The 57,671-nt window shown below is 38.4% G+C and carries 54 protein-coding genes and 1 riboswitch (2 of these 55 cut by a window edge); of the genes, 6 read left to right on the forward strand and 48 right to left on the reverse strand.

The features are described 5' to 3' along the window. The 22 genes from gltA to ssnA form a co-directional block, all read right to left on the reverse strand. On the reverse strand, positions 1-1,332 hold the 5' portion of the coding sequence (gltA, locus tag IGM13_RS10390) for an NADPH-dependent glutamate synthase (RefSeq protein WP_002382676.1). Its footprint begins 87 nt before the window's first position; the window shows 1,332 of its 1,419 coding nt (coding positions 1-1,332); the start codon lies at positions 1,330-1,332; the stop codon falls past the left edge of the window. After that, positions 1,325-2,182: a sulfide/dihydroorotate dehydrogenase-like FAD/NAD-binding protein gene (locus tag IGM13_RS10395; RefSeq protein ID WP_002365019.1), complete on the reverse strand. Its 858-nt coding sequence runs from the start codon at positions 2,180-2,182 to the stop codon at positions 1,325-1,327. Before IGM13_RS10395 ends, gltA begins: the two co-directional genes overlap by 8 nt. A gap of 37 nt (positions 2,183-2,219) precedes the next feature. Beyond that, a complete protein-coding gene (locus tag IGM13_RS10400; protein WP_002382673.1) occupies positions 2,220-2,684 on the reverse strand; it encodes a flavodoxin in 465 nt (154 codons plus the stop codon). Positions 2,685-2,919: 235 nt separating this feature from the next. Next, positions 2,920-3,750, reverse strand: coding sequence for a selenium-dependent molybdenum cofactor biosynthesis protein YqeB (gene yqeB, locus IGM13_RS10405; protein WP_002419489.1), 831 nt, complete (start codon positions 3,748-3,750; stop codon positions 2,920-2,922). Next, positions 3,714-4,469, reverse strand: coding sequence for a selenium cofactor biosynthesis protein YqeC (gene yqeC, locus IGM13_RS10410; RefSeq protein ID WP_002419488.1), 756 nt, complete (start codon positions 4,467-4,469; stop codon positions 3,714-3,716). Before yqeC ends, yqeB begins: the two co-directional genes overlap by 37 nt. After that, positions 4,457-4,714, reverse strand: a complete 258-nt coding sequence (locus tag IGM13_RS10415) for a DUF3343 domain-containing protein (protein WP_002387137.1) — start codon at positions 4,712-4,714, stop codon at positions 4,457-4,459. The genes yqeC and IGM13_RS10415 overlap by 13 nt, the downstream gene beginning before the upstream one ends. A 20-nt stretch (positions 4,715-4,734) precedes the next feature. Continuing rightward, entirely contained in the window at positions 4,735-5,322 is a 588-nt protein-coding gene (yedF, locus tag IGM13_RS10420) for a sulfurtransferase-like selenium metabolism protein YedF (RefSeq protein WP_002374269.1), read from the reverse strand. A 15-nt stretch (positions 5,323-5,337) separates the two neighbouring features. Further along, on the reverse strand, positions 5,338-6,360 hold the full coding sequence (gene selD, locus IGM13_RS10425; protein WP_002362241.1) for a selenide, water dikinase SelD: 1,023 nt from the start codon (positions 6,358-6,360) through the stop codon (positions 5,338-5,340). Between the two features lie 15 nt (positions 6,361-6,375). Further along, positions 6,376-7,524 (reverse strand): selenocysteine lyase SclA, encoded by a 1,149-nt coding sequence (gene sclA / locus IGM13_RS10430; protein WP_002419487.1) that lies wholly within the window; start codon positions 7,522-7,524, stop codon positions 6,376-6,378. A 13-nt stretch (positions 7,525-7,537) separates the two neighbouring features. Then, positions 7,538-8,119, reverse strand: a complete 582-nt coding sequence (mocA, locus tag IGM13_RS10435; protein ID WP_002419486.1) for a molybdenum cofactor cytidylyltransferase — start codon at positions 8,117-8,119, stop codon at positions 7,538-7,540. A 13-nt stretch (positions 8,120-8,132) separates the two neighbouring features. Continuing rightward, a complete protein-coding gene (gene xdh / locus IGM13_RS10440; protein WP_002419485.1) occupies positions 8,133-10,706 on the reverse strand; it encodes a selenium-dependent xanthine dehydrogenase in 2,574 nt (857 codons plus the stop codon). Positions 10,707-10,825: 119 nt separating this feature from the next. Further along, positions 10,826-11,833, reverse strand: coding sequence for an XdhC family protein (locus tag IGM13_RS10445; protein WP_002419484.1), 1,008 nt, complete (start codon positions 11,831-11,833; stop codon positions 10,826-10,828). Further along, positions 11,830-12,189, reverse strand: a complete 360-nt coding sequence (locus IGM13_RS10450) for a winged helix-turn-helix domain-containing protein (RefSeq protein ID WP_002356595.1) — start codon at positions 12,187-12,189, stop codon at positions 11,830-11,832. Before IGM13_RS10450 ends, IGM13_RS10445 begins: the two co-directional genes overlap by 4 nt. A 93-nt stretch (positions 12,190-12,282) precedes the next feature. Next, a complete protein-coding gene (locus IGM13_RS10455) occupies positions 12,283-13,602 on the reverse strand; it encodes a nucleobase:cation symporter-2 family protein (RefSeq protein WP_002356594.1) in 1,320 nt (439 codons plus the stop codon). Between the two features lie 93 nt (positions 13,603-13,695). Continuing rightward, on the reverse strand, positions 13,696-14,076 hold the full coding sequence (locus IGM13_RS10460) for a RidA family protein (RefSeq protein ID WP_002419483.1): 381 nt from the start codon (positions 14,074-14,076) through the stop codon (positions 13,696-13,698). Between the two features lie 14 nt (positions 14,077-14,090). Next, positions 14,091-15,035 carry a carbamate kinase gene (gene arcC / locus IGM13_RS10465; RefSeq protein WP_002362589.1) on the reverse strand — a complete coding sequence of 315 codons (945 nt, stop codon included), beginning with the start codon at positions 15,033-15,035 and terminating at the stop codon, positions 14,091-14,093. Positions 15,036-15,275: 240 nt separating this feature from the next. Further along, entirely contained in the window at positions 15,276-16,469 is a 1,194-nt protein-coding gene (gene ygeW, locus IGM13_RS10470) for a knotted carbamoyltransferase YgeW (protein WP_002359643.1), read from the reverse strand. A 38-nt stretch (positions 16,470-16,507) separates the two neighbouring features. Continuing rightward, the gene (locus tag IGM13_RS10475; protein WP_002362247.1) at positions 16,508-17,833 is read right to left on the reverse strand and encodes a YgeY family selenium metabolism-linked hydrolase; all 1,326 of its coding nucleotides are present in this window, start codon (positions 17,831-17,833) and stop codon (positions 16,508-16,510) included. Beyond that, positions 17,824-19,017: a diaminopropionate ammonia-lyase gene (dpaL, locus tag IGM13_RS10480; protein WP_002382663.1), complete on the reverse strand. Its 1,194-nt coding sequence runs from the start codon at positions 19,015-19,017 to the stop codon at positions 17,824-17,826. The genes IGM13_RS10475 and dpaL overlap by 10 nt, the downstream gene beginning before the upstream one ends. A 23-nt stretch (positions 19,018-19,040) precedes the next feature. Next, positions 19,041-20,414 (reverse strand): dihydropyrimidinase, encoded by a 1,374-nt coding sequence (gene hydA, locus IGM13_RS10485; protein ID WP_010816683.1) that lies wholly within the window; start codon positions 20,412-20,414, stop codon positions 19,041-19,043. A 29-nt stretch (positions 20,415-20,443) separates the two neighbouring features. Next, positions 20,444-23,449 (reverse strand): putative selenate reductase subunit YgfK, encoded by a 3,006-nt coding sequence (gene ygfK, locus IGM13_RS10490; protein ID WP_002419481.1) that lies wholly within the window; start codon positions 23,447-23,449, stop codon positions 20,444-20,446. 30 nt (positions 23,450-23,479) lie between these two features. Further along, positions 23,480-24,814 carry a putative aminohydrolase SsnA gene (gene ssnA, locus IGM13_RS10495; protein WP_048945188.1) on the reverse strand — a complete coding sequence of 445 codons (1,335 nt, stop codon included), beginning with the start codon at positions 24,812-24,814 and terminating at the stop codon, positions 23,480-23,482. Between the two features lie 393 nt (positions 24,815-25,207). Here ssnA and IGM13_RS10500 point away from each other — a divergent pair, with 393 nt between their 5' ends. The 5 genes from IGM13_RS10500 (at position 25,208) to IGM13_RS10520 (ending at position 29,845) form a co-directional block, all read left to right on the forward strand. Beyond that, positions 25,208-25,846: a helix-turn-helix transcriptional regulator gene (locus tag IGM13_RS10500; protein ID WP_002381503.1), complete on the forward strand. Its 639-nt coding sequence runs from the start codon at positions 25,208-25,210 to the stop codon at positions 25,844-25,846. A 205-nt stretch (positions 25,847-26,051) separates the two neighbouring features. Next, positions 26,052-27,404, forward strand: coding sequence for a Mur ligase family protein (locus tag IGM13_RS10505; protein ID WP_002362254.1), 1,353 nt, complete (start codon positions 26,052-26,054; stop codon positions 27,402-27,404). After that, positions 27,394-28,086 carry a type 1 glutamine amidotransferase gene (locus tag IGM13_RS10510; protein ID WP_048945187.1) on the forward strand — a complete coding sequence of 231 codons (693 nt, stop codon included), beginning with the start codon at positions 27,394-27,396 and terminating at the stop codon, positions 28,084-28,086. The genes IGM13_RS10505 and IGM13_RS10510 overlap by 11 nt, the downstream gene beginning before the upstream one ends. Positions 28,087-28,200: 114 nt before the next feature. After that, positions 28,201-28,245, forward strand: a riboswitch (PreQ1 riboswitch). A 77-nt stretch (positions 28,246-28,322) separates the two neighbouring features. Next, positions 28,323-29,297: a nucleoside hydrolase gene (locus tag IGM13_RS10515; RefSeq protein ID WP_002367139.1), complete on the forward strand. Its 975-nt coding sequence runs from the start codon at positions 28,323-28,325 to the stop codon at positions 29,295-29,297. A 2-nt stretch (positions 29,298-29,299) separates the two neighbouring features. Further along, complete coding sequence (locus tag IGM13_RS10520) at positions 29,300-29,845, forward strand: ECF transporter S component (RefSeq protein ID WP_002368898.1); 546 nt, start codon at positions 29,300-29,302, stop codon at positions 29,843-29,845. A 54-nt stretch (positions 29,846-29,899) separates the two neighbouring features. Here the strand turns inward: IGM13_RS10520 and manA are convergent, their stop codons facing one another. The 10 genes from manA to licT form a co-directional block, all read right to left on the reverse strand. Next, complete coding sequence (gene manA / locus IGM13_RS10525; protein ID WP_002356580.1) at positions 29,900-30,871, reverse strand: mannose-6-phosphate isomerase, class I; 972 nt, start codon at positions 30,869-30,871, stop codon at positions 29,900-29,902. A gap of 41 nt (positions 30,872-30,912) precedes the next feature. Next, positions 30,913-31,956 carry a serine hydrolase domain-containing protein gene (locus IGM13_RS10530; protein ID WP_002367141.1) on the reverse strand — a complete coding sequence of 348 codons (1,044 nt, stop codon included), beginning with the start codon at positions 31,954-31,956 and terminating at the stop codon, positions 30,913-30,915. A gap of 129 nt (positions 31,957-32,085) precedes the next feature. Next, positions 32,086-32,955 (reverse strand): VOC family protein, encoded by an 870-nt coding sequence (locus IGM13_RS10535; protein ID WP_002411330.1) that lies wholly within the window; start codon positions 32,953-32,955, stop codon positions 32,086-32,088. A gap of 161 nt (positions 32,956-33,116) precedes the next feature. Then, positions 33,117-34,985: an ABC transporter ATP-binding protein gene (locus IGM13_RS10540; RefSeq protein ID WP_002356577.1), complete on the reverse strand. Its 1,869-nt coding sequence runs from the start codon at positions 34,983-34,985 to the stop codon at positions 33,117-33,119. After that, the gene (locus IGM13_RS10545) at positions 34,982-36,709 is read right to left on the reverse strand and encodes an ABC transporter ATP-binding protein (protein ID WP_002379719.1); all 1,728 of its coding nucleotides are present in this window, start codon (positions 36,707-36,709) and stop codon (positions 34,982-34,984) included. The genes IGM13_RS10540 and IGM13_RS10545 overlap by 4 nt, the downstream gene beginning before the upstream one ends. Positions 36,710-36,729: 20 nt before the next feature. Further along, the gene (locus tag IGM13_RS10550) at positions 36,730-37,407 is read right to left on the reverse strand and encodes a TetR/AcrR family transcriptional regulator (protein ID WP_002367146.1); all 678 of its coding nucleotides are present in this window, start codon (positions 37,405-37,407) and stop codon (positions 36,730-36,732) included. Positions 37,408-37,555: 148 nt separating this feature from the next. Continuing rightward, a complete protein-coding gene (locus IGM13_RS10555) occupies positions 37,556-38,125 on the reverse strand; it encodes a guanylate kinase (RefSeq protein ID WP_002409632.1) in 570 nt (189 codons plus the stop codon). Between the two features lie 181 nt (positions 38,126-38,306). Beyond that, positions 38,307-39,752, reverse strand: a complete 1,446-nt coding sequence (locus IGM13_RS10560) for a glycoside hydrolase family 1 protein (RefSeq protein ID WP_002382651.1) — start codon at positions 39,750-39,752, stop codon at positions 38,307-38,309. A gap of 24 nt (positions 39,753-39,776) precedes the next feature. After that, positions 39,777-41,657, reverse strand: a complete 1,881-nt coding sequence (locus tag IGM13_RS10565) for a beta-glucoside-specific PTS transporter subunit IIABC (RefSeq protein WP_002367151.1) — start codon at positions 41,655-41,657, stop codon at positions 39,777-39,779. A gap of 162 nt (positions 41,658-41,819) precedes the next feature. Then, a complete protein-coding gene (gene licT, locus IGM13_RS10570) occupies positions 41,820-42,662 on the reverse strand; it encodes a BglG family transcription antiterminator LicT (RefSeq protein ID WP_002359608.1) in 843 nt (280 codons plus the stop codon). A 300-nt stretch (positions 42,663-42,962) separates the two neighbouring features. On the opposite strand from licT, the gene IGM13_RS10575 reads away from it, so the two are divergent. Continuing rightward, positions 42,963-43,589 carry an FMN-dependent NADH-azoreductase gene (locus IGM13_RS10575; RefSeq protein WP_002367152.1) on the forward strand — a complete coding sequence of 209 codons (627 nt, stop codon included), beginning with the start codon at positions 42,963-42,965 and terminating at the stop codon, positions 43,587-43,589. A gap of 61 nt (positions 43,590-43,650) precedes the next feature. Here IGM13_RS10575 and IGM13_RS10580 read toward each other — a convergent pair whose 3' ends face one another. The 16 genes from IGM13_RS10580 to IGM13_RS10655 all read right to left on the reverse strand — a co-directional run. Further along, positions 43,651-44,820 carry an AI-2E family transporter gene (locus IGM13_RS10580; RefSeq protein ID WP_002381494.1) on the reverse strand — a complete coding sequence of 390 codons (1,170 nt, stop codon included), beginning with the start codon at positions 44,818-44,820 and terminating at the stop codon, positions 43,651-43,653. A gap of 4 nt (positions 44,821-44,824) precedes the next feature. Continuing rightward, positions 44,825-45,193: a PTS glucitol/sorbitol transporter subunit IIA gene (locus IGM13_RS10585; RefSeq protein WP_002356567.1), complete on the reverse strand. Its 369-nt coding sequence runs from the start codon at positions 45,191-45,193 to the stop codon at positions 44,825-44,827. A gap of 127 nt (positions 45,194-45,320) precedes the next feature. Next, positions 45,321-45,497: a DNA-directed RNA polymerase subunit beta gene (locus IGM13_RS10590; RefSeq protein ID WP_002356564.1), complete on the reverse strand. Its 177-nt coding sequence runs from the start codon at positions 45,495-45,497 to the stop codon at positions 45,321-45,323. Positions 45,498-45,510: 13 nt separating this feature from the next. Then, positions 45,511-46,812 (reverse strand): UDP-N-acetylglucosamine 1-carboxyvinyltransferase, encoded by a 1,302-nt coding sequence (murA, locus tag IGM13_RS10595; RefSeq protein ID WP_002356562.1) that lies wholly within the window; start codon positions 46,810-46,812, stop codon positions 45,511-45,513. Between the two features lie 102 nt (positions 46,813-46,914). Further along, positions 46,915-47,151 (reverse strand): DUF1146 family protein, encoded by a 237-nt coding sequence (locus IGM13_RS10600; protein WP_002367155.1) that lies wholly within the window; start codon positions 47,149-47,151, stop codon positions 46,915-46,917. Between the two features lie 189 nt (positions 47,152-47,340). Further along, positions 47,341-47,760: a F0F1 ATP synthase subunit epsilon gene (locus tag IGM13_RS10605; protein WP_002356559.1), complete on the reverse strand. Its 420-nt coding sequence runs from the start codon at positions 47,758-47,760 to the stop codon at positions 47,341-47,343. 16 nt (positions 47,761-47,776) lie between these two features. Continuing rightward, the gene (gene atpD / locus IGM13_RS10610) at positions 47,777-49,183 is read right to left on the reverse strand and encodes a F0F1 ATP synthase subunit beta (protein WP_002356558.1); all 1,407 of its coding nucleotides are present in this window, start codon (positions 49,181-49,183) and stop codon (positions 47,777-47,779) included. A gap of 74 nt (positions 49,184-49,257) precedes the next feature. Then, positions 49,258-50,166: a F0F1 ATP synthase subunit gamma gene (locus tag IGM13_RS10615; protein WP_002359606.1), complete on the reverse strand. Its 909-nt coding sequence runs from the start codon at positions 50,164-50,166 to the stop codon at positions 49,258-49,260. A gap of 15 nt (positions 50,167-50,181) precedes the next feature. Continuing rightward, the gene (gene atpA, locus IGM13_RS10620; protein ID WP_002356555.1) at positions 50,182-51,738 is read right to left on the reverse strand and encodes a F0F1 ATP synthase subunit alpha; all 1,557 of its coding nucleotides are present in this window, start codon (positions 51,736-51,738) and stop codon (positions 50,182-50,184) included. Positions 51,739-51,766: 28 nt separating this feature from the next. Further along, a complete protein-coding gene (gene atpH / locus IGM13_RS10625; RefSeq protein ID WP_002356554.1) occupies positions 51,767-52,309 on the reverse strand; it encodes an ATP synthase F1 subunit delta in 543 nt (180 codons plus the stop codon). Further along, entirely contained in the window at positions 52,296-52,826 is a 531-nt protein-coding gene (gene atpF, locus IGM13_RS10630; RefSeq protein ID WP_002362573.1) for a F0F1 ATP synthase subunit B, read from the reverse strand. Before atpF ends, atpH begins: the two co-directional genes overlap by 14 nt. 137 nt (positions 52,827-52,963) lie before the next feature. Continuing rightward, positions 52,964-53,185: an ATP synthase F0 subunit C gene (gene atpE / locus IGM13_RS10635; protein WP_002356552.1), complete on the reverse strand. Its 222-nt coding sequence runs from the start codon at positions 53,183-53,185 to the stop codon at positions 52,964-52,966. 48 nt (positions 53,186-53,233) lie between these two features. Continuing rightward, complete coding sequence (gene atpB / locus IGM13_RS10640) at positions 53,234-53,953, reverse strand: F0F1 ATP synthase subunit A (protein ID WP_002356551.1); 720 nt, start codon at positions 53,951-53,953, stop codon at positions 53,234-53,236. Between the two features lie 302 nt (positions 53,954-54,255). After that, positions 54,256-54,720: an SsrA-binding protein SmpB gene (gene smpB / locus IGM13_RS10645; RefSeq protein ID WP_002356550.1), complete on the reverse strand. Its 465-nt coding sequence runs from the start codon at positions 54,718-54,720 to the stop codon at positions 54,256-54,258. A gap of 12 nt (positions 54,721-54,732) precedes the next feature. Next, on the reverse strand, positions 54,733-57,102 hold the full coding sequence (rnr, locus tag IGM13_RS10650) for a ribonuclease R (protein WP_002356549.1): 2,370 nt from the start codon (positions 57,100-57,102) through the stop codon (positions 54,733-54,735). Next, on the reverse strand, positions 57,102-57,671 hold the 3' portion of the coding sequence (locus IGM13_RS10655) for an alpha/beta hydrolase (protein WP_002382646.1). The gene runs 204 nt beyond the window's last position; only the last 570 of its 774 coding nucleotides appear in the window; its start codon lies off the right edge, out of view; its stop codon occupies positions 57,102-57,104. The genes rnr and IGM13_RS10655 overlap by 1 nt, the downstream gene beginning before the upstream one ends.

Here is a 57,671-nt window from a genome sequence, read left to right on the forward strand (position 1 = left end):
AATAACGGTGGCAGCACCTGTAACTATATCGCCCCCAGCAAAAACGCCAGGTATTGAGGTTGCTCCTGTTTTAGGATCGGCCTGAATGTACCCCCATTGGTTTAGTTCTATTTCTGGATATGTTGATAGCAAGACTCGATTTGCTCCTTGGCCAATTGCCTCGATTACTGCATCAGCAGGAATGGTAAACGTGCTGTTTGGAATTGGTTCTGGACGTCGTCTTCCAGACGCATCTGGTTCACCTAAAACCATTTTGACACATTCAACACCGGCTAGATTTCCTTGTTGGTCATCTAAATAAGCAATTGGATTCGTCAACCAATAATAGTTAATTCCTTCTTCAAGGGAATGGTGGTATTCTTCAATTCTTGCTGGTAATTCTTCTAACGAACGACGATACACAATATTCACATTTTCAGCGCCTAATCGTTTGGCTGAACGAGCGGCATCCATTGCAACATTCCCGCCGCCAATCACAACGACATTTTTAGCACGTTTAATCGGTGTATCATATTCTGGAAACTCATAGCTATGCATTAAATTGATTCGTGTTAAAAATTCACTAGAAGAATAAACCCCATTTAAACTAGTTCCTGGGATTCCCATAAAGTTTGGTGCCCCTGCACCAACCGATAGATAACAGGCATCAAACTCTGACATTATTTCTTCCATCGTAATCGTTTTACCTACTACCACATTGGTTTCTATTGTTACACCTAAGGCTTCAATACTCGCAATTTCCTGTTTAACAATTTTTTTCGGTAATCGAAATTCAGGTATGCCATAGGTTAATACACCGCCAGCTTCGTGAAGCGCTTCAAAAATAATTACTTCGTAGCCGAGCTTTGCCAAATCCCCCGCAACTGTTAACCCAGAAGGACCAGAACCGACCACTGCTACTTTCCCTTTTGTTGGTTCCGCTGTTTTCTTAGGAAACATGTGATTTTCTAATGCCCAATCGGCAACTAAACGTTCTAATTTGCCAATTGCCACTGGTTCAAAGTTTTTGGCTTTCCCTAATTTACAAACTTGTTCACATTGTTTCTCTTGCGGACAAACGCGTCCACAAATAGCAGGTAAATTCGTATATTTACTTAAAATATCGGCTGCTTGTTCCATGTTTCCTTCACGAATAGCTAAAATAAATCCAGGAATATCAATCATCACGGGGCATTTAGCAATACAAGGTGCATTTTTACATTGTAAACAACGAACCGCTTCTTCTTGCCCTTCTGCTAATGTATAGCCTAAGCAAACCTCTTCAAAATTACTCTTTCTGATAGTAGGTGCTTGTTCCGCAATCGGTGTTTTTATACGACTTTTTCTAGCCATTTTTCTCCACCTGCTCTTTCAAACGATCTGTAAAGCAAACTGCTTCTTCTTCCTGATATTGCTTCATTCGATTAATGAATTCATCCCAATTTACTTCATTGCCTTTAAACTCAGGTCCATCAACACAGGCAAATTTCATGGTGCCATCAACAGTGACCCGACAACCGCCACACATGCCTGTTCCGTCAATCATAATAGGATTCAAGGAAACATAAATTGGTAATTGATGTTTTTCAGCTGTCAAGGTACAAAATTTCATCATGATGCTGGGCCCAATCGCCCAACTGCACGCTACAGATTCACGTGCAATAACTTCTTCCATCGCTTCTGTTACTAAGCCCTTTTTACCTAATGAACCATCATCCGTTGTAATGATTAGTTCATCCGAATAACGACGGCATTCTTCTTGTAACAGAACTAACTCAGCTGTTCGTGCCCCCAAAATCGTAATCACTCGGTTGCCTGCTTCTTTTAAAGCCTTGATAATTGGATAAATAGCCGCGATGCCAACTCCACCACCGACAACCATCACCGTTCCATATTGCTTCACTTCTGTGGGCATACCTAAAGGTCCAGTGATATCTAACAAAGAGTCGGAAGTTTTAAGTTGGGAAAGTGCAGCTGTTGTCTTACCGATTACTTGGAAAATAATTCGAATACTGCCTGCTTGTGGATTTGTCTCCGCAATCGTTAAAGGGATCCGCTCTCCTTTTTCGTCAATTCTTAAAATAACAAACTGTCCAGCCTGGGCATGTGTCGCTATTCTTGGCGCTTCCAGCCAAAAATCAAATGTATTACTAGATAATTGAGTCGACTGAAGAATATTAAACATTGAAATACCTACCTTCATCATTCCTTTTCATTCTGACTCCTACTTTCTTAAATCCTTAGGCAACGCTATCAGATAAAGTTGTGGCGACACTTTTAACAAATGTTTTTAGCATTTCGATGTCTTCTTCTTCTGCATTGTTTTCAATTTCAACTGTTTCAGCTACTTTTTTAGCACCAGCTTTTTCAAAAGCTCCTACAAAATCATGCGCTGATTTACAGAAAAATTCACCATATTCACGATCACCGGAACCAACAACGCCAAATGGCTTACCTGCTAAATCCTTTTCAGTTAATTCATCAAAGAAATCTTCAAATTCAAAAGGCAGTTCCCCATCACCATAAGTATACGTTGCGATAATACAAGCATCTGCATCATCAAAGAAGTCTACATCAACTTCTGAACATTCTTCACGTTCTACTTCAACTCCAGCTTCTTGAAACTGTTCTTCCAAAATCTCGGAAATTTCTTCTGTGTTTCCAGTCATACTTGCATAAACAATTTTTACTAGTGCCATCTTCATTCATTTCCTTTCTGTTGTCCTAAATATTTCAATGCATTCAAATGCAATTGTAACCCCTTACATTAACTACTAAAAAAATTTTTTAACAAATGATTTTATTCACAAACTAATCTAACTAAGTATGTACTCTTCTCCTTTCGAGATAGAGTATTTTTTACTACGTCTTTACTATACCACACTCCAAACCTTTTTAACAATATTTTTAAGGTAAAAAAAATATTATTTAGGTTCTTTTTTATAAAACGTTTTTCCTTCTTCCAATCATAAAAATTGCTTCTAAAACCGCTCCCCCTAATGCACGAGCTTTGTCGGAGATCGTCAAGCAATCGACTTTCTCAACTGGTCGAGGATCTACATCTGCACACTTCAACCCTTGATAACAGGTTACCTTTTCTGAAATCAATCCTCTCAAAGTCCCTGTCAGAGGCGAATAAACTGGAACCTGATCGATAAAAAATAATGCTTCCCCTTTCAACACAAAATCCCCTATGTTTTTAAGGTGGGTAACTTGTCCTGAAGCAGGGGCATGGACAACTCGTTCCGCACTTTTTCCGCCAATTTCACCTGGAATACCTGTATTAGGTAAAGCTGTTCCTTCAAAGTATAAACGTCCCAACCTATGTCCACGCATTGTCTCAATCACAACATCGACATCTTGCGGTGCTGAAAAGCCTGGTCCTAAAGCAATCATAATCGGTGCCATTCCTCGATGCGTACCTAAATTTTTCTTAGCCAAAATCGCATCGATAACAATCAGTGGTTTCAATTGTTGAATAGCACTTGCTGTTTGATCGACAAAAACAGGCAGCTTATTTTGCTGCCAACATTTCGCGCAATCCTTTAATGAAGTAATTCGAACAGCAACCAAATCTTCCACTCTTTGTTCTTTCTGGAAAATAGCATCACAAACTGAAACAGTCCGCCGAATGGCCAGAGGACATTCTGTTTCTAATACTAGTATTTTAAAGCCAACGTGCCATAATTTTTGGATAACGCCTGTCGCTAGATCGCCCCCTCCGCGAACAATCACTAATTTTTCTTGGATGTTTTGACTGATTTCTCCCATAAAATAAGTCCTTTCTCTAATTCCATATTGCAAGCAATAATTTTGTCTAATTTTTCAAAACAGCTTTTGGGTAACTGAAGACAGACATTCATCGCTTGAACGAACTCTCTTCGCGTATGGGTTTGATTTAAACACAAAATTCGTTTGCCTTGGCTCTCTTTAAACAATCCTTTTGGATGAGCAATGAGTTGAGCTAACAATGTTTCTGTGATTGGTTCTTGTTGTTGCGCATCGGTTAATTCCAAAAAAAGCGGCAACCGATGAATGGTCGTTTCATCTATCTTTTGACCAATCACAGAAATCGGAAGCACACCAATTGTGGTGGTTGTTTCCTTTAATATCACGGGTTCATAAGAGGACCAGCCTTTCAAAGGTCGTTGTTTGGATCCATCCGCTTCTAAAAAAACTTTCGTGAAGTGCTGAAACAATATTTGAAGCGAGGTCATTGCAGGCATCGTTAGTTTTGTTTGATTGTTGATAGCGGTTCCTGCTAAAGTGATTCCGCAGATATTCGGCATTATTTTTTCAAAATGGTTTGTATAAAAATAATCATACAATTGACGTTGGGGAAACCCAATTTTTGTGGTTGTACTAACCAGAACAGCTTCCTTTCGATATGTTTTTGCTAGCGCCCACATTAAGCTTGTTTTCCCACCACTACCAACAATTGACACAATCTCCTTTCCTTGTAAATCAAAACACTTTTTTAAGGACTCCACAGTTGGTACCTCCTTTCCCCAAGGTCATTTTTCACAGAAAAAATAGAGGCTACGCGTACTTTTGCTTCTTCTAAAAAACATACACTGTGAGTTATTTCCGCTTCATTAATGAGTAAACCGATCCCACAGCCATCCGTCAATGATGGTGGCAAAGTAAAGACGCGAACAGCCACCTTTCTTGCCAACAGTACTTGTTCCGCCTGAACAGCATAATGTGTATTCGGAAAGGTTAGCAAATACTCCATCTTTTCACCTTCTTTTTTTGTTAAAGCGTAATTACTTTAGCCGCTTGATTCATTGTTTCAACAATTTCGTACATATTAGTAATAGAGCCGATGGCTAAGGTGTCTGTTAAATGATAAAAATCTAAACAGGCCCCACACGTTTTAATCGTGGTTCCCTTCTCCGCTAATTGTTGCAAATCAGCTAAGGTGTTCGCTGCTTGATTCGTTAAAAACGCCCCTCGATTAAAGAATAATAGCTGTGTAGGAACAGTTTCTGCTTCTGATAATGATTGAAGATAACTTTTCATTAGTAGTCGTCCTAGCTGCTCGTCTCCAGTACCTAATTGATCGGAGCCAATCGTAATTACTAAATCTGTTGCTGACTGACTTGTTTGTTGTGTCGCTTCTTCAGGTACCGTAATTTTGACAGAGAAAACCGTGGCTTCTATCTGCTTCGCAGTCAAAGTGGCCTGTTTTTTAGCAGCTAATTTTTTCAAATTTTCAACAGCTACTTCGTTATCGACTAAAACCTCGATAGTGCCTCCAGCTAAACCTAACTCCGCCAAAGCTTTTTTTGTTTCAATCACAGGTATTGGGCAAGGTTTCCCCAATGCATCTACTAATTTCATATTTGGCCCTTCTTTCTATAAAAGTACTACTGCTTGTTGTTCTTTTGGCAGAACCTCGCCAATAATTTTGGCAACAGGGTCCTCTTTTTGAATAGCTGCTAAACAGGCTGCCGCTTCGTCAGCAGCGACACTAATTAACAGTCCGCCAGATGTTTGTGGATCAAACAAAAGTTCTTGCATTTCCATAGAAATTTTTGAATAATCGATTGTCGTTCCGATTGTTTGTCGGTTTCTTTGCCCAGCTGCAGTGACTAAACATTCTGCGGCGTAGGCCAACGCTCCTGTAATGGTTGGTAATGCTTCTGTATCAATCAGTAATGTTACCTGATTATCAGCCATTTCTTTTGCATGAATTAATAGACCAAACCCAGTCACGTCAGTACAAGCATGTACTGCGTAGGATCGAGCATTCGCAGCGGCATATTTATTTAAACGTTCCATCGAATCTTGTGCGATTTTTTGTTCCGTCTGCTTCGCCAATTGCCCCCGAACAGCCGCTTGAATAATTCCTACACCTAATGCTTTAGTTAAAATCAAGACATCCCCCACCTGTGGCGTATTATTATGCCACAAATTTTCTGGATGAACTTCTCCAGTTACCGCTAGACCATACTTGGGTTCATGGTCATAAATCGAATGGCCTCCTGCCAGTAAAGCACCCGCTTCCTTTAATTTTAAACTGCCACCTAAGAGCATTTGTTCCAACCATTCTTTTGACATCTTTTGTGGAAAACAAACAAGATTTAGCGCATAAAGGACTGTTCCGCCCATGGCATAAACATCACTTAAAGCATTAGCGACCGCAATTTTTCCAAATGATAACGGATCATTGACCATTGGTGAAAAAAAATCTACCGTTGAAATCAAAGCTTTTTCAGGCGTTATTTGGTAAACCGCGGCGTCGTCGGCATGTTCAAATCCGACGAGTAGCCGCTCATTTGCCGGTGTTTCGGGTAAGTGTTGCAACAATTGATTCAGTACACGGGATTCAATTTTTGCCCCGCAGCCACCTGATGTACATTGTGATAAAAAATCCATGCTGTCCGCTCCTTCTCAAATTAGTAGTTCTTGTAAAGCGTGAATTGTCCAAGTAATTTCTTCAGGCGTTGTCTGCCAACCAAAGCTAAAACGTAAGGTGCCAGTTGCTAAAGTCCCAGCTGTTTCATGGCCTAATGGTGCACAATGCAAACCTGCGCGCGTCATAATGCCATATTGTTCTGCTAGTTGCTGTGCCACCACTGTTTCTTCCTGATTCCACAGTGTGATAGAAACAACAGGGACAGTTTGTGCCACGTCCTTGGTTCCCAAAATTGTGACAGGTAACCCTGATAAACCATCTAAAAAATTCTGCATTAAGGTTCGTTCGTGCTTTTGAATCGCTGCTAAACCAATTTTATTCAACTCTTTAATAGAACTATTTAAGCTTAAAATACCTAAACTGTTTAACGTACCAGCTTCAAATTTATCTGGTAAAAAAGGGGGTTGATCAAAGGAATTAGAATGGCTACCAGTGCCGCCCGTTATCAGTGGTTTGACCGCTTCAGCCCCTCGCTCACTAAAAGCTAACCCACCAATACCTGCTAATCCATATAAGCTTTTATGTCCAGTAAAGGCTAACACATCAATGGCCATCTGGGTCATTTTTATTGGTAGAAAGCCCGCCGTTTGAGCCGCATCCAAAACGGTTAATAATCCTTTCTGTTGGGCCCATTGAAAACATTCTTCAATGGGTAAAATGGTGCCTAAGACATTCGACGCGTGTGTCATCACCAATGCTTTTGTATTCGTTCGCCAGGCTCGCTGAATATCTTCTACATCTAACAGGCCCGTTTTTTGACAAGCAACATACGTCACTGAAATGCCTCGTTCTTTCTCAAGTAAGTGAAGAGGTCTAGCTACTGCATGATGTTCTAACATGGTCGTAATCACATGATCGCCAGGTTGTAAAATCCCCGCTAATGCAAGATTTAAGGAAGTTGTTGCGTTATTCGTAAACGTAATCTGAGCCGCACTGGGTGCCTGAAAAAAGTCTGCTAACAATTGACGTGTCTCTAAAAGAGGAAGCCCCTCTCTAAGCAAAGGGGCATTTCTTCCGTAATTCATGAACTGATTTTCTGCTAAATAGGCAGTCAAAGCCTCAATGGTTGCTGGAAATTTTTTATAGGAAGTCGCTGCATAATTTAAATAAACCAAGTCCTTCATACGCTTTTCCTCTCTAACTATTGGTTTCTTGAATTAATTTTCTGTACTCTTCTGGCGTATCGATATCTTTTAAACGGCCAGGAGTCGCTATTTTCAACATCTGAACTGCTTCTGGAAAGCGTTCACAAATCATGCGTCCGCCTGTTTCACCAGTCAATGTTAATAGTTCTTGTCGAAATTGATTACCGAATAATACTGGACTACTAGGACAACCATCTTTTTGTAATGGCACTATAATTTTATTTCTCTGACATTTATCTAACACGGGTTGTAGCATTTTAGGTGTTAACAATGGTTGATCACTAGGTAAGTATAAATAGCCAGCTCCCCGAGCTTGTTCAGTTCCTAAACGAATACTGCTACTTTGCCCTTCTTGCCATTGATGATTGAGAATCAACTGAATGTTCTTAGGTAAAGGAAACGCTGGCTGATTCTCAGGCGAAACAACTAAAATCCGTTCCAATACGTCTAATTGGTTCACTAAGGTTAACGTGTGCTCTAAAAATGTTTTTCCTTGATATTTTAAGAACAATTTATTTTGGCCCATTCGTTGTGAATTGCCCGATGCTAGAATAATGACACTAACGAGTGACATGAGTTGTCTCCTTTTATCTTTTTTTCTTTTGATAAGGGGTATTTTCTAAAGGCAGACTTGGTCGGAGCTGACCATCCAAGGCGAAATATGCGCCTGCTAAAGCTGGTGCGGTAGGGATTGTTGCTAACTCACCTACGCCTTTAATTCCATAGGCTAAACCTTCGTGAAGATTGTCAGCATGAACCAAAATTGTTTCGATTGGTGGTACTTGAGTGGCGTTCACTAATCCTAGCGTTGCATATTTTGCTTTAACATAGCCTTCTTCTAAGGCAAATTTTTCAGTTAAAGCATACCCCATGCCCATTGCAATCCCACCTTCAATTTGACCTTCAGCAGCTCGTGGATTCACCACTTGCCCCATATCATACGCAGCCACAAATTTAGCTACTTTTCCTTTGTCATCTAGAATAGCTACTTCAGCAGCATAACCATAACCAGCATGACTAACTGGACTTTTTTTATCATTAATTAATGGATCCGTTTTCGCTGAATATTCCCCATAAAATTCTTCACCTTCCAAATCACTTAAAGCACGTCCCATATCAAGTTCATACCGTAATTGCATTGCCGCTCTTCTAGTTGCTTCTCCTGTGAAGAGTGACTGCCTCGAAGCCGTTGTCGTTCCTGAATTCGGTGTTCTTCTCGTATCAGGGGCTTCCGCAACAATCATTTCTGGTGGTAAATTTAATGTTTCACAGGCAATTTGCGTCGTAACGGTTGCCATCCCTTGACCGATACAAGCAGCACTTGTGCGGACATGTATTTTTCCTTCTTCAACAGAAATAATACAACGCCCTGTATCAGGTAGCCCTACACCCACACCACTATTTTTAAAGAAACTAGAAATTCCAGCAACTTCCGCTTGTTCATAGACGTCTTTAACCGCTAACAAGGCTTCTTTTAACGCCGCATTTTTTGAGACCAATTGTCCATTCGGTAAAGTATCTCCTGGGGCGACGGCATTTTTAAAGCGTATTTCCCATGGTGATAGTCCGACTTTTTCTGCTAACAAGTTTAAATTACTTTCAATTGCAAAAGCCGTTTGGCAAACACCAAATCCACGAAATGCACCTGCTGGCGGATTATTAGTATATACAGCAAACCCTTCCACATCAATCGTTTGATACTTGTAAGGACCTGCCGCATGTGTACAAGCCCGTTGCAATACTGGTCCTCCTAAAGAAGCATAGGCCCCAGTATCCGCATAAATCACTGCTTTCATTGCAGTTAAATTGCCTTCTTCATCACAGCCGGTCGTAAAGTCCATTTCCATGCCATGGCGTTTGGGATGAACCATCAAACTTTCTTCACGGCTTAGCAGTACTTTTACTGGTTTCTTCAATAACCAAGCAGCTAAGGATGCATGATGCTGAACACTCATGTCTTCTTTCCCACCAAAACCGCCACCAACAAGTTTTGATTGAACATGAATTTTTTCCTTATCCAGTCCTAACATCCGAGCCACTTCCCGTTGTTCATCATAGATACTTTGACCCGCACTAAAGAGTAAAATGCCCTCACCTTCAGGCTGTGCAATCGCACACTCGGGTTCCATAAAGGCATGTTCGTTAATTGGTACGGAATAATGTTCTGTCACTACAAACGCAGAATTTGCTAATACTTCCTCTGCGTTGCCACGTACCAAGTGTTCATGAGACAAGATATTGCCCTTTTCATGAATAGCTGGTGCACCTTCTGCTAAAGCAGCTTCGCAAGAAGTAAGCGGTATCATTTCTTCGTAATCAACTTCCACTAAATTTTTTATCTCTGGTAAGGTTTCTTTTCTTTTTGAAACAACGAGTGCCACTGCATCCCCAACGTACCGTGTTATTTCTCCTTCTGGAATCATTACATCCCAATCGGAAATAAATTCTAAATGACCAATTTTATTATTTCCTGGAACGTCTTTAGCTGTGAACACAGCCACACAGTCAGGATGCGCCAATGCTTGGGTACTATCGATTGATAGAACTTTTGCGCGAGGATAGGCACTCCGCAAAGCAGATGCATGAAGCATTCCTTCTATGTCAATGTCATCTACATAAATCCCTGTTCCTAAGGTTTTCTCTACTGCATCGACCCGTTGGAAGTCTTCCCCTAATTTACCATTTGAATGTTCTTCCGGAATGCTCGTTTCTTCACAAAACATTTTAGCAGCTAACTGAATGGCTTCTATTATTTTCACATATCCTGTACAACGACAAATGTTCCCGCGTAAAGCTTTCTGAATGTCTTCTTTTGTGGGTTCGGGTTTCTTGTTCAATAATCCTTGTGCCGAAATAACCATCCCAGGGATGCAATATCCGCACTGAACTGCACCCGTTTTTGCAAACGCATAGGCGTAGACATCTTTTTGCCGTTGGCTTAAACCTTCGATTGTCGTGACTTCTTTACCAGCTAATTTTTCTAAAGTAAACAAACACGCTTTGGAAGCCTTTCCATTTACTAGCACCGTACATGCGCCGCAAGAGCCTTGGTTACAACCATCTTTTGTTCCAGTTAGGCCCAGATTCTCCCGCAAAAAGTCCATTAATTTTTTGTTTGTTTCACAGGTTTCACTTTGACCATTTACAATAATTGAATACATTTCTTGCACCTCGATTTCTGATATAGTTTAGTGTTCAATCACCTAGATTATACCACAAATCTTCTTTCTAAAAATTATTTTTTAGCAAAAAACTTTTTTATTCAACTTAAAGATTCTCATTATTGATAGCGCTGTTGAATTAATTCTCCCGCGATGCTAATCGCTAACTCTTCTGGTGTTTCGGCTGCAATGTCTAAGCCAATTGGCATGAAAATTCTTTCAATTTCATTCATTGTATAACCGACCTCTTTTAACCGTCGAACTTGTGAAGCAATTTTGTGTTTGCTCCCCATCACACCAATATATTTGGCTGGTGTTTCCAATAACTGTTTGGCAACGATGAAATCAAAATTGTGTCCTCTGGTAATCACTATACCATAATCGTCCGCCGTTATTTCAATAAACGCAGCTAAATTTTCTAAAGGAATAACCCGTAGTTCCTCAGCTTGTGGAAAAGCTTGTGCCGTCAAAAATTCTGGACGATCGTCCACTACAACGCAATAAAACGATAAATAGTTTAAAATAGGTACCAATGCGCGTGCGACATGACCACTTCCAAAAATATACACTTTCCCTACTTGGAGGATTGCTTCTGTTAAAAAAATTATGTCCTCTTTTTGCTCACAATGGATACCTTTAGGTAGCAAACTTAATTCCCCCTCCCAAGAAGTGGAACCAATCAATTCGCCTGTTTCACTATAAAAGGATACTTTTCCTAAATTGTTTTGATCTAGTTCAGTCATTAACCAACCTTGTTGATTATTTTGAAAATGCGTTTCTATGGACTCACACAACTCTTTTAAAAATGGCGTTTCCCATGAAAGATAATGGAAAAAAATCGTGACATTTCCGCCACAGACCATACCTAAATCAGCAATATTATTCGGTGCTAAAATAAATTGACGTTGTGCATTTTCTTTCTCAATAAGTAGCTTTTTTGCCACTTGTTCAGCCTGAAATTCAACCGCGCCACCACCAACAGTTCCGGCTATTCTACCTTCGGCGGAAACCAGCATTCTAGCCCCTTGACTTCGTGGTGTAGATCCTGAACTTGTACCAATCGTTAATAACATCGTGTCTTGCTTTTCCAATATTGCCTGTTTCAAACGCTGAAATACTTCTCTCATTTCAGTTCCTCCGATACTACATCCTGTTCTTTAAAGATTTCTTCAAAACATGCCTCTACCTGTTGATACACTTTTTTCTCAAATAAAAGATATTGATCAATCAACTCTTTTCCTTGATCCGTAACAATTGACCCGCCACCATTACAACCGCCAACGCTTTTGATAATTAATGGAAAAGATAGCTCTTCTTCAGCTACCCGCACAATTCGCCATGCCTTATTATAAGACATTTTCATCTCTTTTGCCGCTAAGTTTAGTGAACCAGTTTGCTGAATTTTTTGTAAAACTTCGACAACGCCAGGACCAAAAAAGTTCCGATCTGTTTTTAATTTTAAGTTTAGGGAATACGTAAACATCTTCTCCTCCTTTATTCGTTCATTTTTTTATAGATAACGTAAGGGAAAAAGGATACGAAAGCTTACTCACTTTCGTATCAAAAAAAGCAATCTTCACTCAAGTGCTACGCGCTTTTTTGGTTTTAAAATGACATTTAAAAGGACTGCTACCAAAGTGGTTAAGATAACTTCCGAATTACCGAAAATCGTTGTTACCCAAGTTGGAAAACCAGCTAAGCTTCCAGTAGACAATGTGACACCAATTCCAAATGCTAGAGCTGTTCCGACAACCCCAGTATTTCGAGGAGTCATTTCCTGCGAAGCAATCATCCGAATACCTGTCATAGAAATAGAAGCAAAAACTGAAATCGTTGCGCCACCAATTACTGCGTAAGGAATCGTAGTTAATAACGCAGCTACTTTCGGAACAAAACCAGCAATTAATAATATAACTGAAGCGAAAACCAGAACATACTTATTAATCACTTTTGTTACCGTAACCAGACCAACATTTTGTCCAAAAGTTGCCACTGGGATTGATCCAAATAAACTGCCAATAAAGTTAGTGAAACCACTCCCCATAATTCCGCCAGATAATTCTTCATCCGTTGCATCCCGATCCATTGCCCCAACCGTTGTTGCTGTAAATTGACCGATGGCTTGAACAGCATCAACAATAAACATCACTACAAGCGTAAAGATAGGTACCAGTTGAAAATCCAGTCCAAAATGAAACGGGGTAATTACCTGAACGATTTTAGCATTTTGAACTGGTTCAAAACTAACCATCCCTAAAGCTAAAGAAATCAAATAACCAATAACCATTCCGTTTAAAATTGCGGATAACTTCAAAAATCCTTTTGCAAAATAATTGAAGTAAAAGACAATCGCAAAGGTTAATAATGCAACTAACCAATTCCGGGCTGAACCAAAATCAGCACTACCAGCTCCTCCTGCCATATATTTAATCGCAACTGGAAACAAGGATAGTCCAATGCTTAAAATAACCGTTCCTGTTACTAAAGGCGGAAACAACACACGGATTTTTTTAATGAACAAACCAACAATAATAACAAGAATACTGCCAACTAATTGGGAACCAAAAATTGCTGCAATCCCAAAATCAGCTCCGATGGCCATCAAAATCGGTACATAGGCAAAACTTGCCCCCATCATAACTGGTAACCGTGAACCCACTTTTCCAAAAATAGGGAAAAGTTGAATTAACGTTGCAACTGCTGAAAAAATCAATGATGTTTGAATCAAAATAGTCGTATCACTAGGACTTAATTGGCAAACTTTGGCAATCATGATTCCCGGTGTGACAATCCCTACTACTGCTGCGACAACGTGTTGCAATCCCATCGGAATTGCTTCAGAAATTGATAGTTTCGCATCATATTCAAATAATGCTTGCTCTTTTTTTTCATTCATAGGATCGTTTCCTTCTTCTTTTTATTCTAAAAGGATTGTTCCCCTTAATCAGTAAAGAATGCAATCCTTTTTCCCTCAGAAACATCTTAAAAATTATCCTTTGACAGCAACTGCTTCAATTTCAAATAACCCATCTTTAGGCAACTTGGCTACTTCTACACAAGAACGTGCAGGCAAAACTTCTGAAAAGTAATTCCCATAGATTTCGTTAATTTTGCTAAAATCAGACATATGTTGTAAAAATACCGTTGTTTTCACAACATTATCATAGGTCATTTCGACCTCTTTTAAAATCGAACCTAAATTGATAAACGCTTGTTTTGCTTGTTCTTCCACTGTAGTCTTCATTTCGCCCGATTGCGGATCTAATCCTAGTTGTCCAGAAATGTACAACGTATTTTCAGCTAAGACAGAATGTGAATAAGGTCCTACAGCAGCTGGTGCCTGTGCAGAATTAATCATTTTGTTTGTCATCGTTTTCCTCCATTCTATGATTCTTTATTTTCAATTAAAGTCCCTGTTTTTCCAGATAATCCTTCTTTGGCTTTTTCTAATAACGTAATCAATGTTTTTCGACCTGGCTTAGATTCAGCAAACTTAATCGCTGCTTCAACTTTTGGTAACATTGAACCTGGAGCAAACTGACCTTCTTGCGCATATTGTTTCATTTTTTCTGTTGAAACATTCCCTAAGGCTTCTTGATTTTCTTTACCAAAATTAATACAAACTTTTTCAACTGCTGTTAAAATCACGAGCAGATCAGCATCCACTTGTTCAGCCAGTCGTTCACTACAAAAATCTTTGTCGATGACTGCATTTACACCTTTTAGTCGGTTCCCTTCTTGAATGACTGGGATGCCACCACCGCCGCCAGCAATGACTGTTTGGCCAGCATCAACCAATGTTTGAATCGTGAGAAGTTCGACAATATTTTTTGGTTTAGGAGAAGCGACGACTTGGCGATAACCACGGCCAGCATCTTCCATCACTTGTATATTTTTTTCTTTGACTAATTGTTCTGCTTCTTCTTTTGTCATGAAGCGACCAATTGGTTTCGTTGGTTTTTTGAACGCCGGATCATTTTCATCCACGACCACTTGAGTGACTATGGTGGTGACGGCTTTACTTATATTTCGCTGACGCAACTCTTCTTGTAGCGCATTCTCTAAATCATAGCCAATGTAACTTTGACTCATGGCTACGCACATGGATAACGGAACAACTGGATATTGTGGATTATTAAAGGAAAATTCTTCCATAGCTAATTGAATCATCCCCACTTGAGGACCATTGCCATGAGATAAAATAACTTCATATCCTGCTTCAATCAAATCTGCAATCGCTTTGGAAGTCTGTTTTACAGCAGTCATCTGCTCCGTCAAATTATTTCCTAAAGCATTGCCACCTAAAGCTACTACGACGCGTTTGCCCATTGCTTCACCTCATTTTCTGTTTTATAAAAAGGACGATGCTTTTTCTTTTTCACAACGAGTTTTCGTATTAACTGTCTGTTGTCGTTGCATGAAGTCAACGCACATGACTAAGCGTTCTTGACTCGAGACAATCACACATTCATGAATAGACTTGGGAAGGTCTTATTTGTTCATGTTGAAGAGGCAACTTCTAATGATTCATTGTGTAAAGAAAAAGCATCTGTCTTCATGCCAAATTCATTATTTTACTTCTCTTGGTGTCGCTTTATCCGCTAAGTCTGTTAAGGTTTTTTGCGGATTTTTTACTTTACTTAAGAAAATCATAGCCGCAATAACATACGGTTTGTAGCTAGCTTCTTTGTAAAGTTCGACCCGATAACGATCGAAAACAGAAGCTTCCACTTCACCTTCTTCACAACTTACACCAGTAATATCAGCTGGTAGACAATGCATATACAAAGCTTTGCCGTCTTTCGTTGTTTTCATCAATTCTTCTGTACATTCCCAATCTTTGTGCTTTTTATTTTGAGAAAGTAATTCTTGTTCTAATTGATCAATTCCTGCTTGGTCACCATTGCCATATAATTCAGTTCGCTTTTCCATTGCCGCAAAAGGTGCCCAGCTTTTCGGATAAACAACATCCGCATCTTTGAATGCTTCTGCCATACTATTCGTTTTAGTAAAGTTTCCACCAAATTCTGCCGCATTTTTCTTCGCAACTTCTTCTACTTCTGGCATAATTTCATAACCTTCTGGATGTGCTAAGACGACATCCATTCCTAAACGGGTCATTAGACCAACAATTCCTTGAGGAACAGATAATGGTTTTCCATAAGATGGTGAATACGCCCAAGTCATGGCAACTTTTTTCCCTTTCAGGTTTTCAATGCCACCAAATTCATGAATTAAATGCAACGCATCCGCCATTGCTTGCGTCGGATGGTCAATATCACATTGTAAATTCACTAACGTTGGGCGTTGTTCTAATACCCCATCTTTATATCCTTCTTGGACAGATTCTGATACTTCGTGCATGTAAGCATTGCCTTTACCAATGTACATGTCATCACGAATACCAATGATATCAGCCATAAAAGAAATCATGTTTGCTGTCTCACGAACAGTTTCTCCGTGAGAAATTTGGCTTTTTCCTTCGTCTAAATCTTGAACTTCTAAGCCCAAAAGATTACACGCTGAAGCGAAACTAAAACGTGTTCTTGTAGAGTTGTCGCGGAATAAAGAAATCCCCAAGCCACTATCAAAGATTTTAGTTGAAATATTATTTTCTCTTAAATAGCGTAATGTATCGGCAACTGTAAAAACAGCTTCTAATTCATCTCTTGTTTTTTCCCAAGTTAGGAAAAAGTCATTTTCGTACATTTTTTCAAATTCTAATTTATCTAATTTCTCAATATATTCTTTAAACGTTTCCATTCCATCTGCTCCTTTTTGCTTATCTAATAATCCTTTACTTAACCACAATAGACCGTTGGTAATGCCGCATAAACGGCTGCACAACGAACCAAATCATCTTTCCAAGTTTTTTCATTTGGTGCATGTGCTTGTGCTTCCGCCCCTGGCCCGAAACCAATACAAGGAATGCCATTACGTCCCATAATTGAAACGCCATTTGTTGAGAAGGTCCACTTATCTAACAATGGGCGTTCTTCACGCATTTCCACTGTTTCTACAGAGCCTTTCCGTGTTTCTCCATAGAGATTTTTATGCGTTTCCATCAAGGCTTTTGTTACATCATGATTTTCTGGAATGACCCACGTTGGGAAATAACATTCAATTTCATAAGTTAAATCAGTATAAGAAGGACGATCATAGTTGTACATTGAAACCGTCACATCATCTCCATATTTTTTAACAGCTGGTAAATTGCGAATTTCTTCTAAACAACTTTCCCAAGTTTCTCCAGCAGTCATTCGACGGTCTAGTGAAACGGTACAGCCATCCGCAACAGCACACCGACTTGGTGAAGAATGGAAAATTTGCGAAACAGTCACCGTACCACGTCCTAAGAAACGGGCTTCTTGCCACTCTGGATTGTACTTAGGATCTAACATACGAACTAAACCACGAATCGCTGTGCTTTCTGTATCTCCATTGTTGTTTAAGGCACGAACATCTTGTAAGATATCCGCCATTTTGTAAATGGCATTATCTCCACGTTCTGGTGCTGAGCCATGACACGAAACGCCTTTGACGTCAACTTTAATTTCCATTCGGCCTCGTTGACCACGATAAATCCCACCATCTGTTGGCTCTGTTGAAACAACAAATTCTGGACGGATACCGTCTTCTTTGATAATGTACTGCCAGCATAAGCCGTCACAGTCTTCTTCTTGGACAGTGACTGTTACTAAAGCAGTATATTTTTCTGATAATAGACCTAAATCTTTCATGATTTTAGCGCCATAAATAGCCGAAACAATCCCGCCTTCTTGGTCAGACGTACCGCGACCACCGATCTCAGTTTCTGTTTCATAGCCATCGTAAGGATCAAATTTCCAGTTACTCATTTCACCAATTCCGACAGTATCCATGTGCCCATCAAAAGCAATTAATTTTTCACCAGACCCCATATAACCAAGTAAATTCCCTTGAGGATCAATGTCAATTTTATCGAAACCTAATTTTTCCATTTCGGCTTTTGCTCGCGCAATTTTGTTGCCTTCTTCTGCACTTTCTCCTGGAATTTTGACAAGGTCTCTTAAAAATTTGACCATATCTTCTCTGTAACCTTCTGCTGCTGCATTTACTGCATTAAAATCCATTCCTTTTACCTCCATAAAATTTTTTTATAATTGTCTGGATCAGTGTCCCCTTCGGTAGAAAACATTAAAACGTTTGACGTCTCATCCAGTTGCAATGCCTCACGTAATTCTTGATAGTCGGGATCTTGCATCACTGTAGCTACTAAGCCCATTGCTACTGCCCCAGATTCGCCTGATACAACTTGCGGATCCCCTTTTAATGGTGCGCCCAACATACGCATTCCTTTTTCAGAAACCCAATCTGGTGCTGAAACAAAGAAGGATGTATGATTTTTTAGAATATCAAAAGAAATCGTATTAGGTTCTCCGCATGCTAAGCCAGCCATAATTGTCTGTAAATCACCATCGACAAAGCGAATTTCTCCGTCTTTTTTAATTGCTGATTGATATAAACAGTCAGCCGCCTGTGCCTCAACTACGACCATAACCGGTGGGTTTTCTGGAAAAGCATTAGCAAAATAACCAATCACTGCACCAGCTAAACTGCCGACACCAGCTTGAACAAAAACATGACTAGGTCGTTCAGAGCCAAATTTTCTTAATTGCTGAGAGGCTTCTAACGCCATCGTTCCGTATCCTTGCATAATCCAAGTCGGAATTTTTTCATATCCGTCCCAAGCGGTGTCTTGAACCATGACACCGTTTTCAGTTTCTTCGGCCATTTTATTAGCCATTCGCACACATTCATCGTAATTAACTTCTTCGATTGTGACGGTTGCGCCTTCTTTTTCAATATTTTCTTTTCTCGTCTGTGTTGAACCCTTCGGCATGAGTACAACTGATTTTTGGCCTAATTTATTCGCAGCCCAAGCGACTCCTCGTCCATGGTTGCCATCAGTTGCTGTAAAAAACGTAGCTTGTCCAAAAGCTGATCGTAATTGATCAGAAGTTAATTCATCATATGTTAGTTCCGAAACATCTTTCTTTAATTTTTCGGCAATATAGTTAGCCATGGCAAACGAACCACCTAAGACTTTAAAAGCATTTAAACCAAAGCGATAAGATTCATCTTTAACAAAGAAATCATTTAACCCCAGATACGCGGCCATATGATTCAATTCTGCTAATGGTGTTTCTGAATACTGTGGAAAACTTTTGTGAAAAGCCAAAGCTTTCTCAATTTTTTCTTTAGACATCAGAGGTAAGTACTTATCCTCCGTCTTCGGCATTTCATTTGCTGTCCATTTAATTTTTTCCAAAAATACTTCTCCTCCTTCTATTTTTAAGTTGCTTTACGAAAAACAAATTTTCCTTGATTTGCCAAGATGACTTGCCCAGCTTCAGCAACTTTTTGACCTCTTAAATAAACCATTCGAGCCTGTCCTTGTGTTTCAAATCCTTCATACGGCGTATAATCGACATTTTGTAACTGCGTTCTCGCAGCAATCACGCCGGTTGTTCTAGGATCCCAAACAACTAAATCGGCATCACTGCCTTCTTGCACCACACCTTTTTGTGGATACATCGAGAATTGTTTAGCAATATTTTCAGAAAGCAGAGCAACCATTTTTTCCAAGGTGATTCGGCCCTTCGCCACACCTTCCGTGTAAATTAATTCTGGTCTCGTTTCAACACCTGGCATCCCATTGGGAATTTTACTAAAATCATCTTTGCCAACTGTTTTTTGTCCGTGAAAATTAAAACTACAGTGATCTGTCGATATTGTATTGATTGCCCCCTCTTTAATCCCTTGCCACAAAGCCTGTTGATCCTCTCGTTTGCGTAGTGGCGGTGAGCAGACATATTTTGCTGCTTCAAAATTAGGCGCATCATACAAGTGATCATCTAGTAAAAGATATTGAGGGCAAGTTTCTACATAGACTGATTGTCCTCTTTGACGAGCCCGTTCCACCGCTTCTAATGATCGTTTTGTGCTTAAATGCACAATATTAACCGGCAAATTAGCCATTTCTGCTATCATCAAATATCTTGCTACCGCTTCTGCTTCAACAGCCGCCGGTCTTGATAACGGATGATAGTGCGGGGTTAGCTTTCCTTGAGAAACATATGATTGGATTAATTCATCTACTAAATCACCATTTTCACAATGAACGCCTAACATTCCATTAACTTTTTTTATTTCTTTCATCGCTTCAAAAATTTCCGCATCTGTGGTCCGCAAGTTATCATAAGCCATATACATTTTGAAGGAAGTAATACCTGCAGCAATCATTTCCTGAATTTCAGCAGCTATCGTTGGGTTCCATTCGATCATGGACATATGGTAAGTATAATCACATGAACTCTTGCCTTCAGCCAATTGATTCCAAGTAGCTAAACAGTCTTTCAATGAGCCACCTTTATTAGGTGTAGCCATATCAATAACCGTAGTCGTACCTTTGGCCACCGCCGCTTGGCTGCCAGTAGTAAAGTTATCCGCCGTACTTAACGAACCTTTGCCATTATTTAATTCCAGATGCGTGTGCGCATCAATAAAGCCTGGTAATACATAACACCCCGTAACATCCTCAATCTGAGAATTTTCTACTGGTAAATTTGCCCCCATCTCTACAATTTGCTCGCCGTCAATTCGAATATCCAATTGACGACGATTATATGCAGATACGACGGTTCCACCTTTGAGCAGAATAGACATCTATTTATCCCCCAGTCGTAAATTTCCTTTTATGCTTGCATACAATAAGCATATTCTTCAATCATAGTTACCATTAATGCGATTAAATCTTCTGGTACATCTAATCCTTGATCCGTTAATTGAATTGTTGACACCGTTCCCCATAAACGCAGTAAACAAATTTTATCCACAGGATTTTGAACATAGAAACCTGAATTAGTACTGTCATAAAAATCAGATTCACTGTTAAATAAGGTAAATTTGTCTTTGTAAGGGGCACTTGCATAAGGGCAAAATGTTTCACAGTTGCCACATTCGTTACACATCCGATCAACATGAACAATTTGTGGTTTTCCTTCGACGTACACAACAATATTTGCTCGGTTTGGACAGACATCCATACAAGATTCACAAATTGTGGAGCATTCTAAGCAACGACTAGCTTGACTACAAGACATCTCGTCTGTCACAAGGATACCCCGTTTGTTTCTAACAAATGCGACATCACTATTTAAATTATCTTTTTCATAGTGATGATTGTGGACAAGACAAATATTATTGGCCGCTTTGGTTGCATCAGCGATTGCTTCAACAATTGTGGCTGGTCCTAAATTAGCGTCACCAATGACATAGACGCCTGGTATATTTGTTTCCAATGTTTCTTGATTTGAAACGACTTTCCCATAGTTGTCTGTGTGAATGCCTAATGCTTGGTAAAATTCTGTATCTACTTTTTCACCAACAGCGGCAATCACTGTATCAGCAGGAATATCAATCATTTCTCCTGTACCAATCGGACGACGGCGTCCAGAAGCATCTCGTTCACCTAGGACCATTTTTTCACAAGTTAATTGTTGATTTTCATGTTTAATTGGCGAAAGTAATTCTAAAAAGTCGACACCATCTTCTAAGGCTAAATAAAGTTCTTCTTCATCTGCTGGCATATTGCGTTTATTCCGACGATAAACCACTGAGACTTTTTTAACACCAGGTAATGTTGTGGCTGCACGAGCACAGTCCATGGCTGTATTTCCGCCACCAACGACGACAATTTGTTCCCCGTAAGGATTAAGCGTTGGATTTTCTCGGTTTGCTTTTAAAAATTCTAACGAGTTCAATGCTCGCCCAGATTCTAAACGAAGGACCCCATGTTTCCATGCACCAATGGCATAAATAACATTCGTATAGCCTTGGTTTTTCAATTCTGCCAATGATGGCGCCTCTTGTCCTGTACGGAATTCAGCTCCCATAAATTCCGCTAACTGAACGTCTTTTTGAACAGATTCCATAGAAATTCGAAATTCTGGTACAATCTGGCTACAAACGCCCCCAATTGTCTCGGATTTTTCAAACACAGTAACAGGCATGCCTTCACGTGCTAATAAATACCCAGCAGAGATCCCTGCAGGGCCTCCACCCACAACAGCTGTTTTAGGTGCATTTTCTTTTGGCTGTGGCTTTTCTAGTGTCGTCAATAATTCATCATAAGCATGTTCAGCTGCTTCTAACTTCACTTCCCGAATATGAATAGATTCTTCATAAAATTGACGTGTACATTTAGTCATACAAGGATGTGCACAAATGGTTCCAGTAATAAAAGGCAATGGATTTTTATCGACAATTACTTGCAAGGCCTTTAAATAATTACCTTCACTTACATAACGAAGGTAAGCAGGAATATCCTGATTGATTGGACAACCACCGTCACTTCGACAAGGAGCGATATAACAATCTGTTAGTGGAACTGTTTTTCTTAGTTTGGTACTTTCTGGTAATTTAATTGATTTTTGGTAACGTGCTTGTGTTTTAGCTTTCTCAACAACTTGAGCTAATTTATCCAAGTTGACATGAACCATCTGAGGATATTCTGCTGCGCTTAATACATTAGCAACTTGATTCATTCGTTGATAGCCACCAGGTTTCAACAGCGTCGTTGCCATAGTGATTGGCCAAATCCCAGCATCAAATATTTCTTTACTATTGAAAATATCTGCACCGCCAGAATAAGAAATTTGTAGTTTCCCATCAAATGCTTCTGATAATTTTTGTGCCAATGAAATACTAAGAGGAAATAGCGAACGTCCTGACATGTACATTTCATCACCAGGTAATTCATTTGCTGCAATCGTTACTGGGAAAGTGTTCGTAATTTTAACTCCGAAGCTTAGATTTTTACTATTGGCTAATAATTGCAGACGTTGTAACATCGGTACTGCTTCTTCAAATTGTAAATCTTCTTTAAAATGGTGATCGTCAAAAACCATATAATCAAACCCTAGCTCATCCATCGTTTGACGCGCATATTCATAACCTAACATGGTTGGATTACATTTAATAAAGGAATGGAGCCCTTTTTCACTTAATAAATAGGCCGCAATTCGTTCAATTTCATCTGATGGACAGCCGTGTAAAGTCGACAGCGTAATAGAATGACAGACTTTAGGACTAATTGCTTCGATATATAAGTCATCTACTTTTTTAAAATAAGATAGATATTTTTTGGCAGCTGCTTGGCATTCCGCCCAAATCGGCGTTCCTTCTGCGTTCTGCATTTCGTTAATATAACGATCAATTTTTGGTGATTGAATCCCTGCCAAATCATAGCCAACACTCATGTTAAAAATGAAACCATTCGGGTCACCTAGCTCGAACTCTTTACTCAGTAACTTCAAAACGAACCATGCTTTGACGTATTCATCATAAGCTTGGGGAACGCGCAATTCTGTGGACCACTCAACGTTGTAACATTCATCCGCTGCTGCGATACATGGTTTACTCACCGGTAAATCTTCTCCATCCAGTATCTGGACTGTCTTAACTTCAAAAAAACGAGAACCTGTTAAATAGGCCGCAATAATATTTTGTGCTAATTGTGTATGAGGACCTGCTGCTGGACCACAAGGGGTTTCCATTTTTTCTCCAAATAACGAAATCGTTTTTGTAGGATCCGCATGATAAAATTTACGAATGCCAAAAATTGTGCCATCTTGTTGATACTCACTAAAAACCCAATTTAATAAAGCCTCAATTGAGATGGGATGCATAATATCACTCATTAACGTCACTCCTTTTATTTATAATGAAAGCTATTGATTTACTCGTTTCCAGAAAGATTGTGCTTGCGTTTGCGCATCATGCCAAACTTTCTCTTCATCAATTCCTTGAACTTCACGATTACGCATCCGAATTTCTCCATTAATCACCGTGTCAGTAACCATCCCACCATTCATGCCGAATAAAATGTGCATGTTATAATTCTCTTTTGTCATTGGTGTCGGTCCATGATAATCAACAATAATGACGTCTGCTGCTGCATCAGGTTCTAAAACGCCTAGCTTTGTTTTAAAATAGCGATTAGCCATTTGCGGATTATTATCAAACAGCATTGTGGGAATTTCTGCCCAAGCAGCATTTGGATCAGCTAAATGATGTTTGTGGATAACATTTCCTACCTTATAAGATTCCGTCACATCATTCGTATAACCATCTGTGCCAAGACCCATCAAAATACCATACTCATTAAACATACGCATCGCAGGTGGGCAGCCGACCGCATTCCCCATATTCGACTCTGGATTCGTGACCACCATTGTATCTGTATCTCTTAGTAATTCCATCTCATGAGGGCCAATATGGATGCAATGGCCTGCCATTGTCTGTTTTCCTAAAATTCCTAAATCAAATAATCGGTTCACAATCGGCTTCCCATATTTTTTCAAAGAATCATGAACATCGGCTAAATCCTCTGCAATATGAATATGATAACCAATCCCATCTGGCGTATTGGCTGCACATAATTCTAAAGAAGCATCTGATAAAGTAAAGGCTGCATGCATACCCATCATCGCTTTTTGCATATCATCCTTTCTTAAGGAACTGGCTTTAATAAAGGCGGCATTTTCTTGAACTGCTTCCCGCATTTTCTGCTCACCATCGCGATCAGAAACTTCATAACAAAGGCAGGTCCGAATCCCTAACTCGTCCGCTGCATTAGATAATTGGGTTAAACTCCCTGTAATTTCTCCGTAACTAGCATGATGATCAAAGACAGTTGTAACACCGTTGCGAATACTATCTAAATAAGCAACCTTACCACTTTGATAAGTGTCTTCTAATGTCAAGGCACGATCAATTCGCCACCATTGATCTACCAAAATATCCATGAAATTTTTAGGATGATAATTCGTTAAACTTAACCCACGTGCAAAGGTACTATAAATATGATTGTGCATGTTAATAAAGCCTGGCATAATCACTCCACCTTTAGCATCAATAAATGTCGCTTCTGGATAAGCTTGTTTTAAATCTTCTGTCGTTCCGACTTGTTTCACAACTTGACCATCAATCGCCACACACCCATTTTCAAAAAAATGATTCTGCGCATCCCGAATGATTAAACGCCCATTTCCAATTAATAACATGTATTCTCCTCCTATTTTTCAACCTATTCCCCACAAGCGGCAAACGCTTACAAATATATCGCTCAATCATTCACGAATATAGCTTGGCTAATCTACATTCCTTACGAAAAGCATTTGAAGCGCTTGCATTTTTTACTAACGAACTCATTAACTTGATTAAAGTATATCACCTTACCTTAAAAAAAACAATGCTGCCTAAAAAATATTTTTTAGAATTTTGACAGCCGTTATCTTGTATTATTATTTTTATCATGCTATCATTATTTTTCAGAACAGGTAGTACGCGACATTAAAGGATTTAGCCCTGCCTATTCCATTTAAAAATATTATGTTAAATTTGACACAATCTTATAAAAACTGTTTGTGCCAGGCACATTAGAAAGGAGCTTATTTATGTTATCCGACGAAAAACTTACTTTTTTAACACAAATTGCTAAAGGTTTAGCTGGTCAATTTGGTGAAAACTGCGAAGTCGTTATCCACCAAATCAATGAAGACAATATTAACAATTCTATTGTTTCCATTGAAAATGGTCATGTCTCTTCTCGTCATCTAGGCGATGGACCTTCTCAAGTAGTCTTAGAAGCCTTAAAAAAAGACCCTAGTGAGTTGAATGATCATATTAACTATCTGACCCGCACCCATGATGGTCGTATTTTAAAATCTAGTACAATGTATTTTAAAGATGAGAATGGTCAGCTCGATGGTATTTTTGCTATTAACTACGACATCACTACATTGATTGCTGCAGAGTCGAACTTAAAATCTTTGATTTCCACTGCAGAACCTGAAGAAGATAAAGACCCTGATTACATTCCTCAGGATGTTAATGAGTTGTTAGACGATTTAATTCATGAATCAGTCAAATTAGTTGGTAAGCCGGTCCCATTAATGACGAAGGACGATAAAATCAAGTGTATTCAATTTTTAAACAATAAAGGCGCCTTCTTAGTCACTAAATCTGGGGACAAAGTTTCTAACTTCTTCAATATTTCTAAATATACGCTATACAGTTATATTGATGCGAAATAAAAATGGAAATCGATGGACGATTTGTTGTTAAGACAAGTCGTCTATTCTCTTTTTTCCTTCACTATTCTACTTTTTCTAAAAGACTTTTTAAATAATAGTAAGAAAAAGTAAAAGGAATTAATTTTTTATTTTAGTTATGGTATGATAGATTGAGTTTAATTTAAAATAACGAAAAATTAAAGATATAGAAATTGGGGGACAACAAATGGGGATTCGAAGTCATTTAGCAATTGCTGCAGGAAAAACTTCGCAATGGGTTTTACAAACATTTTTTAAAGGCGGCAGTAGCTACCCAGGGAAATTAGCCCTAAAAATCGATCCTAAAATTTTAGATACATTGGCAAAAGACTATGAAATTGTCGTAGTCACTGGAACGAACGGCAAAACATTGACAACTGCTTTAACTGTTAACATTTTACGCCAAGAATTTGATGAGGTATTAACAAATCCAACGGGTGCTAACATGGAGCAAGGAATTGTCTCTACTTTTTTAAATGCCAAGGCGAAAAAAGGACAAAAGAAATTTGCGGTTTTAGAAATTGATGAAGCAAGTTTAAGCCGTGTCACTAAATATATTCAACCAAAATTATTTGTTTTTACGAATATTTTCCGCGACCAAATGGATCGCTATGGCGAAATCTATACGACGTATCGCTTAATTATGGAAGGTGCCGCTGCTGCTCCTGAAGCAACTATTTTGTGCAATGGTGATTCGCCAATTTTTAATTCAAAAGAAACTGTAAATCCTCGCAAATACTATGGATTTAATCATTTGCCACCGAAAGAGCAATTGGCTCATTACAATACAGATGGGGTTTTATGTCCAAAATGTAATCATATTCTTCATTATAAAATGATTACGTATGCTAATTTAGGTGATTACTATTGCCCAAATTGTGGCTTCAAACGCCCTGAATTGGATGTACAGTTAACGGAAATGGTCCGGATGGATAACACATCTGCTGATTTTGTGATTGATGGCGAAGAATATGGCATTGCTGTTGGCGGGATGTATAATGTTTATAATGCGCTAGCAGCCACAGCGGTAGCAGAATATTATCAGGTGGCACCAGATAAAATCCGAGCAGGCTTAGCTTATGATGAAAAAGTTTTTGGGCGTCAAGAAACTATTAAAGTTGGCGATAAAGAATGTACGTTAGTTTTAGTAAAAAATCCCGTTGGTTTAAATCAGGTCATTGATATGATGGGCTTAGCCCCTTACTCTTTCTCGCTGGTTTCATTATTAAATGCCAATTATGCAGATGGAATTGATGTCAGTTGGATTTGGGATGGTAATCATGAAGCCTTTGCTGATATGGACATTCCAAAAGTAATTGCTGGCGGTGATCGCCATGAAGATATGGCCTTGCGTTTAAAAGTTGCGGGTATTCCTGAAGAAAAATTACTAGAAATTCCTGATTTGGAGCAAGTAATTTCAGAAATTAAAACGTTGCCGACAGATCATGTCTATATTTTGGCAACCTATACTGCTGTTTTGCAATTAAGAAAATCATTAACAGCCCAAGGGTATATTCAAGGGGGAATGAATGGTGTCTAAAGAATTAGTCGTTTGTCATTTATATGGCAACTTATTAAATACTTACGGAGATAACGGAAATTTATTGATGCTTAAATATTTAACCGAAAAAATGGGCGTTACCTTCCGATCAGAAATTATCAGTATCTACGAACCGTTTGATCCCGAAAAATATGATTTAGTCTTTGTTGGTGGCGGTCAAGACTTCGAGCAATTGATCATCTCAGAAGACATTCAGAATAAAAAAGAAGCTTTGACTTCTTATATTGAAAATGATGGCGTCTTGTTAGCTATCTGTGGTGGTTATCAACTTCTAGGACATTACTATGTCGGCGCACAAGGCGAAAAAATTAAAGGAATCGGTGCATTAGATCATTACACTTTGAGCCAAGACAACAATCGTTTCATTGGTGATATCGAAATTTATAATGAAGAATTTGATGAAACGTATTATGGTTTTGAAAATCATAATGGCATGACTTTTTTAGGCGAAGGTGAACGACCTTTAGGAACAGTCAAACAAGGCAAAGGCAATAACGGTCAAGATAATGGCGAAGGCGTTATCTATAAAAATGTGTTTGGCTCCTACTTCCACGGTCCAATCTTAGCACGCAACAAAAATCTAGGGATTCGGTTAATTCGGACCGCTTTAGAGAAAAAATATGGTGAACCGATCGCTATTCCTGAAACGCTTTATAAATAAAAGAAGAATCTAGTTCCTACATATAGGACTAGATTCTTTTTCATTTCTCCGACAACTATTTACATCTTTACAAAATATAGTAAGATAAAGAGGTGCATTTAAAATCGAGAATTTCTCGGACTGGTTCGGAAACTTCCCAGAATAAAAAACTAAGTATCTCTCAATACTAACTCAAGTCATAGCTTTTTTAACAAGAGTTATCATTTGCAGTTAACGAAAAAGGAGGATTGGAAAAAATGCAAAAAGTAATTATTGATTGTGATCCTGGAATTGATGACACGCTTGCTCTCTTGTATGCACTTGCTTCACCAGAGCTAGATGTCCAAGCGATTACAGTTGTTTGTGGAAATGTCCCTGTGGAAATTGGCGTGGGAAATGTTTTTAAATGTTTAGAAAAAGTTAATCGCTTAGATATTCCTGTCTACCAAGGGGCTGCTAGCCCTTTAAAACGGCCATTTGTTAGTGCACAAGATACACATGGCATGGATGGTTTAGGTGAAACTTATTTCCCCAGAACTAGCAAAATCCAAGCACAAGCGCTTTCCGCTGCTGACTATTTAGCACAAACCTTTCAACAAGCTACCGATTGCTCAATCATTGCCCTTGGTCCTTTAACAAATATTGCGTTGGCTTTAAAAAAAGAACCTCTTCTGGGGCGAAATCTTCAACGTTTTGTCTCAATGGGTGGTACCTTTAAAAGCCACGGCAATTGCTCTCCTGTTGCAGAATTTAATTATTGGTGTGATCCTGATGCAGCAGCTTGGGTTTTTGAGGAATTAGGTGCAAAAATCGAGATGGTCGGCTTAGATGTCACGCGAGAAATTGTTTTTACACCAACAATTCTCAATTATTGTCAACGACTCAACCCCAAAATGGGGAATTACCTCGCCGAGATTACTCAATTTTATTTTGATTTTCATTGGAAATATGAACGTATTTTAGGGTGTGTTATCAACGATCCCTTAGCGGTTGCTTATTTTATTGATCCTACGCTCTGCCAAGGCTTTTCCAGTTACGGACAAATTGTTCCTGACGGCATTGCTATGGGGCAATCAATGATCGATCAGTATCATTTCCAGCAGCAACCAGCTAATTGTCATGTCTTGACTACGGTTGATAGTCAACAGTTTTTCGTGAAGTTTCTATCCATTCTTTTAAATGTACAAATAGATGAGATCGAAAGAGATTTCAAAAATTTAAGGATGGGATAACCATGAAAAAAATAACACCACGAATCATTACAATTATCGCTTTTAGTGTTGCTTTAAATTACCTTGGCAGTACCATTGCGTTACTCCTTCGTTTACCAATTTATCTTGATAGCGCGGGAACTATTTTTACAGGTGCGTTATTAGGCCCACTCTTTGGCGCACTGACAGGTATTTTAACAAGTCTACTAACTGGATTGACAACGGATATCTTTTCTCTGTATTATTCACCTGTCCAACTCTGCACAGGAATTTTAGCAGGCTTGCTCCTTCATCAGCAGTTAAAAGTAACCAAATTACCATTTAAAACGTTGTGGTTAACGATACCAGGAACAGTGATTTCTTCCTTGATTACAGTTTGTTTGTTTGGTGGAATTACTTCTGCTGGCTCCAGCATAATTGTCCAATTTTTATATGGTTTAGGCTTCAATCAGTTAGCAAGCGTCCTGTTGGTTCAATTGATAACAGATTACGGGGATCGTCTACTATCAGTCATCATCGTCACAGCTGTTATCGCTGCCTTACCTAAACGTTCCTTTATAACAAAATAAACTGTTTTAATGCCAAAAAAAGAGGAAATCATCTGTTGATGATCCCCTCTTTTTTTAGCGACTACCAGGTTCTGAAGCTATAATCGTTAGATCACCTTCAAAACGCCAGCTCGGAATATCTGTTGGAAAGATAAAGCTATCGCCTTTTTTCAAATCAAAAGTAGCCACATCTGCTTTTGCAGCATCTTCTGTAATCAATCGACCAACACCTTCAATAACTGTTGCTAATGTATAAGGTGCTTGTTTTTTAACTTTTAGAATCCCACTGACACGCCACTCATAGACATTAAAGAAATCTGTTTTTACATAAGTAACAATGCTTGATTGTCCTTGATTTTCTTGTTGAATAGAGAGGTCAGGATCCTTCGCCGGAACGGTTGTCACATCAATGGATTGTTGAATATGCAATTCCCGGGTCTTTCCTTGATCATCTGTTCGATCATAATCATAAACCCGATACGTAGTATCACTGCTTTGTTGCGTTTCTAAAATTAAAATACCCGAGCCGATGGCATGAATAGTGCCGCTTGGTACATAATAAAAATCGCCTTTTTTCACTGGTACTTTTCTTAAAAGATCGTCCCAACGACCTTCTTCAATCATTTCTGCAAGTTCTTCTTTTGTTTTCGCGTGATGTCCATAAATGATTTCAGCGCCAGGTTCTGCATCAATAATGTACCAACATTCAGTTTTGCCTAGCTCGCCTTCATGTTTTTGGCCATATGCATCATCGGGATGAACTTGCACGGATAAATCATCTTCAGCATCTAAAATTTTCGTTAATAATGGAAAGACAGCACCACCTGCATGGCCGAATAGCTCTTGATGGTCTGCCCACAATTCATCTAATTTTTTTCCTTTAAATTCGCCATTTAAAACAGTACTAACGCCATGTGGATGTGCACTGATGGCCCAATCTTCACCAATTTTATCGCTCGGTAAATCAAAACCAAATAGCGTGTGTAGACGATTGCCGCCCCAAATTTTTTCTTGAAAAACAGGTTGTAAAAATAATGGTTCTTGCATTGACTGTGACCTCCCAAATTGAATTCGCTCTCATTATATCACTAAAAACTAGTCATTTCATCTGAAACTGATGATTTCTCTTTTAAATAGGTTGCCAACAACTGATCTCTTTCTTCGATATAAGTGTTCCGGTGGTCCTCTGGATGGACTCGATTAGATAAAAAGATAAACGCTGATTGTTGTTGCACATCAATTAGCAAAAAAGTTCCCGTATAGCCTGTATGGAATAATAATGGCCGTTGCGTAGCTACATCATATTTAAAATCCCAGCCTAGAGAACGTGGTTTATCTGCAGCTGGCACTTGGTTAACTAGTAACAAATCAATCGTCTCTTTTTTCAAGAATTGGTGATTGTGATAACTGCCTCGATTTAAATACATTCGAACAAATTTTGTTAAATCATAGACATTGCTAAACAAGCCAGCATTCCCTGCATGTTCCCGTAAAACGAATGCCTTAGGATCATGGGTTGCACCTCGAATCAACCCTCTTTGTTCATGTAATTCTGTTGGCACACAGTTTAAAGGATTCTTTGGTAGAAACGTACTTTCGTTCATCCCTAAAGGAAGCAATACTCGCTCAGATAAAATTTCTATCATTGATTGCTGGAACATTTCTTCTAACATAAAGCCTAATAAAATAGTCCCTGCATCTGTATAGACGACTTTTTTACCTATTGCTTTGCCTGCGTGAAATGAATGATTGTAGGCGTCTTTTAATTCTTGGGCATTCAGCTGATCACGATTAGGAATATAGCCTTGTAAATCTGCCGTATGTGTCAACAAATGCCGGATTGTAATGTTAGAATCTTGAAAAGAGGGATAATAAGTTTGTAATGATTGATCTAGAATAATTTTTCCTTCTTCCACTAATTGCAAAATAACGGTGGTGGTGCCGACTACTTTGGTTAAAGAAGCCACATCAAACAGCATGGCCGAGGTTAATTGTTCTTTGGTGGGTTTTACTTGTGCGAGTCCCCAACAATTGCTCTCCTCTTTTTCACCTTCAATGAAACAAAAACTAGCCCCCGAAAAAACACCTTTTTTCATCATATTTTGAATTTTCCACTTTGTTTTTTCGTACATTTTTTCACCTACTATTTTTAATATTAAAGGAAAAGTCTAGAATAAGTCCCGAACAAAAGCAGCGTTAAACTTTTATTCCGACTTTATTCCAGACTTGCTAAAACAAGCTTATTTTGTCTGTCTAAGCGTTTATTTTAAGACAAACCACCATTCCAAGCCAATTGGATCAAACACAGTGACAATCGCTTTTTTCTGGTCAATAAAGAACTCTTGATTTTTTGCCGTTAATTGTTGCTCCATTGCTAAAATATGGTCTTGATCAGAGAGCTTAATGGTAAAGAAATCTAAACCTAAGTGTGGATCAGGTAATTGATCCACTTCACTTGTTTCAGGTTTTTGGAATCCAATAGTTGCTTTGCCATCTTCTAAAACAAATTGATCTTTTTCATTGTGTTTTAAACCCAGAACTTCCTCATAGTATGCTTTTATTTCTTTTTGATTGTTTGTTTTTAATTGCACATGCGCTAAATATGACCCAGCGGCTAACCCTTGATGTGGCTCTAAGTCCTCACTGATAAGATCTTTAAGCACAATCGGTTGCTTTTCAGAAGTCGAATTTGCTGTTGCTTCATCGTGAAAAATCTCAAATTGATTGCCTTCAAGATCAGTAATGAACATGCTTTGACGTGTGCCAATTTGGAAACTTTCATCAATTGGATAGTCTTGTTCAAGCACTCGTTGAGCAATTTGTAAAAATTCTTTTTCCGTAGGAACTTTAATTGAAAAATAAGCCATTTGCTTTTCTTCATTATGAAAATCTTCGGCTTTTCTAGTTTCTTCTAAAATTAATAATTGCGTTCCTGCTTCACGTGTACCCCAGATAGACAGGTTATTTTCTTCTGACTTTAAAACAAAACCCATTACTTTTTTATAAAAGTCGACCATTTCGCCAACTTTTTTCGCACGAATGGCAATTGTTTTTAATGTCGCAGCTTTTTCTAATTGAAATTCAGTCATTTTTTCTGTTACCTCCATTTTCTTCTCTCCCATTTTATACATCTCTTGCTATTTCATCAAGTAATATCCTGTTTTTCTCAAAAGAAAATAGAAATTTTTCAATTTCGCTAACTTTTTGTTAAAAAAATAAGGCTTCAGGAACCAGTCTTTACGACTATGGCTCCTTCAGCCCCATCATGAATTACTATTTTTTTCTTCGCCTTTTAGGCTACTTCTTCTGAAAACTGACTGTTATATAAATCAGCATAAAAACCGTTTTTCGCCATTAATTCATCGTGGGTTCCTGTTTCTACAATTGAACCTTCTGCCATAACGATAATCGTATCGGCATCACGGATAGTCGACAAGCGATGAGCGACTACAAAGCTGGTCCGATTCTCCAATAAACGATTCATTGCTGCTTGAATCAGTATTTCTGTTCGAGTGTCCACACTTGAGGTGGCTTCATCCAAAATTAAAACGTCTGGATTTGCTAAGAATGCTCGAGCAATTGTAATTAATTGTCGTTGACCTTGAGAAATATTGCTGGCTTCTTCATTTAGAATCGTTTGATAGCCTTCTGGTAATTTTCTGACAAAATCATCCACATGGGCTGCTTTCGCCGCACGGATCACTTCTTCTTCGCTCGCTTGGTCATTACCATAATGAATATTGTCATAGATACTTCCAGTGAACAACCAAGTATCTTGAAGAACCATTGAAAAGTGTGCTCGCAACTCTTCGCGAGATAAATCGCGCGTATCAACGCCATCATATTTGATGCTGCCGCTACTAATATCATAGAAGCGTTCCAATAAGTTAATTAGGGTTGTTTTCCCAGCACCTGTTGGGCCCACGATTGCGACCATTTCCCCAGGTTTAACATTTAAATTGAAATCTTTCATTAATAATTTCTCTGGTGAATAGCCAAAAGCAACATGTTCAAAAGAAACACGATAAGGACTATCTGTTTCCACTGGTACGCCAGAAGGTTCATCCACCATTTCTTCTTCATCTAATACTTCAAAGACACGTTCTGCCGAAGCCACCGTAGCTTGGATTGTATTCATTAAATTAGCGATTTGAGTAATCGGTTGTGAAAATTGATTGGTATATTGAAGAAATGCTTGAACATCCCCTAAATCCATCATACCATTCGCTACTTTTACGCCACCAAGGACTGCAACAAACACATAGCCTAGATTTTTGATAAAGTTCATTAAAGGCATAATGATCGCTGAAATAAATTGTGCTTTGCGACCAGCATGATATAATTTTTCATTTTCTTTTTCAAATACTTCTTGATCACTTTCTTCGTGGTTGAAACTTTTTACTACTACGTGACCACCGTAGGTTTCTTCGACTTGGTTATTCAATAATCCTAAGCTTTTTTGTTGAGCCGCAAAATGTTTTTGCGAGCGAGGCGCCACAACCATCACAACAATTAAACTTAATGGCACTGTTGCTAAGGCAATTAGTGTTAACTGCCAGCTAATGGTCAGCATCATCCAAAGTACACCCACAAATGTCACGATACTGGTAATTAATTGGGTTAAGTTTTGTTGTAAAGTACTCGCAATATTATCCATGTCGTTAATTGCCCGCGACATAATGTCCCCATTACTATGAGTATCATAATAGGAAATTGGAACTTTGTTCATTTTCGCTTCTAATTCTTGACGTAATTCATAAACTGTTCGCTGTGAAACACGTGTCATAATTACTTGCTGTAAGAAATTAAAGACAGCAGAAATAAGGTACATGGCAATAACAATTAATAAAATTTGACCGATTTTGTCAAAATCAATTGGGAAAGAAGTTATTTTTAAGCCTTGTTTCATTTCAGCAGCGCCTTTCATGACGCCTTTAAAAATTTCAGTTGTTGCCTGTCCTAATACTTTTGGTGTTTGGATTTGGAAAACGACGGCTGCGATTGCTAACACTAAGACAGCAATAATTGACAGCATTCGTTTAGACATGTATCGAAATAAACGTTTCACTGTTTTCCAGAAATTTTTTGGTTTTGGCCCTTTTGCGCCAATGTTGCGTCCTGGTCCACCGCCCATTGGTCCGCCTTTTGGTCGACTACTCATGCAAGGTCCTCCTCTCTCAATTGAGAATGTACAATTTCTTGATACGTTTGGTTATTCGCTAATAACTCTTCATGCGTTCCTTTACCAACTAATTTCCCTTCGTCTAATACTAAAATTGTCGATGCTTCCATAACCGTACTTACACGTTGAGCCACTAAAACGACAATTGCATCCGTCATCTGCTCTTTTAAGGCTTTTCTTAAATTAGCATCTGTTTTGAAATCCAATGCAGAAAAGGAATCATCAAAAACATAGACATCTGCTGGTTTTACTAAAGCACGAGCAATAGCCAACCGCTGGCGTTGTCCGCCAGAAAAATTACCGCCGCCTTGTTCGACATGACTATCCAAACCTTCTGCCAATTCTGAAACAAACGCCTTCGCCTGCGCGATTTCTAAAGCTTGCCAAATTTCTTCATCGGTCGCATTTGGGGCGCCGTATTGCATATTTTCACGAATCGTTCCTGTAAATAAAACAGCCTTTTGCGGTACAAAGCCAATCATTTCTCGTAAATTATGCTGTGACGTATCTTTAATGTTTTTACCATTTAGCAAAATTTTGCCAGATTCAACATCATAAAAACGTGGTAAAAGATTAACCAGCGTTGTTTTCCCAGAACCAGTCCCACCAATAATCGCGACCGTCTCCCCAGATTTTGCTGAAAAATCTATATCTTCCAGTGCTAAGTTTTCAGCATGCTGGTAACGATAATTAACATGTTCAAATGCCAATGTTGCTTTGTCGCCTTTTAGAGAGAGTAGTTCTGGATTGGGTACATCTTTGATTTCTGAATCAGTATTTAGCACCTCATTAATCCGATCAGCAGAAGCTTGCGCCCGCGGTACCATGACAAAAATCATAGATAACATCATGAAACTCATCAGAATTTGCATGGCATAAGTCATAAAGGCGATTAAGTTCCCTACTTCTAGTTGCATTTCCGCAATATAATGACCGCCAAACCAGGTGATTGCAATATTGGTACCACTCATAATGAGTGTCATTAAAGGAATCATCAAAGCGACAATCGTATTCACTTTAATCGCCGTTTGTGTATAATCCTTATTAGCTTCATCAAAACGTTGTTCTTCATAGTTTGCTTTGCCAAAGGCCCGAATCACACGAACCCCTGTCAGTCCTTCACGAAAAACTAAATTTAAACGGTCTGTTTTCTTTTGCATGCTTTTAAATAACGGAACCGCTAAAAACATGATACCGCCCACTAAAACAGCCATAATTGGTAAAACATATAGAAAAATTTTCGTTAATTGTGGGTCCTTGTTATACGCCATAAAACTTGCACCAATTAACGTTAAAGGTGCGTTAATCATTAAACGTAAAAACATTTGCATAACCATTTGAATCTGATTGACATCATTGGTTGTTCGTGTAATTAGCGAAGCTGTCCCGAATTTGTCAAATTCATTATTAGAAAAATTTTCAACTTTTCGATAAATATCAGTCCGTAATTTTTTACCTAAACTTTGTGATTCTTTGGTGGCAAAAAAGGTATTTCCAATAGAAGCGACAATGCTAATCAAAGAAAAGCCTAACATGACAACTCCTGTACTCCAAATATAGTTAATATCTCCTTTAGCGACACCGTCATTAATGATATTAGATGTTAATGTGGGCAGATATAAATCTGCGATAATTTGTACGATCATAAATACAACCGCTGCAAAGACCGACCATAACGACATCCGTTTGACTAGTTTAATCAACTAACTTCTCCTCCTTTTTGCTACTTATAAGCGCCATTTTTCAACCAATTTAATTTCATTTTTAATTGTTTGACTGCTTCAGTTGAATCATAGGCAGTATTTTCTCTTTGTTGACGATACCCATCAACAATTGTTGAGAAAACGGCATGCATCGCCGTCTGCATGAACCATGTGAATTCTTTTGGCGTTTCAATGGTTAATTTCGAACGATCAATTATTTGATAAAGATGTTCTGCATAGGCAGCATGGCCTTTTCTTCCTCTATGCTTATGACAGTGCTGTTTCCTATTTTTTTCCTCTTCTCCAGTCGCTAAATTATCCGTCACCCGACGTGAAGCACGATAATCCATGTTGACAAATAAATTCCGATAGAAAGAAGCATTCTCTCCAGTTAGCACTTCGACAATCATTTTGGAGAAATAGACATCCATGGCTTCGATTAAATCACCATTTTCTGCAATAATTTGTTTCTCTAAATCTCGTTCACTATTTTTTCTTAATGTCGCAAAGTAATAAAAATACAAATCTTCTTTGTTCTCAAAATATTGATAAAAGCTACCGCGAGGAATTTCCGCTAATTTAACAATATTTGCAATTGACGCTTCTTGTAAAGAATGGCGCGAAAATTCAATTTGCGCAGCATCTAATAAGCGTTGTTGCTTTTCTTCTGGCAAATGAAAAAACGTATTCGTAGGCATATTTGTGTTCCTCCCTTTTATGACACATTGTCATATGACACCATGTCATTATAGCACTCTCTATTCAGAATGCAAGTTTTTTACAAAAAAAAATCAAGCACCTAGCAAGACAAAATTGATGTTAGATTCTGTCTCACCAGTTGCTTGATTAATAATAGTGTTTGATGCATTCTTGTAACAAGCCAGCGACCTCTTTTATAGGTCCATTGGCATCTATTCGTTGATAATTAGGATATTGTTCCAATTGGTTTTTGATAAGAATTTCTTGATCATAAAGGTTTAAACGTTCTTCAATAATTTTAGGATCAGATTCTCGTTGCTTTAAACGTTGATAAATATTTTCTTTTGAAACGTCAAAAAAAACTGGAATGACGGACTCACCAAAACGCTCAAAGACCGCTTGAAAGCCTGGAAAAGTTAACGCATTATAGGCTGGATGCTCTTTCGTTGTTTCAACGATGGCAGCTACACCGACACCGTAATAGTTTCCATGGTAAAAATCATACTCCACTAACTGATTGATTTCAATCAAGGTTTGAAAACTTGCTTTTGTTTCAAAATAGTAATCCACACCATCCACTTCATCCAACCGTTTTTTCCTCGTAGTATGCGAGATAACTTTATAGTTTTTCGGAAAAACCTTACTTGTAATTGCGGTCTTGCCAGAACCACTAGGACCCATAATAACAAAAAATGGATGTTGTAATTGCTTAATCATTAGAAACGCTCCTCTCAGTTGTTTCTATTATAACGTATTGTGCACTATTTTGAAAAATTGACAAAAAAGAGCTTGGGCCAAAAATCACTTTAGATTTTTGGCCCAAGCTTAAAAATTAATAGACGGCGGGAACAGAAGCAACAACCTGCTACGCTTATCTTGTTTTGTTTAATTACAATAACTAGTCTAAGTTTTGTCCATTAGTTTCGATAACTTGTTTGTACCAATTAAACGATTTTTTTTCATAACGGTTTTTAGTACCATTTCCTTCATCGTCTAAATCAACGTAAATAAACCCATACCGTTTACTCATTTCACCTGTGGAAGCACTGACTAAATCAATACAGCCCCACGGCGTATAGCCCATTAAATCGACGCCATCTGCAACTGCTTCTGCCATTGCTTCAATATGACGACGTAAATAATCAATCCGATAGTCGTCTGCCACATAGAAATTTTCGTCTACTTTATCAATTGCACCTAAGCCGTTTTCCACAATAAATAAAGGTTTTTGATAACGATTATATAATTCATTTAGGGCAATTCGTAAGCCTTCGGGATCAATTTGCCAACCCCATTCACTTGCTTCTAAGAAGGGATTTTTAACGCCGCCTAAAAGATTCCCATTTGCTGTATCGTTGGTAGTACCAGTAACATCGACAGCAGTCGACATATAATAACTAAAGCCAATGTAATCCACTGGGTATTCTTTTAATAATTCTAAATCGCCTTCTTCAATGACTAAGTCTTTCACAGCATATTTTTGATATATGCGTTCTGCGTATGCTGGATATTCACCACGAACTTGAACATCTGTACAATAATAATTAAACTCTTGGTTTTCAATCATTGTAGCAACTTGATTGACTGGATTCGAATCAATGCCATACGTTGTTGCATAAATAATCATACATCCAATTTTTAATTCTGGATTTAATTCATGGCCAATTTTTACAGCTTTACTACTTGCAACAAATTGATTATGCCATGCTTGGAAAATGTTTTGATAATCATTGGCTCCATTGCTTTTTACCAATCCTTGACTAAGTGCTGGGAAATGAAAAGCTGAATTAATTTCATTGAATGTCATCCAATAGTTAACTTTTTGGTGGTAACGTGTTAAAACAGTTTCCGCAAAACGTTCATAAAAGTCAACTAATTGACGATTTTTCCACCCGCCGTATTCTTTCGCTAAATGCAGTGGCATTTCATAATGAGAAATCGTAATTACTGGTTCAATGTTATAGCTTAAACATTCATCGATAACCGCATCATAAAATTTCAAGCCGGCTTCATTCGGTTGTGTTTCATCTCCTTGTGGAAAAATACGCGACCACGCAATTGAAAACCGATAACATTTGAAGCCCATTTTAGCAAACAACGCAATGTCCTCTTTAAAGCGATCATAGTGATCAATTCCTGTATGATTAGGGTAGCGATATTTCGTTTCGTCAATCGTCCAATCAAACGCTTCATCTCCTAAAATAGCGAAACGTTGTTTTCCTCCCGGCATCGCATCTGCCACAGATAAACCTTTACCGTCGGCTAAGTAAGCCCCTTCTAATTGATTGGCTGCGGTCGCACCGCCCCATAAAAATCCTTTTGGAAATTTTGTCGTTGTTGTCATACTTGTTCCTCCTCCAATTGTCTTTTATTTAATAATGGCTAAAAAGTCTTCACCATGTAACACGTCTGTTTGGTTCATATCCAAAACATCTAAATAATCATTCGTATTCGTTACCACAATCGGTGTAACTACTGGATAACCAGCTTCTTTAATGGCAGCAATATCAAAAGTAACCAGCAAATCTCCCTTTTTAACAGAATCACCTTGTTTCACTGATAATTCAAAGCCTTTACCATCTAATTCGACTGTATCCATGCCAATATGCATTAATAATTCAACGCCCTCTGTTGTCGTCAAGCCAACAGCATGTCCTGTCGGAAATAATGTGGTGATTTCACCATCTGCGGGTGCATATAGTTTGCCTTCAGTCGGCTCAATTGCAACACCTTTTCCTAAAGCACCTGACGCAAAAACAGGGTCTTGTACTTTTTCTAGCGGTAAAATTTCACCTTGAAGTGGACTTACTAAAATAATTTTGTCTTCTTGATTCGTTTTTACAGGTGCCACCATCTTATCAGTTGCTGTTTTTTCAGTTGCTGTTTCTGGATTAGGTTGATCTTCAAAACGTAAGACAAACGTTAAGACAAACGCAATGATAAAGGCAATTCCGGCACCAATTGCACCAGTAATCATCGGTGCAGTATCTTTTGTCTCTGCAGGAATAAAGCCAGGCAAGCTCAACATACTAACCAAGCCAAACGTAAAGTTTTTCACGTGATTCATAGCCACAAATGCTCCACCGATACCGCCACCAATACAAGCTGCAATAAATGGTTTTTTCAATGGTAAAGTCACGCCATATACAGTTGGTTCAGTAATTCCAAAAATAGTCGTAATACTTGAAGACAAAGCCAAACCTTTTAGTTTCACATTTTTTGTTAGGAAAAAGACAGCTAAAGCAGCCCCGCCTTGTGCAATAACGGCTGGTAATAACATTGGTACCATCGTATCGCCACCTTGTGTTAAGTTTAACATCATAATTGGTACAAAGCCCCAATGCATACCAAACATTACCAAGACTTGCCACAACGAACCCATTAATAACCCTGCGATAATTGGACTAAAAGCGTAAATTGCGTTGTATCCTTGTCCCAACCAATCGCCAATGACCGTCCCGATAGGACCAATAGCTAAGAAGGTAACAGGTGCCATAATAAGGAAAACAGCTAACGGAACGCAGATAATTTGTAGAAAACTCGGAATTACTTTTTTGAAGAAACGTTCTACATAACTTTGTGCAAAAACAGCCAAAATAATTGGTAAAACCGAAGAAGTATAGCCACTTGGCCCAATAATCACTGGAAGACCAGCAAAGCTAATTGTTTTGCCTGCTAAAGCAGTAATGCTGGGATGAACCAAGGCCATCGCCAAAGCAACCGCTAAAAAGGGATTAGTATTGAATTTTTTAGCAGCCGTAAACGCTAACATAATTGGTAAGAAAGTAAATAAGCCATCTGCAATCGAAAAGAGAACAAGATATACGCCTGAAGTGTCAGCTAACCAGCCCATAGTTACAGCTAATGTTAAGAAGCCTTTTAGAACCCCAGCGCCGGCCATTGCACCTAAAAACGGTGTAAAAATAGAAGAAATAATATCAATTAAACGGTTAAAAATATTTCCGCCACTTTCTTTTTCTCTATTATCAGAATCATTACCTAGTCCACTGTTGGCCATCAAATCCTTATAGACATCACTAACGTGACTGCCAATAACCACTTGATATTGTCCTGCACTTTGAACTACCTGAATAACATCTGGGTCAGCATTCAATGCAGCTGTATCTGCTTTATTCTCATCTTTTAATTTAAAACGTAAGCGCGTAGCACAGTGAACAACACTATTAACGTTGCCTTCGCCCCCAACAGCTTTTAACACACGTGCTGCAATTTCTTGATTTTTACTCATCTCTAGATCCTCATTTCCATTAATTTTTAATATCAAAAAAACCTACATTGAAAAAGAGCCAGATCCTTCTCTTCACAGCTGCGCAGTCTGCGAAAATCGTTATCGGTTTTTTCAATCTAGGTTTTGCCTGCATTATCAGTAACAATCCGCGATTATTGGTTGTTATGCTTTTTTATCATTGACCACTCTTTGGATATGAATGGTTAAATAAATCATTTCCGCTTGATCAATTGGTCGATCATAGCTTTTTAATAAATACTCATTAATACGTTGGACCGCTTGAAACGCCTTAGGATACTTTCCTTGGACCAATGCAAAAAGAAATTCGTCCTCCTCATCATGCGCTTCTTGTTTTAAATAACGTTGCGCAAAATATTGAAGATGTGTAACAATTCGTTGATAGTTCAATGAATCTTCATCAAACACCTGTCCAAAGTAGCGACTAATAATCGTTAAAATATCACGAACCATCTTGGTTGCTTCCATGGTAACTTCCATATTGCCATTTCCTTGTTCAGCATTCACAATATGAAAAGCAATGAAGCCCGCTTCATTTTCTGAAAATTGAACCCCTAGCTTTTCAGCAATAATTGCTAATGCTTGCTTTGCGATTTCAAATTCTTTAGGATAAAATTTGCGTGTTTCGAATACAAGAGGATTCGGAATATCAATTCCTTCTTTGGCTCGAAGTAACGCATAGTGAATATGATCCGTTAAAGTTAAATAAATATTTGATGAAAGCTCAATCGCTAGCGTTGTTTCTGCTAAATCAACGATTTGTTTGACGACTTCTACTTCTTTGGTGGGGACGTCTTCAAACAGCTGCTGGAATTGCCCTGCCATAGCGGAGTCCTTTAACACGAATTCCTTTTCAACATAATCTGGATTGATCGTGTCTCCAATCTTCTTTTGAAAGGCTAAGCCGCGTCCCATATAAACAATTTCTTCGCCTTGCTCATTTCTTGAAAGCACGACATTATTATTTAAAACTTTTTCAATCCTCATGATGAATGCAACCTCACTTTTTTATAAAAAAAGCCCAGAATCCCTCCACTGATTGTGTTAATGGAAGACTCTGGTTTTGCCTGCAAAGCAGTAACAATCCTTATTTACAAAGTAATAATAGCACGCTTTTTTTTAATATGCAAGCCTTTCCAAAAAATATTTTTATTTATTTTTTACTCTTTTGATCCATTTTAAAAAAAAGTTTACTAAAAGTAAAAAAAAGACTTGCTTTCTCTTACTTTTTATTAGTAAAATAGAGATGTTGAATTTTTAAACTATTTATTTTAAGGAGATTACACAATGTCAAAATTATTAGTTGTTAAAGCACATCCATTAACAAAAGAAGAATCACGCTCAGTTCGTGCGTTAGAAACATTTTTAGCTTCATACCGTGAAACAAATCCATCAGACGAAATCGAAATTTTAGATGTTTATGCACCAGAAACAAACATGCCGGAAATCGATGAAGAATTATTATCTGCTTGGGGTGCACTTCGCGCTGGTGCAGCATTTGAAACATTAAGCGAAAACCAACAACAAAAAGTGGCTCGTTTTAATGAATTAACTGATCAATTTTTATCTGCAGACAAAGTAGTAATTGCTAATCCAATGTGGAACTTAAACGTACCGACACGCTTAAAAGCTTGGGTAGATACAATCAACGTTGCTGGAAAAACATTCCAATATACTGCAGAAGGACCAAAACCTCTAACAAGTGGTAAAAAAGCCTTACACATCCAATCAAATGGCGGCTTCTACGAAGGAAAAGATTTTGCTTCTCAATACATTAAAGCGATTCTAAACTTTATTGGTGTTGATCAAGTCGACGGATTATTCATCGAAGGAATCGATCATTTCCCTGATCGTGCGGAAGAACTTTTAAATACTGCTATGACCAAAGCAACTGAATACGGTAAAACATTCTAAATTTTCCGAGTGATTTACAGCAAAAAGAGACAAGCAGTTCGTTCACTGCTTGTCTCTTTTGTTACGTAGATTCTTGTTGATCTGGCTTATCTTCATCATACAAACCAGAAACAATTTGGTACCACTCAAAAATGTGTGTAATTATCACCTTAGCTGCGGCATAAACAGGAATTCCTAAAATTACCCCGACAATCCCAAATAGTTTACCAGACGTTAATAAAACAACCAAAATGGTGACTGGATGAATGGATAACTGACTGCCTAGGACAAGTGGTGAAATAAACCGACCTTCGACCGTTTGCTCAATGGCAAAAACAATCAAGACTTTAATTAACAAAGCTGGCCCGCTGACAATTCCTAAAAAGACTGCTGGAATCATGGCTAAAAATGACCCTAAATAAGGGATTAAATTTAAAAAGCCTGCTGCAATACCTAAAGTGACTGCATAATCTAAGCCAATGACAGAAAAACCAATCATAAACATAATTGCCACTGCGAAAGCGACAGTTAATTGTCCTCTAATATAAGAAGAGACTTGATCATTGACTTCTGCAAGAACTTTTAAGGTTGGTTTACGCATCTTCACTGGTAAAAACTTCATTAAATATGGCGCTAAGTTTTTGCCATCTTTCAGTAAATAAAATAGAATAAACGGCATCGTAATGATGGCGACAAAGATCGTAGCCACCGCCCCAAAGAAATTACCAATTCCTTGTACTGTGAACGTTGAGACGTTTTTAATGATGGTACCTAACGAACTGACAACTTTATCGCCTGCCGCTTCAAGTTGTTCTCTAAATTGCGCGAAAAGTGGATCACTTAATATTTCCTGCGATTTTTGATCAATTGTATCAATATATTGAGGAAAATGATTCACAAAGCTGACAGATTGCTCACGAATTTTAGGAACGATTACAATACCACCCCAAATGAGTAGTGCCACAATTAAAATAAATAGGCCGATAATACTCCAGACACGTGAGATTTGTTTTTTCTCTAAATAATCGACAATCGGATTTAATAAATAATATAAAATCCCCGCCATAATTACTGGTAAGCCGACAACGCCGAAAAACTGCCAGACGGGCTTAAATAAATAAGAAACTTTCGTAAAAGTTAGAATAATTAACAGCACCAATAAGACAATCAGTAAGGCTGTTACTACTTGATTATTTAAAAACCAACGCCAAAACCAAGACAGGCGTTTATCAGTCGTTTGTTTTTTATCCATTGATTCACGCTCCATTTACTAAGTAATCAATTGTTGTTCCAATCGTTATCTTTGGTAACTGATGGGGCGTTAAATAAACACCATTTCGGATAACATCATCCTCATCGGTTGGTGCATCAGCAAAGATTAAAGTGCTGTGAGCGATACTTTGCAAGTTACTATTGGCAAAAGAACCCACTTTTGTGATTGTATAATTTGTATCGCCAATTTTCAGATGATCTCCTTCTGCCAAGGTAACTTGGTCTTTTTCTGGGAATGATTGAATAACTGCATGTTGCTTCAAGGTATCGGTAGCAGTTTCTCCAAAAAGAATAATCATTTTTTCTGAATCATCGATTGCATGTTTGCCTATTTCTGTTACGGTTGCTTGCATCTTCCATCCCACTCCTTCATTATCTTACTTCTATTATTATAGCATAGAATAAAATAGATATTCAGGAAAAAGAAAAGGCGATGAACAATTGTCAATTGACTTTTGTTCACCGCCTTAAAATAAGTTTTTATTTAAAGAAGTTCATAATATGAGTCCAAATTTTTTCATCAAAGACATCCATTGGATTCCCATTTCCAATCAAACCATAACCAATCATTGTTCCCACAACAAATAAGATAATGACTAATGAAATGACCACTAGAATTTTCAATAATGTTACTAAAATATAACGAAATGAACTCATACGTTTGACTCCTTTAGATTACTGTCGTTGCTTGTTTTTCTTCAATTTTTTCATCATTGACACGTTCAACGTTCGCGCCTAATTTTTGAAGTTTTTTATGGAACTCATAATAGCCACGATCTAAATATTTCAAATTAGAGACACGTGTAATGCCATTTGCACGTAACCCTACTAAAATCAATGCGGCAGCTGCCCGTAAATCAGTGGCTTCAACTGCTGCTCCTTGTAACTCGTTGCCACCATTAATAACGGCAATGTTGCCGTCAATTTTTAAGTCAGCGTTCATTCGACGCATTTCCTCTAAGTGTTGGTAACGATTTTCAAAGACTGTTTCTGTCACGATGCTTGTTCCTTCAGCAAACATTTGGATCGCTGTCATTTGCGCTTGCATGTCTGTTGGGAAACCAGGATGCGGCATTGTCTTAACATCTGTTGGTTTTAGATGTTTTGGTCCAATTACACGGATGCCGTTTTCTTCTTCTTCAATGATTGCACCCATTTCAGTTAATTTAGAAATTAGCGGACGATTATGTTCAGAAATTGCTTCTTCAATTAAAACATTGCCCTCAGTCATTGCTGCAGCTACCATGAACGTACCTGCTTCAATTCGATCTTGAACGATTGAATGCTCTACGGCATGTAATTTATCGACGCCTTCGATACGCATCGTTTCTGTCCCAGCACCGATAACATTGGCACCCATTTTGTTTAAAATGTTTGCTAAGTCAACGATTTCAGGTTCACGAGCGACGTTTTCAATGATGGTTGTTCCTTTCGCACGAACAGCAGCCATCATAATGTTTTGCGTAGCGCCGACACTTGGGAAGTCTAAGTAAATAGTGTTACCGATTAGTTCATCCGCAATTGCTTCAATATAACCATTTTTTTGGATGATTTTTGCACCTAATGCTTGGAAGCCTTTTAAGTGTAAATCAATTGGTCGTTTCCCAATGGCACAGCCACCTGGCATTGCCACTTTGGCATGGCCATTACGAGCCAATAAAGGTCCCATTACAACGATAGAAGCACGCATTTTACTAACGTACTCATAGTTTGCTTCGATCCCTAAAGGTTGTGTTGCGTCTATTGTTACTTCATTCGCGTCTTCATCAAAATCAATGGCTACATTCAAATGCTTAATTACTTGATTCATTGTAAATACATCAGATAAAATTGGTACATTTTTTAAAGTAGTAACGCCTTCTTCAGCTAAAAGAGTAGCTGCTAAAATTGGTAAAACAGCGTTTTTGGCGCCTTCAATTTTTACAGTTCCTTCTAATTTTGTATTACCACCATGAACAATAATTTGTTCCATTTTGTTCCCCCCAAAAAAATGAGAATAGGTATTCCTATTCAAAATCTTTACTATTATACCATTATTCAACTAAAAATTGTACCTTTTTTTATTTTTCAATTTTTAAGGAAAATACACAATGAAAAGATTTCGACAAAGCGCAATCAATTCTAAAGCAAAAGAGCTAACTGTGTATCCGATAGCGATGGCTAAAAATACCATCAGCATTCTAATTTGCGGTGTAAATTGGGTTTTGAAAAATTGCTCAATACGCAATGATTGCAACGCCCAAAAACTTATGTAAATGAACATAAGATGACTAACGATTCGAACAATAGCATCTACTCCATAGTATTGCATAAGGAGCCTCCTTTTTTCTAACGTAGGAACATTTTATCACAAAATAATAAAAACCGATAATTAATCCACTTGAAATGCCAAAATTTGACACTATTTATTAAAAAATACGAAGAAATAGAGTTTAAGGCACCTGACTCAATAGCAAGCGCCTTAAACTCTACAAAAGTGACTGAATCCTTCAGCCTTTTTTTACCCATGTTTCGATACGTTGATCCGGTTGATTGCACGATGCAAAGCAACAGTCGCACGACGTAGTTGATCGCGGTCATCTTTTGCTTTGGCTTCTTCAATTAAACGTTCTGCTCGTTGTTTTGCTCGTTCAGCACGAGGTACATCGATATCTCGTTCACGTTCAGCACTATCGGCAATAATAGAAACGACATTATCACGGACTTCCATGATACCACCATTTACAGCTACCCAGTCAACATGTGTATCTGAATCGGTCCGTTTGATGCGGACTTCATCAATCGCTAGCGGAACGATGATTGGCGCATGTTTTGGTAAAATACCAATTTCACCATCTGTTGTTTTCGCCACAACGATTTTTGCATGGTGGTCATAAACTAGACCATTCGGCGTTACTACATTCACAGTAAGACTATCCATTGTGTTTGCCGCCTTTCTAGTAGTTTAATTGTTTCGCTTTTTCGATGGCATCTTCAATTTTACCGACACTACGGAAGGCTTCTTCTGGCAGATTATCATGTTTACCTTCAAGAATTTCTTTAAAGCCACGAACTGTTTCCGCAACTGGTACATAAGAACCAGGTTGACCTGTAAATTGTTCAGCAACGTTAAAGTTTTGAGATAAGAAGAATTGAACACGGCGTGCGCGACCAACAAGTACTTTTTCATCATCTGATAATTCGTCCATCCCTAAAATAGCGATGATATCTTGTAATTCACGGTAACGTTGTAAAATATGTTGCACTTCGGTAGCCACTTCGTAGTGTTCTTCTCCAACAATTTCAGGAGCCAAGGCACTAGAAGATGAAGCTAACGGATCTACCGCTGGATAAATCCCTTGTTCGGTTAATTTACGTTCCAAGTTAGTTGTTGCATCCAAATGGGCAAACGCTGTTGCTGGCGCTGGATCGGTATAGTCATCGGCTGGAACATAGATTGCTTGAATAGAGGTAATTGATCCTTTTTTCGTTGAAGTAATCCGTTCTTGTAATTGTCCCATTTCAGTCGCTAAGGTTGGTTGGTAACCTACGGCTGACGGCATCCGACCTAAAAGGGCAGAAACTTCTGAACCGGCTTGGGTGAAACGGAAAATGTTATCAATAAATAATAGCACGTCTTGTCCTTCCACATCACGGAAATATTCAGCAATCGTTAACCCAGTTAAGGCCACACGCATCCGTGCACCTGGTGGTTCGTTCATTTGACCAAAAACCATGGCTGTTTTTTCAATAACGCCTGAATCTTTCATTTCATAGTACAGGTCGTTCCCTTCACGTGTCCGTTCACCAACACCAGTAAAGACGGAAATCCCTCCATGTTCTTGGGCAATATTATGAATTAATTCTTGAATTAAGACGGTTTTACCAACACCGGCACCACCGAAAAGTCCGACTTTACCACCTTTTAGATAAGGTGCTAATAAATCAATAACTTTAATCCCTGTTTCTAAAATTTCATTACTGGTACTTAATTCATCAAATGCTGGCGCTTTTTTATGAATCCCACTACGTTCAGCATCTGCAGGGAATGGCGCTTCTAAGTCAATTGTGTCTCCTAAAACGTTAAACACACGACCCAATGTATCTTTACCAACAGGAACTGAAATTGATTTTCCTGTATCGATAACTTCCATTCCACGTTGTAAACCATCTGTCGATTCCATGGCGATAGAACGAATCACTCCATCACCTAGTTCTAAAGCGACTTCAAGTACTACTTTTTGTTTTGCTTCGCCATTTTTATAAACGACTAAAGCGTTGTTAATATCGGGTAAGGATTGATCTAATGAAAATTCCACGTCAACAACGGGACCGATTACTTGAACAATCTTTCCTGAACTCATAATTTCTTTCCTCCAGTCTTCATAAAGTCACACGCTTTGAACGTTTTTTACAAACGTTCAAACGTAAGACTAGATTATTCTAGTGCAGCTGCACCAGCAACAATTTCTGTAATTTCTTGGGTAATCGCCCCTTGACGAGCACGGTTATAAGAAATTGTTAAATCGCTAATAATATTTTGCGCATTGTCAGTGGCTGTTTTCATGGCGGTCATCCCAGCAGCATGTTCTGCTGTTTTCGCATCAATGATCGCCCCATAAATTAAGCTTTCTGCATATTGTGGTAATAATTGATCCAAGATTGCTTCAGGTGAAGGCTCTAAAAGATATTCTTGTTCGTAAGAGGTCGCCTCTGATGGATCTAAATCAGTAATTGGCAACATTTTTTCCACACGAAACTGACTCGTTAGTGAGTTAACGTGGTGATTATAACAAACATACAATTCATCAAACACTTCGTTTTGGTACATAGTCGTTGCCGTTGTCACAATCTTACGGACTTCTTCAAACGTTGGTTGATCCGTTAAGCCTCTTAGCTCATAGGAAACATCGATTCCGCGTGCTTTAAAGAAATCCGCCCCTGTACCACCAATGGCGATTAAGGCATATTCTTTATTAGAATCGTGGTCTTCTTGAATCATACTCATGGTTTGTTTTAAGATTGAGCTATTGTAGCCACCAACTAACCCTTTGTCAGAAGTGATAACGATATAGCCTGTTTTTTTGACAGGTCGTTGTGCTAACATCACATGATAGTTCCCTTCACTAAGAGAAGATTGTTCTGTTTCACGTAATTCACTTAACTGAGCAGCTACTAAATGCGTAACGACGCTACGAATTTTTGAAGAATATTCTTGAAAGCTTTTAGAGGCGCCTTCTGACTTGGTCAATTTGGCTGCAGAAACCATTTGCATCGCTTTGGTAATTTGGCTTGTCTTTTTTGTTGATGCAATGCGTTGTTTGATTTCGTTTAATGAAGCACCCAATGTCGCTCACCTCTCTTATGCGTTATCGATTTTTTCTAAAGCTTCTTTGGCTGAATCTCCGCTGTTGTTTGCCGCTGCAAACATTTCAGAAAACTCTGTAATCGCTGCATCTAATGCATCAGTATCTGGTAAGTCTTTCGTTGTACGAATGGTTTCCAATAAGTCTGCATGTTTGCCATCAAAATAATCGAATAAATCTTGTTCAAAGTGTAAAATTTTATCTACGCTCACGCTATCTAAAAAGCCGTGTGTTAACGCATATAAAATTAAGACTTGTTTTTCTACAGGCAGTGGCGCATGTAGTTTTTGTTTTAAAATTTCTACCGTACGACGACCACGGTTTAATTTAGCTTGTGTTGCCGCATCTAAATCAGAGCCAAATTGTGTAAAGGCTTCTAACTCACGGTAACTAGCTAAGTCTAAACGAAGCGTTCCGGCAACTTTTTTCATTGCTTTGATTTGCGCTGATCCTCCGACCCGAGAAACAGATAACCCAGCATCAACGGCTGGACGAGTGCCTGCATAGAACAAGTCGCTTTCTAAGAAAATTTGTCCATCAGTGATTGAAATAACGTTTGTTGGAATATAAGCAGAAATATCGCCTGCTTGTGTTTCAACGAATGGTAAGGCTGTCATTGAACCGCCACCTAATTCATCACTTAATTTAGCTGCACGTTCTAACAAACGTGAGTGTAAATAGAAGACATCCCCTGGATAAGCTTCACGACCTGGTGGACGGCGTAATAGTAGAGAAAGTTCACGATAAGCCACGGCTTGTTTTGATAAGTCATCAAAAATAATTAAGACATGTTTGCCGTTATACATGAATTCTTCACCCATTGCAGTTCCTGCATATGGTGCAATGTAAAGTAATGGTGCTGGTTGTGAAGCCCCTGCAGTCACAACGATTGTATAATCTAAGGCACCAAATTTACGAAGTGTTTCTACTTGGTTACGAACAGTAGATTCTTTTTGACCAATCGCTACATAAATACAAATTACATCTTGTCCTTTTTGGTTAATAATTGTATCAATTGCAATCGATGTTTTCCCTGTTTTACGGTCTCCAATAACTAATTCCCGTTGTCCACGACCAATTGGTACTAGGGCATCAATGGCTTTTAAGCCAGTTTGCATTGGTTCAGCAACAGATTGACGTTGCATAACACCGGGAGCTGTTGCTTCCACAGGACGTGTTTTGTCTGTTTTAATTTCGCCTAAACCATCTAATGGTTGACCTAATGGATTAACGACACGGCCAATCAAAGCTTCCCCAACGGGTACTTCCATGATTTTGCCTGTGCGTTGTACTTTATCTCCTTCACGAATGGTTTCAAAATCGCCAAGGATAATAATCCCTACATCATTTGTTTCTAAGTTTTGTGCCATTCCGTATGAACCGTTTGAAAACTCAACAAGTTCTCCACTCATGGCATTTTCTAAACCGTGGGCGCGGGCAATTCCGTCACCGACGTAAGTGACTGTTCCAACTTCTTCAACAGCAAGCTGTTGTTGATAGTTTTCGATTTGTTCTTTAATCAAGGCACTGATTTCTTCTGCTTTGATAGCCATTCAATTCACCTCTTTGTAGTCCTAAAGATTATTTTAATAACTTCTGCTGCATATGTTCTAATTGTTTGCGGATGCTGCCATCGATTACTTGATGGTTTGCTTCAATAACCACTCCGCCGACAATTGACGGGTCAATTAAATTGACTAAATGCGCTTGTTCATACCCTAATAATTGGGCAGCTTTTTCTTCCATTGCTTGATGTTGTTCTTTCGATAAAGGAATGGCTGTTGTCACTGAACCCAAAATTAGTCCTTGGTGCTCATCATAACGTCGTTCATATTCATCAATCATCAAGAGCAGATCATACATGCGACGATATTCGTAAACCACTCGCAAAAAGTTTTGCATCATTTCACTAAAACCTGTTACTAGTTTTTCCATGATGCTGTCTTTTTCATAAGGCTCTAAGCGATCATCACTTAAAATATCGCCAATACCAGGTACTTGGTGATAGACTTCGCGAAGCGTCAATAATTCTTGATAAATTGCTTCAGCTTGGTTCTTTTCAACTGCCAACTCAAACAAAGCCTTGCCGTAGCGTTTACCAACTGTATATTTATCTAGTTTCATTTGCTTTACCTAAACTTTCAATATAAGAATCAATCAATGCTTCATGTGCATCTGGTGTTAATTCTTTATTTAAAATTTTGGCTGCAATTTGAAGAGAAAGATCTGCCACTTCATTTTTTACTGAAGACAATGCTTCTTCACGTTCTTGAGAAATATCTGTCCGAGCTTTTTCGCGTAAGCGAGTAACTTCCGCAGTTGTTTCTTTTAATGTTTTTTGGCGAGTCTGTTCTCCACTTTCTTTCGCGTTTTTAATAATTTCAGCTGCTTCTGATCTGGAAGAAAGTAATTGTTGTTGACGTTCTTTTTCCATTTTCGCTGCTGCTACGCGAGATTGTTCTGCAGAGTCTAAATCGTTGGCAATTTTTTCTTCACGTTGTGTCAAAATATCTACGATTGCTCCCCATGCATATTTCTTTAATAAGAGCATCAAGATTAAAAATGCACCACTGACAACAATCATCGTGCCTAGTGTGGTACTAGGAGCCGTTTCACCGACTACCAATATAGTAAGTAGCATGAAGTCTCAACTTCCTTTCTTGCAAAAATCGATTTAGCTTCTTCAACTGCTTTATCACTAGCTATTGAAAAGGCTAAAGATAGAAGAAAGCAGTGACGGTCCCGATAATAATCAGCGTCCTGCCTCCATTTTATTGCTTATCTGAATAAAAGTAATAAAGAAACAACGACACCTAAAATTGGCACAGCTTCGATTAAAGCGACCCCGATAAACATTGTTGTTCTTAATTGACCAGACATTTCTGGTTGACGAGTCATTGACTCGATTGTTTTTGAAATAACTTGTCCGTTACCGATAGCGGCTCCGATAGCTGAACCGAAAATTGCAATTGCTGCTGCGATAAAATTTAATCCTTCCATTGTGTAAAATCCTCCTAAAAGATAATTTTTGTCCTTCGTATTTCTTGATTATTCTTCTGTTTCAATTTTGTGTGACATATAAACCATTGAAAGTGTCACAAAGATAAACGCTTGGATACATCCAATAAAGATTGAGAATGCTACCCAAATCATTTCTAGCGGAATTGCTAGTGGGATAACCCATAATCCGACGCTTGCTACGGTTCCAGCAATTAAGCCCAATAGAACTTCGCCGGCAAAAATGTTTCCGTACAAACGCAAGCCTAATGTTAATAGATTCGTGAATTCTTCCATTAATTTTACCGGTAGTAAGAAACCAACGGGTCTTAAATAACTATTAACTAGATAGCCTTTAAAACCAAAGCGTTTCATACCAAAGAAGTGTGTTAAGACAATCATCATCATCGCTAACGTTAAGGTTACGATTGGATCGGCGGTTGGACTTTTCCAAACGCTGAGATCGTCGCCCACAACGATTTTTGTAACGAGACCCAAGATGTTTGAAACAAGCACAAACATGAACAGGGTAAACGCCATTAAATGAAAATTGCTCACTTCTTTACGAGGTAAATTGTCTGTAATGATTCCACGAATAAAATCCACTAACCATTCGATGACCGTTTGTTTGCCTTTAGGTCGTAGCTTCATATTTCTCGTACAAGCATAGACAAAGGCGAAAACAATGATACACGTCAACAGCACCATCAAAACAATGGTTCCATCAAACCAAATTGGTCCGATATTGAAGAGTAATTTCTTCTCTTCCAAATCAATTCACCTCTTTTCCAACAATCTTTCAGAAGTTTCATCCTACTCCTGAGTGATAATCCCTGGCAAAGCTATCGTACCACCACTTGTTGATAATTTACAAATAGTTTACTTTTAAAATTTCATGTGTTGAAAATTGGTTGGAAAACCTTTTCCATAAACCAATCTAATGCAGGGTGGTACTGCTTTCCGAAGCGATTAAAAAATGAATCATTTACATTCATTTACTCAACACTTACCAGATTTTACACCTAATCCGAAGAAAGGCAAGCAAATATGCGAAAAAGAATAAATTTACATTTTTAACGTCGGTTATTTTTTAATGTTCGGCTGATTTGTCGGTCAACTTCCTTACGTTTCAAGTCTTCACGCTTGTCGTACTGCTTTTTCCCTTTAGCTAAACCAATCAAAACTTTGGCATAGCCGTCTTTAATATAGACCTTCAAAGGTACTAATGTGATACCTGTATTTTTGGTTTCGCCGATTAACTTATTAATTTGTTTTTTGTGTAATAATAATTTTCTGGTACGTAATGGGTCATGATTAAAAATATTGCCCTGTTCATATGGACTAATATGAACATTATACAAAAAGGCTTCCCCGTTTCGAATTCGTGCAAAACCATCTTTTAAATTGATACGACCATTTCGAATAGATTTGATTTCTGTTCCTTGTAAAACAAGCCCAGCTTCAACCGTATCGATAATTGAATAATCATGTCTAGCTTTGCGGTTTTGTGCGATTAATTTTCCTTCCCCTTTTGGCATAAGCGACCTCCTCTACTTCTTCTTTTTCCCTTTTTTATTTTTTTGTTTCATTGCTTCTTTATAAAAAGGTTGTTTTTTGCCTTTGCCTTTTTTCTTATTTTTCTTTTTCTTACCATCAAATGATTCATCTTTTTTATTTCTTCGTTGATTATTTGAACGAGTTGAAGAATTGGCTTTACCTTTTTTACGTCCTTTTGGTCCTTCGACTGGCGCAACTTCTTCAGCTGAAATCAATTCAAAATCAACTTCTCTTGTTTCTGGATCAGCTTTTTCAACACGGATTTGAACTTTCTGACCAATTTTCAAAGTCATTCCCGTCCGTTCACCAACTAACGCCATATGATTTTCAATAAAGTGGAAATAATCTTGTTTTAAGTTGTTCACGTGAATTAAGCCTTCTATTGTATTAGGCAGTTCCACAAAGATACCAAATTTTGTGACAGAGCTGATGATCCCGTCATACGTTTCTCCCACTTTATCTACCATAAATTCGGCTTTCTTCATAGCGTCCACTTCACGCTCTGCATCAACTGCGCGACGTTCCATACTTGAACTATGATTGGCAATTTCTGGTAATGCTTCGTTCCATTTTTCTTGATTTTTTTCAGATTGATCTTGGCTATAGCTGCGAATCAAACGATGCACAATTAAATCTGGATAACGACGTATTGGTGAAGTAAAATGCGTATAATATTCAGCGGCCAACCCATAGTGTCCGTAGTTGTCTTCTGAGTATTTCGCTTGTTGCATACTTCTTAGCAACATCGTATTAATAACCACTTCTTCCGGCTTATTTTCAACTTGCTCTAAAACTTTTTGTAAATCTTTCGGTGAAATGTTTTCTTTTGTTCCTTTAACAAGAATGCCAAGTACTGCAGCAAAATCAAAGAAACGTTGCATTTTTTCTTCTTTTGGTTGTTCATGAATCCGATAAATAAATGGCAGTTTTAAGTCATGATAATGACGTGCCACAGTTTCATTCGCTGCCAACATAAAGGATTCAATTAATCGTTCACCCACGCCACGCGTGCGTAAAAGAATATCTTGGGGATGACCATTTTCATCAACTAGGACTTTGGCTTCACGATCTTCAAAAGAAATCGCACCACGGCGCATACGCATCTCTTCTAATATATGGTGCAGCTCGCCCATCTCTTTAAACATGGGAACTAGCTCTTTGTAGCGTTCTAACGTTTCAGGTTTTTGCTCTTCTAAAATTTCATTGACTGCTGTATAGGTCATTCGCTCCGTTGTTTGGATCACACTTTGGAAAATTTCATGCGAAATAACTTCTCCTTCTGGTGTAATTTCCATCTCACAGCTCATGGTTAAACGTGGAACATGTGGGTTTAGCGAACAAATCCCATTTGATAATCGCTGCGGAATCATTGGCACAACTCGATCTGTCAAATAGACACTTGTGCCGCGTTCATACGCTTCCATATCCAATTGGCTTCCTTCAGTTACATAATAAGAAACATCTGCAATATGCACCCCTAAAAAGAAATTGCCATTTGCTAACTTTTGTACCGTTACCGCATCATCTAAATCTTTCGCATCTTCTCCATCAATCGTCACAATCAACTGATCACGTAAATCCCGACGACCGACTAAATCGCTTTCTGCAATAGTTTCTGGTACTTGGTCCGCTTCAGCTAAAACTTCATCAGGAAATGCTGTGGGAATTCCATGAGCCACCACGATTGATAAAATATCCATTCCTGGATCATTTTTATGACCAATCACTTGTTTGACTAGTCCTTCCATACTCGTTGGATATTCTTGATCTGGATAATAGGTAATTTCAGCAATGACAATGCTGCCATCTACTGGCTTAATCCCTTCAGGTGCAATTGATACAGTATACTGATTCAATTTCTTATCTTTGGGAATCATGTAGCCATACAGTCCCATTTCTGCCATTTCTTCTTCACTATATGCCACAAATTCTCCGACAACTTGGCTCACTGCTCGCTCTTTAATTTCTTTGACTTTACCTTCTGCGCCGCGATCTGAAAAAGGATCCGCATGTTGGATCACGTCGATTAAAACCGTGTCCCCATCCATTGCAAAGTTCGTTGCCTCTTTAGGAATATAAACATCTGGTTCTTCAGGATCGATGGTTACAAAACCAAAGCCTCGTTCATTTGCACGAAACGTTCCTTCTATTAATAAGTCTTTCATTGGTAACAGGACTTTGCCTTTTTTGTTGAAACTAACTGACTTTTCTCGTTCCATTTGTGCAATGGTTTGCACTAAAATTTTAAAATCTGAACTTTTTTCTAAATTCAAGCCTTGTGCAATTTCTTCCATTGAAAAGCTTTTCTTTTTTTGGCTTTCCATGAAATGTAAAATTTGCTCTTTAATTGTTTGTTTTGTCATTATTTCTCCTCATTCCAAGGTAGTGTTGCTAAAAATTGCACCACATCTTGCTCTAATTGTTTGTGTTCTCCACTCACCGTAATGACATGTCCGCTGTTTGGGTACCATTGTAAGGTCACACGTGCTTGTGTTAGCGCTTGGGCCGTTTGATAGACGCCCATTGGCTCAATCATTTCATCTTTGCCAGCTTGCGCTAAGAAAAGAGGTGCGTGGATTTTGTTTAGTTTGTCAGCCGTCTGACTAGCAATCGTTTCAATCGCTCCTAATTGTTGTTTGACTCGTTGCTTAATCGATTGCAACCGGCTTTGTTGTTCCTCTGCAGGAACTTCTGCGATTTTCATCACATTTTCTGCGTATAATACAAAATTTTCTGGGACTTTATTTTCGACAGGGTAGATCGGTGAACAGAAAAATCCACCACCAATTAATCCTGTTAATTGTTCCGTTAATGCATGCATACTGAAAATCCCGCCCATTGATAAACCAAAAATGGCAATTTCTTGGTAGCCTCTTTCTCTCAAAAAAGCGACTGCTTCTTGTGTATCTTGCCACCATTGTTCCGTTGTTTG

The organism is Enterococcus sp. DIV0561 (genome assembly GCF_050539875.1).
Taxonomy (GTDB): Bacteria; Bacillota; Bacilli; order Lactobacillales; family Enterococcaceae; genus Enterococcus; species Enterococcus faecalis.

Excerpts from the sequence above, each read along its gene's own strand:
- hydA (WP_010816683.1), bottom strand. The coding sequence starts at position 20,414 with ATGTCTATTCTGCTCAAAGGTGGAACCGTCGTATCTGCATATAATCGT.
- IGM13_RS10540 (WP_002356577.1), bottom strand. The coding sequence starts at position 34,985 with ATGAGTAGTCGACCAAAAGGCGGACCAATGGGCGGTGGACCAGGACGC.
- atpE (WP_002356552.1), bottom strand. The coding sequence starts at position 53,185 with ATGGAAGGATTAAATTTTATCGCAGCAGCAATTGCAATTTTCGGTTCA.
- IGM13_RS10460 (WP_002419483.1), bottom strand. The coding sequence starts at position 14,076 with ATGACAAACAAAATGATTAATTCTGCACAGGCACCAGCTGCTGTAGGA.
- IGM13_RS10605 (WP_002356559.1), bottom strand. The coding sequence starts at position 47,760 with ATGGATAGTCTTACTGTGAATGTAGTAACGCCGAATGGTCTAGTTTAT.
- IGM13_RS10590 (WP_002356564.1), bottom strand. The coding sequence starts at position 45,497 with ATGAGTTCATTTCGTTATATTTTAGTAACATTATTGAAAATTCTAGTG.
- mocA (WP_002419486.1), bottom strand. The coding sequence starts at position 8,119 with ATGTCACTCGTTAGTGTCATTATTCTAGCATCGGGCAATTCACAACGA.
- arcC (WP_002362589.1), bottom strand. The coding sequence starts at position 15,035 with ATGGGCAAACGCGTCGTAGTAGCTTTAGGTGGCAATGCTTTAGGAAAT.
- atpH (WP_002356554.1), bottom strand. The coding sequence starts at position 52,309 with ATGAAACTAGATAAATATACAGTTGGTAAACGCTACGGCAAGGCTTTG.
- IGM13_RS10450 (WP_002356595.1), bottom strand. The coding sequence starts at position 12,189 with ATGTTTACGTATTCCCTAAACTTAAAATTAAAAACAGATCGGAACTTT.
- IGM13_RS10445 (WP_002419484.1), bottom strand. The coding sequence starts at position 11,833 with ATGAGAGAAGTATTTCAGCGTTTGAAACAGGCAATATTGGAAAAGCAA.
- atpA (WP_002356555.1), bottom strand. The coding sequence starts at position 51,738 with ATGGCTATCAAAGCAGAAGAAATCAGTGCCTTGATTAAAGAACAAATC.
- xdh (WP_002419485.1), bottom strand. The coding sequence starts at position 10,706 with ATGTATTCAATTATTGTAAATGGTCAAAGTGAAACCTGTGAAACAAAC.
- licT (WP_002359608.1), bottom strand. The coding sequence starts at position 42,662 with ATGAGGATTGAAAAAGTTTTAAATAATAATGTCGTGCTTTCAAGAAAT.
- IGM13_RS10505 (WP_002362254.1), top strand. The coding sequence starts at position 26,052 with ATGGGGATTCGAAGTCATTTAGCAATTGCTGCAGGAAAAACTTCGCAA.
- selD (WP_002362241.1), bottom strand. The coding sequence starts at position 6,360 with ATGGATTTTTTATCACAATGTACATCAGGTGGCTGCGGGGCAAAAATT.
- IGM13_RS10475 (WP_002362247.1), bottom strand. The coding sequence starts at position 17,833 with ATGGAGGTAAAAGGAATGGATTTTAATGCAGTAAATGCAGCAGCAGAA.
- smpB (WP_002356550.1), bottom strand. The coding sequence starts at position 54,720 with ATGCCAAAAGGGGAAGGAAAATTAATCGCACAAAACCGCAAAGCTAGA.
- atpF (WP_002362573.1), bottom strand. The coding sequence starts at position 52,826 with ATGCTACTTACTATATTGGTAGTCGGTGAAACGGCTCCTAGTACCACA.
- yedF (WP_002374269.1), bottom strand. The coding sequence starts at position 5,322 with ATGAAATTAGTAGATGCATTGGGGAAACCTTGCCCAATACCTGTGATT.
- IGM13_RS10510 (WP_048945187.1), top strand. The coding sequence starts at position 27,394 with ATGGTGTCTAAAGAATTAGTCGTTTGTCATTTATATGGCAACTTATTA.
- murA (WP_002356562.1), bottom strand. The coding sequence starts at position 46,812 with ATGGAACAAATTATTGTTCATGGTGGTAATACAAAATTAGAAGGAACT.
- sclA (WP_002419487.1), bottom strand. The coding sequence starts at position 7,524 with ATGAAGGACTTGGTTTATTTAAATTATGCAGCGACTTCCTATAAAAAA.
- atpD (WP_002356558.1), bottom strand. The coding sequence starts at position 49,183 with ATGAGTTCAGGAAAGATTGTTCAAGTAATCGGTCCCGTTGTTGACGTG.
- IGM13_RS10395 (WP_002365019.1), bottom strand. The coding sequence starts at position 2,182 with ATGAAGGTAGGTATTTCAATGTTTAATATTCTTCAGTCGACTCAATTA.
- IGM13_RS10515 (WP_002367139.1), top strand. The coding sequence starts at position 28,323 with ATGCAAAAAGTAATTATTGATTGTGATCCTGGAATTGATGACACGCTT.
- IGM13_RS10550 (WP_002367146.1), bottom strand. The coding sequence starts at position 37,407 with ATGCCTACGAATACGTTTTTTCATTTGCCAGAAGAAAAGCAACAACGC.
- IGM13_RS10600 (WP_002367155.1), bottom strand. The coding sequence starts at position 47,151 with ATGCAATACTATGGAGTAGATGCTATTGTTCGAATCGTTAGTCATCTT.
- ygeW (WP_002359643.1), bottom strand. The coding sequence starts at position 16,469 with ATGGAAACGTTTAAAGAATATATTGAGAAATTAGATAAATTAGAATTT.
- IGM13_RS10530 (WP_002367141.1), bottom strand. The coding sequence starts at position 31,956 with ATGTACGAAAAAACAAAGTGGAAAATTCAAAATATGATGAAAAAAGGT.
- IGM13_RS10535 (WP_002411330.1), bottom strand. The coding sequence starts at position 32,955 with ATGTATAAAATGGGAGAGAAGAAAATGGAGGTAACAGAAAAAATGACT.
- IGM13_RS10580 (WP_002381494.1), bottom strand. The coding sequence starts at position 44,820 with ATGGATAAAAAACAAACGACTGATAAACGCCTGTCTTGGTTTTGGCGT.
- manA (WP_002356580.1), bottom strand. The coding sequence starts at position 30,871 with ATGCAAGAACCATTATTTTTACAACCTGTTTTTCAAGAAAAAATTTGG.
- IGM13_RS10555 (WP_002409632.1), bottom strand. The coding sequence starts at position 38,125 with ATGATTAAGCAATTACAACATCCATTTTTTGTTATTATGGGTCCTAGT.
- rnr (WP_002356549.1), bottom strand. The coding sequence starts at position 57,102 with ATGACAAAACAAACAATTAAAGAGCAAATTTTACATTTCATGGAAAGC.
- IGM13_RS10455 (WP_002356594.1), bottom strand. The coding sequence starts at position 13,602 with ATGAATGAAAAAAAAGAGCAAGCATTATTTGAATATGATGCGAAACTA.
- IGM13_RS10500 (WP_002381503.1), top strand. The coding sequence starts at position 25,208 with ATGTTATCCGACGAAAAACTTACTTTTTTAACACAAATTGCTAAAGGT.
- ygfK (WP_002419481.1), bottom strand. The coding sequence starts at position 23,449 with ATGAGTGATATTATGCATCCCATCTCAATTGAGGCTTTATTAAATTGG.
- IGM13_RS10400 (WP_002382673.1), bottom strand. The coding sequence starts at position 2,684 with ATGAAGATGGCACTAGTAAAAATTGTTTATGCAAGTATGACTGGAAAC.
- yqeB (WP_002419489.1), bottom strand. The coding sequence starts at position 3,750 with ATGGGAGAAATCAGTCAAAACATCCAAGAAAAATTAGTGATTGTTCGC.
- IGM13_RS10560 (WP_002382651.1), bottom strand. The coding sequence starts at position 39,752 with ATGACAACAACGACAAAATTTCCAAAAGGATTTTTATGGGGCGGTGCG.
- IGM13_RS10415 (WP_002387137.1), bottom strand. The coding sequence starts at position 4,714 with ATGGAGTATTTGCTAACCTTTCCGAATACACATTATGCTGTTCAGGCG.
- IGM13_RS10520 (WP_002368898.1), top strand. The coding sequence starts at position 29,300 with ATGAAAAAAATAACACCACGAATCATTACAATTATCGCTTTTAGTGTT.
- IGM13_RS10585 (WP_002356567.1), bottom strand. The coding sequence starts at position 45,193 with ATGCAAGCAACCGTAACAGAAATAGGCAAACATGCAATCGATGATTCA.
- IGM13_RS10575 (WP_002367152.1), top strand. The coding sequence starts at position 42,963 with ATGTCAAAATTATTAGTTGTTAAAGCACATCCATTAACAAAAGAAGAA.
- IGM13_RS10565 (WP_002367151.1), bottom strand. The coding sequence starts at position 41,657 with ATGAGTAAAAATCAAGAAATTGCAGCACGTGTGTTAAAAGCTGTTGGG.
- ssnA (WP_048945188.1), bottom strand. The coding sequence starts at position 24,814 with ATGTTATTAATTGGAAATGGGCGTTTAATCATTCGGGATGCGCAGAAT.